This window comes from Bradyrhizobium genosp. SA-3, from assembly GCF_004212635.1.
Taxonomy (GTDB): domain Bacteria; phylum Pseudomonadota; class Alphaproteobacteria; order Rhizobiales; family Xanthobacteraceae; genus Bradyrhizobium.
In genome coordinates this window covers 1-55,980 of sequence record NZ_PSRT01000027.1, presented here as the reverse complement: position 1 = coordinate 55,980, position 55,980 = coordinate 1, and the positions used below count along the sequence as shown (strand labels likewise).

The 55,980-nt window shown below is 64.3% G+C and carries 56 protein-coding genes and 2 pseudogenes (1 of these 58 only partly in view); 24 read left to right on the top strand and 34 right to left on the bottom strand.

Annotation, left to right across the window (positions count from 1 at the left end; translation table 11 throughout):
- Positions 1-229, bottom strand: the 5' portion of a protein-coding gene (locus tag CWO91_RS11845; protein ID WP_208753015.1) for a 6-hydroxynicotinate reductase. It extends 1,229 nt beyond the left edge of the window; the window shows 229 of its 1,458 coding nt (coding positions 1-229); it begins with the start codon at positions 227-229; its stop codon lies beyond the left edge, outside the window.
- 244 nt (positions 230-473) lie between these two features.
- On the opposite strand from CWO91_RS11845, the gene CWO91_RS11840 reads away from it, so the two are divergent.
- Entirely contained in the window at positions 474-956 is a 483-nt protein-coding gene (locus tag CWO91_RS11840; RefSeq protein WP_130213611.1) for a (2Fe-2S)-binding protein, read from the top strand.
- Positions 956-4,486, top strand: coding sequence for a molybdopterin cofactor-binding domain-containing protein (locus CWO91_RS11835; RefSeq protein WP_130213610.1), 3,531 nt, complete (start codon positions 956-958; stop codon positions 4,484-4,486). The genes CWO91_RS11840 and CWO91_RS11835 overlap by 1 nt, the downstream gene beginning before the upstream one ends.
- Here CWO91_RS11835 and CWO91_RS11830 read toward each other — a convergent pair.
- On the bottom strand, positions 4,483-5,451 hold the full coding sequence (locus tag CWO91_RS11830) for a catechol 2,3-dioxygenase (protein WP_130213609.1): 969 nt from the start codon (positions 5,449-5,451) through the stop codon (positions 4,483-4,485). The genes CWO91_RS11835 and CWO91_RS11830 overlap by 4 nt on opposite strands.
- Before the next feature lie 459 nt (positions 5,452-5,910).
- Between CWO91_RS11830 and CWO91_RS11825 the strand changes: the two genes are divergently transcribed.
- The 3 genes and pseudogenes from CWO91_RS11825 (at position 5,911) to CWO91_RS11815 (ending at position 8,461) form a co-directional block, all read left to right on the top strand.
- Positions 5,911-7,650 carry an ATP-binding protein gene (locus CWO91_RS11825; RefSeq protein ID WP_165405373.1) on the top strand — a complete coding sequence of 580 codons (1,740 nt, stop codon included), beginning with the start codon at positions 5,911-5,913 and terminating at the stop codon, positions 7,648-7,650.
- 219 nt (positions 7,651-7,869) lie between these two features.
- Positions 7,870-7,953 (top strand): annotated as a pseudogene (locus CWO91_RS11820) (peroxidase-related enzyme); the annotation flags it as partial.
- 10 nt (positions 7,954-7,963) lie between these two features.
- On the top strand, positions 7,964-8,461 hold the full coding sequence (locus tag CWO91_RS11815; RefSeq protein ID WP_130213607.1) for an MgtC/SapB family protein: 498 nt from the start codon (positions 7,964-7,966) through the stop codon (positions 8,459-8,461).
- Between the two features lie 35 nt (positions 8,462-8,496).
- On the opposite strand, the gene CWO91_RS42870 is transcribed toward CWO91_RS11815, so the two are convergent.
- The 3 genes from CWO91_RS42870 to CWO91_RS11810 all read right to left on the bottom strand — a co-directional run bounded on the left by CWO91_RS42870 (position 8,497) and on the right by CWO91_RS11810 (position 9,827).
- Positions 8,497-8,664: a hypothetical protein gene (locus tag CWO91_RS42870; RefSeq protein WP_165405372.1), complete on the bottom strand. Its 168-nt coding sequence runs from the start codon at positions 8,662-8,664 to the stop codon at positions 8,497-8,499.
- Between the two features lie 251 nt (positions 8,665-8,915).
- The gene (locus CWO91_RS42865; RefSeq protein ID WP_164934455.1) at positions 8,916-9,059 is read right to left on the bottom strand and encodes a hypothetical protein; all 144 of its coding nucleotides are present in this window, start codon (positions 9,057-9,059) and stop codon (positions 8,916-8,918) included.
- Positions 9,060-9,203: 144 nt separating this feature from the next.
- Positions 9,204-9,827: a ParB-like protein gene (locus CWO91_RS11810; RefSeq protein ID WP_130213606.1), complete on the bottom strand. Its 624-nt coding sequence runs from the start codon at positions 9,825-9,827 to the stop codon at positions 9,204-9,206.
- Between the two features lie 311 nt (positions 9,828-10,138).
- On the opposite strand from CWO91_RS11810, the gene CWO91_RS11805 reads away from it, so the two are divergent.
- The 6 genes from CWO91_RS11805 to CWO91_RS11780 all read left to right on the top strand — a co-directional run bounded on the left by CWO91_RS11805 (position 10,139) and on the right by CWO91_RS11780 (position 14,889).
- Positions 10,139-10,480 carry a hypothetical protein gene (locus CWO91_RS11805; RefSeq protein ID WP_130213605.1) on the top strand — a complete coding sequence of 114 codons (342 nt, stop codon included), beginning with the start codon at positions 10,139-10,141 and terminating at the stop codon, positions 10,478-10,480.
- A 202-nt stretch (positions 10,481-10,682) separates the two neighbouring features.
- On the top strand, positions 10,683-10,970 hold the full coding sequence (locus tag CWO91_RS11800) for an acyl carrier protein (protein WP_007592476.1): 288 nt from the start codon (positions 10,683-10,685) through the stop codon (positions 10,968-10,970).
- Between the two features lie 10 nt (positions 10,971-10,980).
- On the top strand, positions 10,981-11,451 hold the full coding sequence (locus CWO91_RS11795; RefSeq protein WP_130213604.1) for a 3-hydroxyacyl-ACP dehydratase FabZ family protein: 471 nt from the start codon (positions 10,981-10,983) through the stop codon (positions 11,449-11,451).
- Positions 11,448-12,653, top strand: coding sequence for a beta-ketoacyl-ACP synthase (locus CWO91_RS11790; protein ID WP_130213603.1), 1,206 nt, complete (start codon positions 11,448-11,450; stop codon positions 12,651-12,653). The genes CWO91_RS11795 and CWO91_RS11790 overlap by 4 nt, the downstream gene beginning before the upstream one ends.
- A gap of 17 nt (positions 12,654-12,670) precedes the next feature.
- On the top strand, positions 12,671-13,948 hold the full coding sequence (locus CWO91_RS11785) for a beta-ketoacyl-ACP synthase (RefSeq protein WP_130213602.1): 1,278 nt from the start codon (positions 12,671-12,673) through the stop codon (positions 13,946-13,948).
- A gap of 8 nt (positions 13,949-13,956) precedes the next feature.
- Positions 13,957-14,889, top strand: coding sequence for a lipid A biosynthesis lauroyl acyltransferase (locus CWO91_RS11780; RefSeq protein ID WP_130213601.1), 933 nt, complete (start codon positions 13,957-13,959; stop codon positions 14,887-14,889).
- 103 nt (positions 14,890-14,992) lie between these two features.
- Here the strand turns inward: CWO91_RS11780 and CWO91_RS11775 are convergent, their stop codons facing one another.
- The 8 genes from CWO91_RS11775 to CWO91_RS11740 form a co-directional block, all read right to left on the bottom strand.
- Positions 14,993-16,105, bottom strand: coding sequence for a polyamine ABC transporter substrate-binding protein (locus CWO91_RS11775; RefSeq protein WP_130213600.1), 1,113 nt, complete (start codon positions 16,103-16,105; stop codon positions 14,993-14,995).
- A 7-nt stretch (positions 16,106-16,112) separates the two neighbouring features.
- Complete coding sequence (locus tag CWO91_RS11770; RefSeq protein ID WP_128945601.1) at positions 16,113-17,291, bottom strand: aminotransferase; 1,179 nt, start codon at positions 17,289-17,291, stop codon at positions 16,113-16,115.
- 8 nt (positions 17,292-17,299) lie between these two features.
- The gene (locus tag CWO91_RS11765; protein WP_130213599.1) at positions 17,300-17,626 is read right to left on the bottom strand and encodes a rhodanese-like domain-containing protein; all 327 of its coding nucleotides are present in this window, start codon (positions 17,624-17,626) and stop codon (positions 17,300-17,302) included.
- A 346-nt stretch (positions 17,627-17,972) separates the two neighbouring features.
- On the bottom strand, positions 17,973-19,901 hold the full coding sequence (locus CWO91_RS11760; RefSeq protein WP_130213598.1) for a potassium transporter Kup: 1,929 nt from the start codon (positions 19,899-19,901) through the stop codon (positions 17,973-17,975).
- 139 nt (positions 19,902-20,040) lie between these two features.
- Positions 20,041-21,942: a potassium transporter Kup gene (locus CWO91_RS11755; protein WP_165405371.1), complete on the bottom strand. Its 1,902-nt coding sequence runs from the start codon at positions 21,940-21,942 to the stop codon at positions 20,041-20,043.
- Between the two features lie 171 nt (positions 21,943-22,113).
- Positions 22,114-22,944 carry an OmpA/MotB family protein gene (locus CWO91_RS11750; protein WP_130213596.1) on the bottom strand — a complete coding sequence of 277 codons (831 nt, stop codon included), beginning with the start codon at positions 22,942-22,944 and terminating at the stop codon, positions 22,114-22,116.
- Positions 22,945-22,967: 23 nt separating this feature from the next.
- Complete coding sequence (locus CWO91_RS11745) at positions 22,968-23,741, bottom strand: motility protein A (protein ID WP_018645542.1); 774 nt, start codon at positions 23,739-23,741, stop codon at positions 22,968-22,970.
- A 202-nt stretch (positions 23,742-23,943) separates the two neighbouring features.
- Entirely contained in the window at positions 23,944-24,768 is an 825-nt protein-coding gene (locus tag CWO91_RS11740) for an SDR family NAD(P)-dependent oxidoreductase (RefSeq protein WP_130213595.1), read from the bottom strand.
- Between the two features lie 100 nt (positions 24,769-24,868).
- On the opposite strand from CWO91_RS11740, the gene CWO91_RS11735 reads away from it, so the two are divergent.
- On the top strand, positions 24,869-25,162 hold the full coding sequence (locus CWO91_RS11735; RefSeq protein ID WP_130213594.1) for a hypothetical protein: 294 nt from the start codon (positions 24,869-24,871) through the stop codon (positions 25,160-25,162).
- An 18-nt stretch (positions 25,163-25,180) separates the two neighbouring features.
- Here CWO91_RS11735 and CWO91_RS11730 read toward each other — a convergent pair whose 3' ends face one another.
- The 4 genes and pseudogenes from CWO91_RS11730 to CWO91_RS11715 form a co-directional block, all read right to left on the bottom strand.
- Positions 25,181-25,900, bottom strand: coding sequence for an RraA family protein (locus tag CWO91_RS11730; RefSeq protein WP_130213593.1), 720 nt, complete (start codon positions 25,898-25,900; stop codon positions 25,181-25,183).
- 122 nt (positions 25,901-26,022) lie between these two features.
- Complete coding sequence (locus tag CWO91_RS11725; RefSeq protein WP_130213592.1) at positions 26,023-26,904, bottom strand: CDP-alcohol phosphatidyltransferase family protein; 882 nt, start codon at positions 26,902-26,904, stop codon at positions 26,023-26,025.
- 86 nt (positions 26,905-26,990) lie between these two features.
- Positions 26,991-27,692, bottom strand: a pseudogene (locus tag CWO91_RS11720) (phosphatidylserine decarboxylase); the annotation flags it as partial.
- 83 nt (positions 27,693-27,775) lie between these two features.
- A complete protein-coding gene (locus CWO91_RS11715; RefSeq protein ID WP_130213628.1) occupies positions 27,776-29,734 on the bottom strand; it encodes an ABCB family ABC transporter ATP-binding protein/permease in 1,959 nt (652 codons plus the stop codon).
- Positions 29,735-29,935: 201 nt separating this feature from the next.
- Here CWO91_RS11715 and CWO91_RS11710 point away from each other — a divergent pair, with 201 nt between their 5' ends.
- Positions 29,936-30,541, top strand: a complete 606-nt coding sequence (locus CWO91_RS11710; protein WP_165405370.1) for a TIGR00730 family Rossman fold protein — start codon at positions 29,936-29,938, stop codon at positions 30,539-30,541.
- 3 nt (positions 30,542-30,544) lie between these two features.
- On the opposite strand, the gene CWO91_RS11705 is transcribed toward CWO91_RS11710, so the two are convergent.
- The 4 genes from CWO91_RS11705 to cysS all read right to left on the bottom strand — a co-directional run bounded on the left by CWO91_RS11705 (position 30,545) and on the right by cysS (position 34,669).
- Positions 30,545-30,922: a VOC family protein gene (locus tag CWO91_RS11705; RefSeq protein WP_130213590.1), complete on the bottom strand. Its 378-nt coding sequence runs from the start codon at positions 30,920-30,922 to the stop codon at positions 30,545-30,547.
- Between the two features lie 162 nt (positions 30,923-31,084).
- Positions 31,085-32,683: a citramalate synthase gene (gene cimA / locus CWO91_RS11700; protein ID WP_130213589.1), complete on the bottom strand. Its 1,599-nt coding sequence runs from the start codon at positions 32,681-32,683 to the stop codon at positions 31,085-31,087.
- Positions 32,680-33,171: a GNAT family N-acetyltransferase gene (locus CWO91_RS11695; protein WP_165405369.1), complete on the bottom strand. Its 492-nt coding sequence runs from the start codon at positions 33,169-33,171 to the stop codon at positions 32,680-32,682. Before CWO91_RS11695 ends, cimA begins: the two co-directional genes overlap by 4 nt.
- 115 nt (positions 33,172-33,286) lie before the next feature.
- Positions 33,287-34,669, bottom strand: a complete 1,383-nt coding sequence (gene cysS, locus CWO91_RS11690) for a cysteine--tRNA ligase (RefSeq protein WP_130213587.1) — start codon at positions 34,667-34,669, stop codon at positions 33,287-33,289.
- A gap of 287 nt (positions 34,670-34,956) precedes the next feature.
- Between cysS and CWO91_RS11685 the strand changes: the two genes are divergently transcribed.
- Both CWO91_RS11685 and CWO91_RS11680 read left to right on the top strand, forming a co-directional pair.
- Entirely contained in the window at positions 34,957-35,262 is a 306-nt protein-coding gene (locus CWO91_RS11685; RefSeq protein WP_130213586.1) for a hypothetical protein, read from the top strand.
- A 143-nt stretch (positions 35,263-35,405) separates the two neighbouring features.
- Positions 35,406-36,596, top strand: a complete 1,191-nt coding sequence (locus tag CWO91_RS11680) for a DUF2865 domain-containing protein (RefSeq protein WP_130213585.1) — start codon at positions 35,406-35,408, stop codon at positions 36,594-36,596.
- A gap of 92 nt (positions 36,597-36,688) precedes the next feature.
- Here the strand turns inward: CWO91_RS11680 and CWO91_RS11675 are convergent, their stop codons facing one another.
- A complete protein-coding gene (locus CWO91_RS11675; protein WP_130213584.1) occupies positions 36,689-37,591 on the bottom strand; it encodes a DUF2189 domain-containing protein in 903 nt (300 codons plus the stop codon).
- A 549-nt stretch (positions 37,592-38,140) separates the two neighbouring features.
- Between CWO91_RS11675 and CWO91_RS11670 the strand changes: the two genes are divergently transcribed.
- The 5 genes from CWO91_RS11670 (at position 38,141) to CWO91_RS11650 (ending at position 42,671) form a co-directional block, all read left to right on the top strand.
- Entirely contained in the window at positions 38,141-38,974 is an 834-nt protein-coding gene (locus CWO91_RS11670) for a cytochrome c oxidase subunit II (protein ID WP_130213583.1), read from the top strand.
- 78 nt (positions 38,975-39,052) lie between these two features.
- Positions 39,053-40,831 (top strand): cbb3-type cytochrome c oxidase subunit I, encoded by a 1,779-nt coding sequence (locus CWO91_RS11665; protein WP_130213582.1) that lies wholly within the window; start codon positions 39,053-39,055, stop codon positions 40,829-40,831.
- Positions 40,828-41,532: a cytochrome c oxidase subunit 3 gene (locus CWO91_RS11660; protein WP_130213581.1), complete on the top strand. Its 705-nt coding sequence runs from the start codon at positions 40,828-40,830 to the stop codon at positions 41,530-41,532. Before CWO91_RS11665 ends, CWO91_RS11660 begins: the two co-directional genes overlap by 4 nt.
- Positions 41,533-41,546: 14 nt before the next feature.
- Positions 41,547-42,269, top strand: a complete 723-nt coding sequence (locus CWO91_RS11655) for a heme-copper oxidase subunit III family protein (protein ID WP_130213580.1) — start codon at positions 41,547-41,549, stop codon at positions 42,267-42,269.
- Positions 42,270-42,278: 9 nt separating this feature from the next.
- Positions 42,279-42,671, top strand: coding sequence for a cytochrome C oxidase subunit IV family protein (locus CWO91_RS11650; protein WP_165405368.1), 393 nt, complete (start codon positions 42,279-42,281; stop codon positions 42,669-42,671).
- Between the two features lie 53 nt (positions 42,672-42,724).
- On the opposite strand, the gene CWO91_RS11645 is transcribed toward CWO91_RS11650, so the two are convergent.
- The 3 genes from CWO91_RS11645 to CWO91_RS11635 are packed head-to-tail and all read right to left on the bottom strand — an operon-like array spanning position 42,725 to position 46,252.
- Positions 42,725-44,482, bottom strand: coding sequence for an NAD+ synthase (locus CWO91_RS11645; protein WP_130213579.1), 1,758 nt, complete (start codon positions 44,480-44,482; stop codon positions 42,725-42,727).
- 23 nt (positions 44,483-44,505) lie between these two features.
- Entirely contained in the window at positions 44,506-44,859 is a 354-nt protein-coding gene (locus CWO91_RS11640; protein WP_130213578.1) for a diacylglycerol kinase, read from the bottom strand.
- Between the two features lie 4 nt (positions 44,860-44,863).
- Positions 44,864-46,252 carry a class II 3-deoxy-7-phosphoheptulonate synthase gene (locus tag CWO91_RS11635; RefSeq protein WP_130213577.1) on the bottom strand — a complete coding sequence of 463 codons (1,389 nt, stop codon included), beginning with the start codon at positions 46,250-46,252 and terminating at the stop codon, positions 44,864-44,866.
- A gap of 192 nt (positions 46,253-46,444) precedes the next feature.
- Here CWO91_RS11635 and CWO91_RS11630 point away from each other — a divergent pair, with 192 nt between their 5' ends.
- Positions 46,445-47,341 (top strand): alpha/beta hydrolase family protein, encoded by an 897-nt coding sequence (locus CWO91_RS11630; protein WP_130213576.1) that lies wholly within the window; start codon positions 46,445-46,447, stop codon positions 47,339-47,341.
- 2 nt (positions 47,342-47,343) lie between these two features.
- On the opposite strand, the gene CWO91_RS11625 is transcribed toward CWO91_RS11630, so the two are convergent.
- The 6 genes from CWO91_RS11625 to CWO91_RS11600 all read right to left on the bottom strand — a co-directional run bounded on the left by CWO91_RS11625 (position 47,344) and on the right by CWO91_RS11600 (position 50,824).
- Positions 47,344-47,607 carry a hypothetical protein gene (locus tag CWO91_RS11625; RefSeq protein ID WP_128938541.1) on the bottom strand — a complete coding sequence of 88 codons (264 nt, stop codon included), beginning with the start codon at positions 47,605-47,607 and terminating at the stop codon, positions 47,344-47,346.
- Positions 47,608-47,811: 204 nt separating this feature from the next.
- Positions 47,812-48,396 (bottom strand): TIGR00645 family protein, encoded by a 585-nt coding sequence (locus CWO91_RS11620; protein ID WP_091888732.1) that lies wholly within the window; start codon positions 48,394-48,396, stop codon positions 47,812-47,814.
- Positions 48,397-48,428: 32 nt separating this feature from the next.
- Positions 48,429-49,067 carry a TerC family protein gene (locus tag CWO91_RS11615; RefSeq protein ID WP_130213575.1) on the bottom strand — a complete coding sequence of 213 codons (639 nt, stop codon included), beginning with the start codon at positions 49,065-49,067 and terminating at the stop codon, positions 48,429-48,431.
- On the bottom strand, positions 49,064-49,426 hold the full coding sequence (locus tag CWO91_RS11610; RefSeq protein WP_165405367.1) for a hypothetical protein: 363 nt from the start codon (positions 49,424-49,426) through the stop codon (positions 49,064-49,066). Before CWO91_RS11610 ends, CWO91_RS11615 begins: the two co-directional genes overlap by 4 nt.
- 2 nt (positions 49,427-49,428) lie before the next feature.
- Positions 49,429-49,890, bottom strand: coding sequence for a TerB family tellurite resistance protein (locus CWO91_RS11605; protein WP_130213573.1), 462 nt, complete (start codon positions 49,888-49,890; stop codon positions 49,429-49,431).
- A 553-nt stretch (positions 49,891-50,443) separates the two neighbouring features.
- Entirely contained in the window at positions 50,444-50,824 is a 381-nt protein-coding gene (locus tag CWO91_RS11600; RefSeq protein ID WP_130213572.1) for a nuclear transport factor 2 family protein, read from the bottom strand.
- A gap of 177 nt (positions 50,825-51,001) precedes the next feature.
- Here CWO91_RS11600 and CWO91_RS11595 point away from each other — a divergent pair, with 177 nt between their 5' ends.
- The 3 genes from CWO91_RS11595 (at position 51,002) to CWO91_RS11585 (ending at position 53,672) form a co-directional block, all read left to right on the top strand.
- Entirely contained in the window at positions 51,002-52,750 is a 1,749-nt protein-coding gene (locus CWO91_RS11595) for an MOSC and FAD-binding oxidoreductase domain-containing protein (protein WP_130213571.1), read from the top strand.
- Positions 52,751-52,786: 36 nt separating this feature from the next.
- On the top strand, positions 52,787-53,383 hold the full coding sequence (locus CWO91_RS11590) for a redoxin domain-containing protein (RefSeq protein ID WP_130213570.1): 597 nt from the start codon (positions 52,787-52,789) through the stop codon (positions 53,381-53,383).
- Between the two features lie 103 nt (positions 53,384-53,486).
- Positions 53,487-53,672, top strand: coding sequence for a hypothetical protein (locus CWO91_RS11585; protein WP_130213569.1), 186 nt, complete (start codon positions 53,487-53,489; stop codon positions 53,670-53,672).
- An 18-nt stretch (positions 53,673-53,690) separates the two neighbouring features.
- Here CWO91_RS11585 and CWO91_RS44210 read toward each other — a convergent pair whose 3' ends face one another.
- The 3 genes from CWO91_RS44210 to CWO91_RS11570 form a co-directional block, all read right to left on the bottom strand.
- Positions 53,691-53,852: a hypothetical protein gene (locus tag CWO91_RS44210; protein ID WP_245471219.1), complete on the bottom strand. Its 162-nt coding sequence runs from the start codon at positions 53,850-53,852 to the stop codon at positions 53,691-53,693.
- A gap of 223 nt (positions 53,853-54,075) precedes the next feature.
- On the bottom strand, positions 54,076-55,464 hold the full coding sequence (gene gor / locus CWO91_RS11575) for a glutathione-disulfide reductase (RefSeq protein ID WP_130213568.1): 1,389 nt from the start codon (positions 55,462-55,464) through the stop codon (positions 54,076-54,078).
- Between the two features lie 46 nt (positions 55,465-55,510).
- Positions 55,511-55,978 (bottom strand): DUF2059 domain-containing protein, encoded by a 468-nt coding sequence (locus CWO91_RS11570; RefSeq protein WP_165405366.1) that lies wholly within the window; start codon positions 55,976-55,978, stop codon positions 55,511-55,513.
- Positions 55,979-55,980 lie beyond the last annotated feature (2 nt).

The following is a 55,980-nucleotide window of genomic DNA, read 5'->3' as shown; positions in this document are numbered from 1 at the left end:
CGTGGACGATCTTGCCGTCCCAGTCTTCCGTGCGGCTGAACGGGACGAGCTTGCCGCCATGCGAGACGGTACGCTCCAGGATCACGTGCGGATCGACGCGGACGAGCTTGCCGTCGTGATTGGCGTAGCGGTCGCAGGCGCCCGCAGCGCCCGGCTTGATGTAGCACATCACCGGACAGGCATCGCAGCGGATCTTGTCGACGGCAGCGCTCGTTGTTTCCATCACCATGTCAGAGCCAGCGGAGACCGCGGTTATCATTCGTATACGAACGATCTTGCGCGCGGTCCCGATAGCTGTCAAGCGCCGGTGCGGCGCAAAAGATGCGCCTGCCGCATAAAACCTCATATGCCTATCCGCCCTGTCCACAAAGAAGGCAGTCGCGCTGCAGTGCGGCATGACGGCTTGCACGTTTGTGTACAAACGGTATCGTCGCGACTTACAAATCGCGCGATGACAGGGCTTGGGAACGAGGATGACGCAGACACCGATCCGCCTCACCGTAAACGGCAGGATCCACGAGGTCACTGCGGCGCAAGACACGCCGCTGCTCTACGTGCTGCGCAACGACCTCGCGCTCAACGGGCCGAAATATGGCTGCGGCCTCGGTGAATGCGGCACCTGTACTGTCCTGATCGACGGCTCGGCTGCGCGATCCTGCGTGATTCCCGTGGGTGGCTGCGCCGGCCGCGACATCGTGACGCTCGAAGGCCTTGGCACGCGCGACAAGCCTGATGTCGTGCAACAGGCTTTCATCGACGAGCAGGCCGCGCAATGCGGCTATTGCCTCAACGGCATGATCATGACCACCAAGGCGCTGCTCGCGATCAATCCGCGTCCGACCGAACAGGAGGCGCTGGCGGCGCTGCGCTACAATCTCTGTCGCTGCGGCACGCATGTCGAAATCCTGCGCGCCGTGATGCGCGCCTCCGGCCAGCTCACCGAGGCCGTTGATTGATGGCCTCCCCGCATCCGAACGGAGCTGAGCGGCCATCCGGTTCGCTCGTCGTCATCAGCACCGTGGACGAGGTCACGACCGAGACCTATGTCCGCATCACCGCCGACGGCGCGGTCACGGCTTATAACGGCCATGTCGATCTCGGCACCGGCATCCGCACTGCGCTGGGCCAGATCGTCGCCGAGGAGTTGGATGTGTCCTTTGCGCGCGTCGTCGTCGTGCTCGGCGATACCGCATTGGTGCCGAACCAGGGCGCGACGATCGCAAGCGAGACGATCCAGATCACGGCCGTGCCCTTGCGAAAGGCCGCAGCCCAGGCGCGGCATTTCTTGATCGCACGCGCGGCCGAGCGGCTCGAACTGCCGGCGGCCGACCTTAAGATCGACGACGGTCTCGTCCGGGGGCCCGACAATCGCAGCGTCAGCTATGGCGAACTGATCGGCGACGAGACGATCAGCCTCGAGCTTGCCGAGGTCGTCGCGGTCAAGGCGGTCGGCGATTATGCCATCGTCGGCCAGTCGATGCCGCGGGTCGACGTGCCGGCCAAGGCCACGGGCGAGCTGACTTTCGTGCACGACGTCCGGGTATCAGGCATGCTGCACGGCCGCGTGGTGCGTCCGCCCTATGCCGGCGTCGATGCCGGTCCGTTCGTCGGCACCAGCCTGATCGCCGTCGATGAGGCGTCGGTGCGCGACATTCCCGGCCTGGTGGCCGTGGTGCGCATCGGCGATTTCGTTGGCGTGGTCGCCGAGCGCGAGGAGAATGCGATCCGTGCGGCAGAGCAGCTCAAGGTGAGCTGGAAGTCGACGCCCGCGCTGACCGATCTCGCCGATGTCGAGACCGCGCTGCGCGCTAATCCATCGACCCCGCGAACGCTGATCGACAAGGGCGACGTCGATGCGGCGATATCAGGCGCGGCCAAGCCGATGCAGCGCACTTATGTCTGGCCGTATCAGATGCACGCCTCGATCGGGCCGTCCTGCGCGGTCGCCGACTTCCAGGACGGCAATATCCGCGTCTGGTCCGGGACGCAGAACCCGCATGTGCTGCGCAGCGACCTTGCACTCCTCCTCGAGCGTCCCGAGAGCGAGATCGAGGTCATCCGGCTCGAGGCCGCCGGCTGCTATGGCCGCAATTGCGCCGATGACGTCACCGCCGACGCCCTGCTGCTGTCGCGCGCGGTCGGCCGACCCGTGCGCGTGCAATTGACGCGCGAGCAGGAGCACGCCTGGGAACCCAAGGGCACCGCACAGCTGATTGACGTCAATGGCGGCCTCGACGCCGATGGCGGCGTCGCTGCCTACGATCTCGCCACGCGCTACCCCTCCAACGCGGCGCCGACGCTGGCGCTGCTGCTGACGGGCCGGATCTCGCCTGAGCCTGCCGTGCTCCAGATGGGCGACCGCACCGCGATCCCGCCTTACGACTACGACAACATGCGTGTCGTCGCCCACGACATGCCGCCGATCGTGCGCGCCTCCTGGTTCCGCGGCGTCTCGGCGCTGCCGAACACCTTTGCACATGAATCCTACATCGATGAGGCCGCGACAGAAGCTGGCGTCGACCCGATCGAATACCGCCTGCGCTATCTGAAGGACCAGCGCGCGATCGATCTCGTCAATGCGGTCGCGGAGCGCGCAGGCTGGAGGCCACGACCGGTCCGCGAGGAGAAAGACGGCGAGATCGTGAATGGGCGTGGCTTTGCCTATGCGCTCTATGTCCACAGCAAGTTCCCCGGCTATGGCGCGGCGTGGTCGGCCTGGGTCGCCGACGTCGCGGTGAACAAGACCACCGGCGACGTCAGCGTCACGCGCGTGGTCGCCGGGCAGGATTCCGGCCTGATGATCAATCCGGACGGCGTGCGCCACCAGATCCACGGCAACGTCATCCAGTCCACCAGCCGCGCGCTGATGGAGGAGGTCTCGTTCGAGCGCGGCGCGGTCGCGGCGCGCGAATGGGGCGCCTACCCGATCATCCCCTTCCCGGACGTGCCCAAGATCGATGTGCTGATGCTGCCGCGTCAGGACCAGCCGCCGCTCGGCGTCGGGGAGTCTGCGTCGGTGCCGAGCGCGGCGGCGATCGCCAACGCGATCTTCGATGCCACCGGCGTGCGCTTTCGCGAGCCGCCATTCACGCCCGAGCGCATTCTCAGGGGCTTGCGCGGCGATGCAGCGGCCACGCCGCAGGCCCTGCCTGCGCCCGCCACCCCGCCGCCATCACGCATCTGGGAGAACCCGTTCGCCAAACGCGGCGGCATCTTCGCGACAATCGCGGCCGTCTGCACCGCCGCAATCGGCGTCGGCGCGGCGCTGCTCCCGCCGCGCGCGATCGCGCCCATCGCGCGACCCGACGCATCGATCTATTCCGCAGCAACGATCGCCCGCGGCCAGCAGCTCGCGGCGCTCGGCAATTGCGCGGAGTGCCACACCACGGCCGGCGGTGTGCTCAATGCCGGCGGCCGTGCGCTGGAAACGCCGTTCGGCACGATCTACTCGACCAACATCACGCCCGATGTCGAGACCGGCATCGGCTTATGGTCCTACCCCGCCTTCGAGCGCGCGATGCGCGACGGGCTGCATCGCGACGGACGGCAGCTCTATCCCGCCTTCCCCTACACGCATTTTTCGAAGACCAGCGACGCCGACCTTCAGGCCCTCTATGCCTACCTGATGGCACAGCCTGCGGTGCGCGCGACACAGCCTGCGAACGCGCTCGCCTTCCCCTTCAATCTTCGGCCATTGCTCGCGGGATGGAACGCGCTGTTTCATGAGGCGGATGAATTCAAGCCCGATCCCGCGAAGTCGGAGCTTTGGAATCGCGGCGCCTATCTGGTCGAGAGTCTCGGCCATTGCAGCGCCTGCCATTCACCGCGCAATGCGCTCGGTGCCGAGCAGCGCAAGGCCTATCTCGCCGGCGGCTTTGCCGAAGGCTGGGAAGCGCCGGCCCTGACGTCGCTCTCCCGCGCACCGATCCCGTGGAGCGAGGACGAACTCTTCGCGTACTTGCGCACCGGCCATTCCCGCTATCACGGCGTCGCGGCCGGTCCGATGGCACCGATCGTCCGGGACCTCAAGGCCCTGCCCGACCAGGACATCCGCGCGATGGCGGTCTATCTCAATTCGTTCAATGACACCGCGAGCGACCGACAAACGCAAGACGCGCTCGCAACGAAACTCGAGAACGCGACGCAAGTCACCGTCGCCGCTTCCACCGGCGCGCGGCTCTATCAGGGCGCCTGCGCCGTCTGCCACGAGGTCGGCGGCCTGCCGCTGTTCGGGACCAGGCCCCCGCTCGCGCTCAACAGCAATCTGCACAGCGCGACCGCGGACAATCTGGTGCAGGTCATCCTGCACGGCATCACCGAACCCGTCTCCAGCGATCTCGGCTACATGCCCGCCTTCAAGGGCAGCATGAGCGACGCGCAGGTCGAGGAGCTCGTCGCCTTCCTGCGCAAGCAGTTCGCGCCGGACAAGCCGGCGTGGACCGGCGTGCGTGAAACGATCGCGCGCGCACGCGCATCCGCAAATTAGCCGTGCTTCTTGATCTCCACCGGCGGTGTGCCATGGGTGTGGAATGACTCGATCGTCTTCAGGCCCCAGGCCTGGCCCTTCTTGCGCTCCTCCTCGGTCCACACGATCGGCTTCCAGTCCGGCGCGAGGATGAGACGCGCGCCGGCATTGGCGACCTCGACGCGGTTGCCGCCGGGTTCGTAGACATAGAGGAAGAAAGTCTGCTGGATCGCGTGCTTGTGCGGGCCGGTCTCGATGTGCACGCCGTTCTCCAGGAAGATATCAGCCGCGCGAAGAATCTCCTCGCGGCTGTCGAGCGCGTAGGTGACGTGGTGGAAGCGGCCGGGCGTGCCGGAATGGTCGAGTGAATAGGCGAAATCGTAGCTCTTGTTCGACATCGTCAGCCACATCGCGGCTTCACGGCCGTCGTTGAGCACGATCTGCTCGGTGAGACGGCAGCCGAGATAGGTCTCGAAGAACTCGCGGTTGGCCTTGATATCGACGGCGAGGCAGTTGAGATGGTCGAGCCGGCGGACGTTGACACCGCGCGCCGGGAAACGCTGCGCCTGGTTTTTCAACGCGGGCTTCAGCTCCGGCGGCGCCTGGTACCATTCGGTTTCGTAATAGAGCTCGACGATATGACCATCAGGATCGCGGCAGCGGAAGGTCGGCCCCTGCCCCATGTCGCCGTCGATCCAGCCGATGTCGAAACCGGAGCCCTTGAGCGCGGCGACGCGGCGCTCCAGCGCCTGCTGGCTGCGCGCGCGTAGCGCCATGTGCTCCATGCCCGATGTCTTCGAGGCCGTGAGCTTGAGCGAATAGCGCTCGTAATCGTCCCAGCCGCGCAAGTAGACCGACTCGCCCTTCTGCCCGCTGACGGTCATGCCCATGACATCGATGAAGAACTTCAGGCTTTCATCAGGCTTGGGCGTCAAGAGCTCCATGTGGCCGAGATGGGCGAGATCGAGGATCGGTTCGGGCTGCATGCTTTCCTCCAAACGTGGCCGCCAAGCGTGGCCACGATCAAGCGTGGTTGCGATCCGCGGGACCGGATCGCGCAATCGGGCGCGGGACTGGAACGCGCCACCCCGGGGACGGCACCGACGCTGCGGATCATTTGTACTAATGTACAAATGATTAGGTCTAGTCAACAAATCAAGCCATCGCCCTTCGAACCGAACGATGCGCCGCCCCGCTATGACGATGGTTCCCGAGCGGCGGCCCTGACTGGCCGGATGGTAAAATCTTCCTTAATCCCCCTCCTGACCTTGGAAATGCAGCTTTTTTCCCGCCAGTTCTGCCCTGAAGCACGCGTTAGGCGCCAATCTCCCGACCGAATTACGGCGGATTTAACGAAGCGGCCGCGCCTGCAGCTTAACCGTTTGTGCAGCGACGGCCGCGCATAGTCCGGATCAAATCCCTTGCTCTTGCCAGGTTCATTGATCGTGACATCCTTTGGACGCGTGATTTCGGTTCGCGGATCGCTCGCCCGGGTCGGGCTTCTGGCGGAAGGCCGGATGCCGATCTCGGAGGTTCGGGCGACCGTCGGCCGTTTCGTCAGTATCCGCTGCGCCAGCTCGGTCATCGTCGCGATGATCACCGAGGTCTCCTGCGAAAACCTGTCGAGCACCGACAATTACATCGCGATCGCCTCGGTCGACCTGCTCGGCGAGATCCTCAACGCCGCAGACAAGGCCAAATTCCAGCGTGGCGTGACCAACTATCCGACCATCGGCGATGCCGTTGACCTGATCACCAGCCAGGAGCTGCGCACGATCTACGCGCCGACCGGGTCGGACCAGATCAATGTCGGCTTCCTTCAGCAGGACCGCTCGGTCGTCGCGTATGTCGATGTCGAGGAAATGCTGTCCAAGCACTTCGCCGTGCTGGGATCGACCGGCGTCGGCAAATCGACCGGCGTGTCGCTCCTGCTCAACGAGATCCTGAAGGCGCGCCCGAACCTGCGCATCTTCCTGCTCGACGTGCACAACGAATATGGCCGCTGCTTCGGCGATCGCGCGCTGGTGCTCAACCCACGAAACCTGAAGCTGCCGTTCTGGCTGTTCAACTTCGAGGAAATCGTCGACGTGCTGTTCGGCGGCCGCGCCGGCGTGCCCGAGGAGCTCGACATCCTCGCCGAGGTGATCCCGCTCGCCAAGGGCGTCTACACCCAGTACCAGAACGCCGACCGCATCGGCCTCAAGCGCATCGATCCCAAGCAGATCGGCTACACCGTCGACACGCCGGTGCCCTATCGCCTGGTCGACCTGCTGTCGCTGATCGACGAACGCATGGGCAAGCTCGAGAACCGCTCCTCGCGCATCATCTATCACAAGCTGATCTCGCGCATCGAGGCCGTCCGCAACGACCCGCGCTACGCCTTCATGTTCGACAATGCCAATGTCGGCGGCGACACCATGGCGGAGGTGATCAGCCATTTGTTCCGCCTGCCGGCTAACGGCAAGCCGATGACGGTGATGCAGCTCGCCGGCTTCCCGGCCGAGGTGATCGATTCCGTCGTCTCGGTGCTGTGCCGCATGGCCTTCGACTTCGGTCTGTGGAGCGACGGCGTCTCGCCGCTGCTGTTCGTCTGCGAGGAAGCGCACCGCTACGCCTCCGCCGACCGCAACATCGGCTTCGGGCCGACCCGCAAGGCGGTGTCGCGCATCGCCAAGGAGGGCCGCAAATACGGCGTCTATCTCGGCCTCATCACGCAGCGCCCCGCAGAGCTCGACGCCACCATCATCTCTCAGTGCAACACGCTGTTCACCATGCGTCTTGCCAACGACCGCGACCAGGCGCTGCTCCGCGCCGCAGTGTCGGACGCGGCCGCGAACCTCCTGTCCTTCGTGCCCTCGCTCGGCACCCGCGAGGTGCTGGCGTTCGGCGAAGGCGTCGCGCTGCCGACGCGGCTGCGCTTCAAGGAGGTGCCGCCGCATCAATTGCCGCGCGGCGAAGCCACCATCAGCAGCGTGCCCTCGGTCACCTCCGGTCACGACATGCATTTCGTCAGCGCTGTGCTCGAACGCTGGCGCGGCGCCACCTCGCAGCGCGACGTGCCGAACGATCCGGTGTTCTCGGCCCCTCCCGCCAAGACGATGTCCAGCCTCGAAGCCCCGATGCTGCAACCCTCGATGGGCCTCGATCCCGACCGCTTCTCGCTGCTGAAGAAGCCGTTGCGGTAAGGCCGCGCGTGTCCCGGACGCGCAGCAGCGTGCAACGCTGCTGCGCAGGGCCGGGACCCACGCCACACGCACCGCACTCCCGGAAACATGGGCCCCGGCTCTGCAGCGCACCGCTGAAGAAGCGCTGCGCTGCGTCCGGGGCACGCCCCACGAAGTATGCAGCACGTTGAGGTGGCCGTCCGCATGGACTATGTTCGCTGCCCCAAGCCAGAAAAAGCCGCGCTGTCGAACCGGCTGGCGAACTTCACGGGCATGCGACCGAACGAGGAGTTCTATCTGATGGGACGACTGCCGAAGAAGTGATCGACAGGCTATGACCGAACTCGACTGGCCCGAAATCCTGCTGCGTCTCGGCAGCGCCACGCTCGCCGGCGGCGCGATCGGCCTGAACCGCGACCTGCAAGGCAAGCCGATCGGGCTGAAGACGCTCGGCATCGTCGGGCTATCCACCGCAGCCGTCGTGCTGCTCGCCGTCGAGTTCGCCGAGCCCGGCAGGATCAACGATGCGGCAAGTCGGGTGATCCAGGGCATCCTGACGGGGATCGGCTTCCTGGGTGCCGGCGTCATTGTCCACGAGAGCAAAGGTTTTCGCGTGAGCGGCCTGACCAGTGCGGCCTGCACGTTCCTCGCCGCCTGCCTCGGCGTCATCTGCGGCGCCGGACAATGGAAGATCGTCGCAGCCGCGCTGGCGCTCGCCTTCGTTCTGCTGACGATCGGCCGCCGCGTCGAGCGCTGGCTGCACCGGATGCTCGGTGGCAAGGACGAGTCGCATGAAGCGGCCTCAGAGCAGAGGCCTGAACGCAGCGCTTAGGCGGGCTCCGGCTAACCTCGCGCTCTCCGCGCCGCTCAGGTCTTCCGCCGCAGGCTCCAGAGACTCCCGGCGAGCAGGACGGCGGTCACGAGCAGGATGGCGACGAAGGTCTGGATGATGGTGAAGTTCAGCGCATCCCGCGCGACGAACAGCGCCGTGATGGCTCCGGCGAGAACAAACAGAATGCGAAGGATCAGGCTCATCGTCGCGTCTCCAGGTCGGCATGATGCGGAGCCCGCGTCCCCGCATTGGACACAATGCGTGTTCGCCCCTCATGCATCGTGACGGTAGCGGCCAGCGCCAGCCAGGATTTGCGACATATCAAGGACCCGCGCGCGATCAGGACGCAGGGATTGAGAACCCGCGGATGCGGCTCGCCGCCGCTCTCCGGCGCGCAAGGCCGGAAGTGATCACGCGACCGATGCGTTGCGTGCAGCTGCGAAGCGCTATGCCGCTAGTGCTTTGCCATCAATTCGAGTGCCGGAGCAAAGCGCTCGGCAAACGTCAATGTCTTGGCGTGGTGAACTGCGGCAAACGAGGCCGAAACCCCTGCTGACGCGAGGGCGAGCAAGGCAACAGCGAAAAACAGACGGCGCATTCCTGCCTCCTGTGTGAGCCCGATTGCCCCAAAAGATGGGACGGCTCTGTTTCAAGAGCGCTTCATGCGGGCAGAAAATGACTTCGCTCAAGAGGCTGTGATGAGGTCCGGATTTGCAGTGCCGCATGCGGTACAGATGCACCCCTAATCATCGTCCGCCGGCCCGCACCAGCCGGGCAGATAGATCGCATCCTTGCTTCTAGCCGAGGACATGGCCTTCTCGAGCGCCTTGTCGAAATCGGCATCGATCACCTTGCGCGCGAGTTTTCGGCGCAGATAGTCGGCCCACAGGAATTCGGAGAATGGCGTCGTATCCTTGGCGAAGCCGCCGATGCGGCGGAGCTCGCCGGCGAGGCTGCGGAAGGGGTCATCCTTGAGGTCAGCCACCGATTTCGGCAGGTCGCGGAACGGCCGCCTTTCACCCTTGGCGTCGTATGGATAGACCCAGCGCTTGTTGTCCATGACGCCCCAGAAGGCCTCGCGCTCGACCATTCTGAGGTCGCCAACGACAGTCACCAGCACCTCCTTGATGCCCTCGTCATGCAGCGCGCGGCCGAGATGATGATGGTCGATCACGTAGTAGCGCAGGTCCGGGCCGTAGACGACGGGGATCATGTGCTTGCCGAGCAGGTCGGCCTGCTTCTTGCTGTCGTGCTGGCGCCAGCGCTTGCGCTTCTCCTTGACCTCGCGCATGCCGACCGTCATCTGCGTCGGCCGAAGCGACAGGATCGGGACCGGATGCACTCTCGGCTCGCGCGTATTGGTCATGATCGAACGGTCCCTTACATGGCTGCAATTGGTGGAAACAGGTTCCCTGGACTATGCCATGGTCCGAGGGGAGGCAAAATGCGTTGGGCTGCAGGCGGAGATCACAAGCAGATGCGGACGCAGGCTTGAGCTCCGCGGCCGTTGTTGCAACGCAATCCGCGCATTCCTGACCGCGTCACGGCCGGCTTTTTGACGGCGCCATGCAGAATAGTGCGAACAGGAAATGCAGCTACGCGTTGAGAAGATTTTCTGCAACAGGTTCGTCACGTGTGCTATCTAAAAAATCGCTGCTTCGGAGTGATCCCCGCCCCATGACAACCCAGCGGCCCATAAGCTCTGATGACGAGCACCGGGTGCTCCAGTTCAGGCCGCGCACCTCGCCTTCCCCGATGGTTCGCCGGGGCAACGGCACCGTGCAGCAATTGCGCGCGGCGCCCGAGCCGCTCGACCTGACCCGCTACGAGCAGCCCCGCACCGAACCGGACGATTTCCGCCACCGCATGCTCGCCAATATCGCGGCGCTCGCCTTCACCATCGCGCTGACCGCGATCGGGATCTGGCTCGCCGTGAGCATCGCCGACCTGCGCCGGACCCAGGATTGCGTGCTGATGGGCCGCCGCGACTGCGTCAAGATCACGACGCCGCATATTTAGGCCCGGCGGACGGGCTGTGGCGGGCATCCCCAGGCCTGTCTGCTCGCCTGCCCGGCTCCATTGAACTCAAGGCGGCGCTCCGATATACGGGCTTTCGACCCGGCCAGAGGGGGGTTTGAGGGCGTCATCAGGGGCGCGATGCCCACCCACCGCGCCACTCTGGAAATCTGACAAATACCTGCAATATATCAAAGGCTTAGTGATGTCTTCCACATTCGATCAGGTCGCCACGATCATCGCTGAAACCTGCGACATCCCGCGCGACACGATCACGCCGGATAGTCATGCCATCGATGATCTCGGCATCGACAGCCTCGATTTCCTTGATATCGCCTTCGCGATCGACAAGCAGTTCGGCATCAAGCTGCCGCTGGAAAAGTGGACCCAGGAGGTCAACGACGGCAAGGCGACCACTGAGCAGTATTTCGTGCTGAAGAACCTGTGCGCGCGCATCGACGAGCTCGTCGCGGCCAAGGGCGCGAGCGCCTAAGCGCGCGGCCATGCAACTCGAATACTTCCACATGATCGATCGTATCGTCGACCTCAAGGTCGACGAGAAGACGATCGTCGTCGAGGCCCAAGTCCCGAAGGAGAGCACCGTCTTCGAGGGGCACTTCCCGGGCTATCCCTTGATGCCCGGCGTGCTCCTGATCGAATCGATGGCGCAAGCCTCCGGCTGGCTTCAGCTCGGCGTGTTCAAGTTCGAACGCATGCCGATCCTGGCCGCCGTGAAGGAGGCCAAGGTCCGCGGTTCGGTCTACCCGGGCGATCTCATGAGCATCGAAGCGAGCCTTACCCATGAAGGCTCGGGCTATGCCATGACCGAAGCCAAGATCAGGGTCGGCGGCAAGCTGCGCGCAAACTCGGCACTCACCTTCACGCTGATCCCCTTCCCCAATGCGGATATGCGCGGCTACATGGACGCATTCGCCAAGCGCATCGGCTTTCCGCAACAGGCCGTATCGCCATGACTGAGACTGCTTCGAAGCCCGCCCAGACGGAAGTCTGGATCACCGGCATTGGCCTTGCCACCTCGCTCGGCGAGGGGCTCGACGCCAACTGGGCCGCGCTCCAGGAGAAGCGCATCAATGTCGACGAGAAGGGCTTTGCGCCCTACATCGTGCATCCCTTGATGCCGGTCTCTTTCGACAGCCAGATTCCGAAGAAGGGCGACCAGCGCCAGATGGAAGCCTGGCAGCGTATCGGCACCTATGCCGCGGGCCTTGCGCTCGACTCCGCCGGGATCAAGGGCAACAAGGACATCCTGTCGAAGATCGACATGGTGATCGCCGCAGGCGGCGGCGAGCGCGACCTCAACGTCGACACCGGCGTGCTTACGGCCGAGGCCAAGGGCGCCAACGCGCCCGGCTTCCTCAACGAGCGGCTGATGAGCGATCTGCGCCCCACCCTGTTCCTGGCCCAGCTTTCCAACCTGCTGGCCGGCAACATCGCCATCGTCCATGGTCTCGGCGGCACCTCGCGCACCTTCATGGGTGAAGAGGTCGCCGGCGCCGACGCCGCCCGCATTGCGCTCGCGCGCATTGCCTCGGGCGAGAGCGACATCGCGCTGGTCGGCGGCTCGCACAATGGCGAGCGCAAGGACCTGCTGGTTCTCTACGCATTCGGCGACTTCAACCTGAAGGACAAGTTCGCGCCCGTCTGGGCACGCAAGGAGCATCCCGGCTTCGCGCTCGGTTCGGCCGGCGCCTTTCTGGTGCTCGAATCACGGGCGCATGCAGAGGCGCGCGGCGCCAAGCCGTTCGCAAAGCTGTCGAGCGTCGTTGCCGACCTCGCCCGGCGCAAGCAGGGTGGCGACATGACTGCGACACTGGAGAAGCTTTGGGAAAAGCTGCCCAAGCGCGCGGGCAAGGGCGCGATCATATCAGGCGCGACCGGCGCCGAGCCCGCGACCTCGGAAGAGCGCAGCTTCCTGAAGAACCATGCCGAGCTCCCGGTGCGCTCGACCGGCACGATGTTCGGCCACACCATGGAGACGCAATTCCCGCTCGGCATTGCCCTCGCCGCACTGTCGATCTCGCGCGGCGCGCTGTTCCCGCCGAATGATTCCACGGGGACCGAGATTGAAATGCGGGGCGCACCCACCCAGATCGTGGTGGTAGGGGCCGGACACTGGCGCGGCGAAGGCATGGCGCTGGTCGAGGCAGTGAGCTAGCTGAAGCGGGGATCGACATGACTGCACCACGCGACAAATTCGGGCGTCCCGTCGTCGTCGTCACCGGCATGGGCATCATGACCTCGCTCGGCGCCGGCAAGGCCGACAATTGGGCGAAGCTGGTCGCCGGCGAATCCGGTATTCGCACCATCACGCGCTTTCCGATCGACGGCCTCAGGACCACGATGGCCGGTACCGTGGATTTCGTCAGCGTCGATCCGTTCTCCTCCACCGCCCTCTCCGAGCGGATGGCCGAGCTGGTGACGCAGGAAGCGCTCGAGCAGGCCGGCATCGGCGCCAAGGCGGATTTCCCTGGTCCCCTCTTCCTCGCGGTTGCGCCGGTCGAGGTCGAATGGCCGCAGCGTCGCGAACTCGGTCGCGCCGTCGGCCAGCTCGACATCACCTATGACGATTTGCTGCGCATTTCCGGCGGCGGCAAGTACAGCGCCTACCATCATCGCTTCATGTTCGGCTCTGTCGCCGCGCATCTCGCCGAGACGTTCGGCACCAAGGGCTCGCCGATCTCGCTGTCGACGGCGTGCGCCTCGGGCGCGACCTCGATCCAGCTCGGCGTCGAGGCGATCCGCCGCGGCGAGACAGACGCCGCGCTGTGCGTCGCGACCGACGGTACCGTGAACCCGGAAGCGCTGGTGCGCTTCTCGCTGCTTTCTGCGCTGTCGACCCAGAACGATCCGCCGCAGGCGGCCTCCCGCCCCTTCTCCAAGAACCGCGATGGTTTTGTGATGGCGGAAGGGGCCGGCGCGCTGGTGCTCGAAAGCTACGAGGCGGCGACTGCGCGCGGCGCAAAGATCCTCGGCGTGATCGCCGGCTGCGGCGAGCTCACTGATTCCTTCCATCGCACCCGCTCCTCGCCCGACGGCAAGCCGATCATCGGCTGCATGAACAAGACGCTGGCCGATGCCGGCATGACGCCGGACCAGATCGACCACATCAACGCGCACGGCACCTCGACACCCGAGAACGACAAGATGGAGTTCAACACGACATCGGCCGTGTTCGGCGAGCTCGCGCAGAAGATTCCAGTCACCTCCAACAAGTCGATGGTCGGCCACACGATCTCGGCTGCCGGCGCGGTCGAGGCGATCTTCTCGCTGCTCACGCTCGAGCATCAGCGCATCCCGCCGACGATCAACTACGAGACCCCGGATCCGACGATCCTGTTCAACGTCGTCGGCAACAAGGCGCGCGATGCCCGCGTCACTGCGGTGATGTCGAACTCGTTCGGCTTCGGCGGCCAGAACGCCTCGCTGATCCTGACTCGCGAACCGGCCTGACCGGACGCATGGCGCTGCTGACTGCGAGGACGAAAGCCCGCGCGCGGGAGGCTGCCAAATCGATCGGAGGCAGCCTGATCGGCGCCGCCACGGTCGGCCTGCTGCGCACCACGCGCTATTTCGATCCGGTCAAGACTTCGGACTTTTTCGCACGCGTCGTAAAGCTGATCGGGCCGCGCCTGCGCGAGCATCGCATCGGCCGCGCCAACCTCACTGCGGCATTTCCGGAGAAATCGCCGGAGGAGATCGAACAGATCCTGATGGGCGTCTGGGACAATCTCGGCCGCGTCGGCGCCGAGTTCGCCCATATCGACCATGTCTGGGATTATGACCGCGATCACCCTGAAAAGAGCCGGATCGAATTGTCGCCGCGCAGCATCGAGCTGTTCGACCAGATCCGCGACGACGGCAAGCCGGCGCTGATCTTCGCCGCGCATCTCGCCAACTGGGAATTGCCGGCGCTCGCCGCCGTCGCGCACGGGCTGGATACCGCGATCCTCTATCGCCGGCCGAACATCGCCTCTGCCGACCGCATCATCCAGGAGATGCGTCAGGTCAACATGGGCACGCTGATCCCTGCGGGGCGCGACGCGCCGCTGCGGCTCGCGCAGGCGCTGAAGGATGGCAAGCACGTCGCCATGCTGATCGACCAGTACCTCACCGCCGGCGTCGAGGTTACCTTCTTCGGCCGTAAAACCCGCGCCAATCCGATGCTGGCGCGCCTCTTGCGCCAGGTCGAATGCCCGATCCACGGCGTCCGCATCATCCGCCTCCCCGGCGGCCGCTTTCGCGGCGAGCTGACCGAAGAGATCAAGCCGGTCCGCGACACTGAGGGCAAGATCGACATCCAGGGCACGACCCAGGCGATCACGAGCGTGGTGGAGAGCTGGGTGCGCGAGCATCCCGAGCAGTGGCTCTGGCTGCACCGGCGGTGGCGGTAGTTGCACCGTCATTGCGAGGAGCGAAGCGACGAAGCTATCCAGAGTGCCCCCAGCAGAGAAATTCTGGATTGCTTCGCTTCGCTCGCAATGACGGACGTGTCGCTCAACGCCCCGTCTTCACCTTGGTCCAGAGCCTATTGATGATGCGCTGGGTCGCCGGCTCACGCGCCGTGATGACGAAGAGTTTTGCGAGCGTCGCCTCGTCCGGGTAGATGTTCTTGTCGTTCAGGATTTTTGGATCGACCAGCTTCTGACTGGCGAGGTTGCCGTTGGCGTAGGACAGGAAGTCCGAATTTTTGGCGGCAACGTCCGGGCGGTAGAGATAGTTGATCAGCTCGTAGGCCTCCTTGACGTTCTTGGCATCCGCGGGGATCGCGAGATTGTCGAAGAACATCTGCGCGCCTTCCTTCGGAATCGTGTAGCTGATCTCGACGCCGCTCTTTGCCTCCGCCGCGCGGGCGCGGGCCTGCATGACGTCGCCGGACCAGCCGACCACGAAGCAGATCTCGCCGGTGGCGAGCGCGCTTAAGTATTCGGAGGAGTGGAATTTGCGCACGGACGGGCGGACCTTGGCGACGGCGTCGGCGGCCTTCTCCAGGTCCGCCTGCTTGGTCGAGTTCGGGTCGAGCCCGAGATAGTTCAGCGCCGCCGGAAAGATGTCGTCGGCGGAGTCGAGCATGTGCACGCCACAGTCTTTGAATTTTGCCAGGTTCTCCGGCTTGAAGACCATGTCCCAGCTGTCGATCTTCGCATCGGGCCCGAGGATCTGCTTCACCTTGGTGACGTTGTAGCCAATGCCCGTCGTGCCCCACATGTAGTTGGCGGCGTAGTCGTTGCCGGGATCGTAGGTCGCAAGATGCTTGGTTACCATCGGCCAGGCGTTGGCCAAGTTAGGCAGCTTCGACTTGTCGAGCTTCTGGAAGATGTTGGCCTTGATCTGGCGCTGGAGGAAATAGGCCGTGGGCACCACGACGTCGTAGCCGGACTTGCCGGCCATCAGGCGCGTCTCCAGCGTCTCGTTGGCGTCGAAGGTGTCGTAGACCACCTTGATGCCTGTCTCCTTGGTGAAGGCCTCAAGGACATCCGGCGCCATGTAGTTGGACCAGTTGTAGAAGTTGACGACCCGCTCCTCGGCCTTGGCGGGAGCGGAGAGCAACGTCAGCGCTGCGGCGATTGCAAAGCCGAGGCAAAGCCTGGAGCGGCCGACGTTCGTCATCTCAAATCTACCTCTTGCGGCCGCGCACCGCGTCCGACAGCCGCTCCAACGCGGTGTCGAGCGTCTCGTCCTTCTTGGCAAAGCAGAAGCGCACCACGGAGGTCACCGGGTCCTGCTCGTAGAACGCCGACACCGGGATCGCCGCCACCTTGTAATCCCTGACGATCCGCCAGCAGAACTCGGTGTCGCTCTCGTTGAGCCCGAGCGGCGACAGGTCGACGGTGAGGAAGTAGGTGCCTTGCGACTTCAGCACGGGGAAGCCGAGGCTCTCCAGGCCCCTGGTCAGGCGATCCCTGCTCCGCGTCAGGTCCTTGCGCATCGACAGGAAGTAGTCGTCGGACTTGCCCAGGCCATAGGCGACGGCGGCCTGGAGGTTCGGCGCGGTGGTGAAGGTCAGGAACTGGTGCACCTTGGCAGCGACGCGCAAGAGCGGCGGCGCGGCGCAAACGAAGCCGATCTTCCAGCCCGTCAGCGAGAAGATCTTGCCGGCCGAGCCGACCTTGATGGTGCGCTCGCGCATGCCCGGAATGGTGATCAGCGGGATGTGCTTGTGCTCGTCGAAAGTGACGTGCTCCCAGACCTCGTCGCAGATCGCGATGACGTCGAATTCCTGGCAGTAGCGCGCCAACAGTTCGAGGTCCTCGCGCGGATACACCACCGCGGAGGGATTCAAGGGGTTGTTGAACAGCACCGCCTTGGTCTTTGAATTGAAGACGCTTTTCAGCATGTCCTCATTCAGCCGCCAGTGCGGCGGCTCGAGTCGCACGAGGCGCGGAATGCCGCCGGCCTGGCGGATGATCGGCAGATAGGAATCATAGACCGGCTGGAAGCAGACCACCTCGTCGCCGGGCTGGACCACTGCGAGGATCGCCGAGGTCAGCGCCTCGGTGCCGCCGGAGGTCACCATCACCTCGCTCATCGGGTCGAGCTTGAGCCCGTGCCAATGGCCATAATGGGTTGCGATCGCCTGGCGCAGCTCCGGCAGGCCCATCATCGAGGGGTACTGGTTGTAGCCGTTCAGCGAGGCGTCGGCCGCGGCGCGGCGGATGTCCTCGGGGCCGGGATCGTCGGGAAAGCCCTGGCCGAGATTGATAGCGGCATTGTCGCGCGCGGCCTGCGACATCGCCTCGAAGATAGTGACGGGAAGGTCGGCGAAGACCTTGTTTAGCGAAGAGCTCTTGGTCATCGGGTGGGTCAGCCACCGACCTTGCTGGGAAGACCGGCCGCCTTCCAGCCCAGCATGCCGCCGGCCAGATGCTTGTCGTAAGGCAGGCCCGCCGCCTGCGCGGCCAGCGAGGCCGTCACCGAGCGCTTGCCCGAGCGGCAGGCGAACACGACCTCCTTGCCTTGGGGATCGGGGATCGCCTTGGGATCGAAGGTTGAGAGCGGAACCACGACGCAGTAGGGATAGGCTTCGGCCTCGACCTCGTTCGGCTCACGGACATCGACGAGCAGATAGCGCCCTTCCGCGACACCCTTGGAGACCTCGTCCGGGGTCAGATCCTGTACCTGGTTTGCCACATCATCCTCCAACGTCCGCGCGCCTGCCGGGATGCCCCCGGCCGGCGGACAACCTCGCCTCTCAGCGAACGAAAATCAAGCGCTACAAAGGCTTGAGCCGCGCGGCGCAAGTTAAAGCTAAATCACAGCGACTTGAAGTGCAGGTTTCAGATGCTGGAAGCTCCTGCTTCACCTCTCGCCATTATTTCGGTGTCATTCCCCGCGAAAGCGGGGAATCCAGTACGCCGCGGCTTCTCGGTTCAATCACAAGCGTCTCTGGAATACTGGATCGCCCGGTCCAGTGCGCAAGTGCGCACAAGGCCGGGCGATGACAGCGGTGGAGACGGACGGGGCCCCAGCTCGGACGCTAGATCGTCACCTGCGTTCCGACCTCGACCACGCGGCCTGAGGGGATCTGGAAATAGTCGGTGGCATCGTTCGCCGAGCGGCTCAGCGAGATGAACAGCCGGTCCTGCCAGCGCGGCATGCCGGAATGGGCCGCCGGCTTCAGCGCCCTGCGGGACAGGAAGAACGAGGTCGACATGATGTCGAACTGCCAGCCGAGCTTGCGCGCGATCGCCAGCGCCTTGGGCACGTTGGGCGATTCCATGAAGCCGAACTTCAGCGTCACCTTGGTGAAGGTCGGTGAGATCTGCTCCAGCCTCACCCGCTCGGCCGGGTCGATCCGCGGGGTCTGCGCCGTCTCGATGGTGAGAATGACGTTCTTCTCGTGCAGCACCTTGTAGTGCTTCAGACTATGCATCAGCGCGGTCGGCGCGCTGAGCGGGTCCGAGGTCAGGAACACGGCGGTGCCGGGCACGCGCTGCGGCGGCCGCTTCTCCAGCATTGCCACGAGGTCGGCGAGCGGGAACTCGAGCTTGCGCGACTTATCGAACAGCAGCCGGCTGCCGCGCCGCCACGTGTACATCAGGATGATCATGAGCGCGCCGAGCGCCAGCGGCACCCAGCCGCCCTCGAACACCTTCAAGAGGTTCGCAGTCAGGAAGGTCAGGTCGAGGAACAAGAACGGCGCGATCAGCGCGCCGGCGGCGAGCGACGACCACCGCCACCCCTTCCAGATCACCACAAAGCCCATCATCGCGGTGACCACCATGGTGCCGGTAACGGAGATGCCGTAGGCCGACGCCAGCGCGCTGGAGGAGCGGAACAGGAGCACCAGCAGCACCACCGCGACCAGCAGCAACTGGTTGATGCGCGGAATGAAGATCTGGCCGGAGTGGGCTTCCGACGTATGGCGAATTTCGAAGCGCGGCAGCAGCCCGAGCTGGATCGCCTGGCGCGTCAGCGAATAGGCGCCGGTGATCACCGCCTGGCTCGCGATCACGGTCGCCATGGTGGCCAGCACGACCATGCTGCCGCGAACAAAACCTTGCGGGAAGAGCTGGAAGAACGGGCTGACGATCGCGCCGGGATCGCCGAGCACGAGAGCGCCCTGCCCCAGATAGTTCAGCGCCAGCGACGGCAGCACGATCGACAGCCAGGCGGTCTGGATCGGTCGCTTGCCGAAATGGCCAAGGTCGGCATAGAGCGCCTCGGCGCCGGTCACAGCCAGAAACACCGCACCCAGCGTGATGAAGCCGATGATGCCATGGTGCAGCATGAATGACACGGCGTAGAGGGGGTTCAGCGCGAGCAGCACCTGCGGCTGCTGGATAATCGGATGGATCGCCGCGGCCGCGAGGACTGCGAACCAGACGCACATGATCGGCCCGAAGAAGGCCGCAACGCGCGCCGTGCCGCGTGACTGCACGGCGAACAGACAAACCAGGATCACGACGGTCAGCGGAACGATGTAAGGCTCGAACGTCAGGGTGACGTCCTTCATGCCTTCGATCGCCGACAGCACCGAGAGCGCCGGTGTGATCACGGCATCGCCGTAGAACAGGGCGCCGGAGATGATGCCGAGCAGGACGACGGTCGCTCCGCCGGTTCCGACGGCGCGCTGGGCCAGCGCCATCAGCGCCAGCGTGCCGCCCTCGCCATTGTTGTCGGCGCGGAGCAGGATCACGACGTATTTGAGCGTCACCACGACGATGAGCGCCCACAGGATCAGCGAGAGTACGCCGAGCACCGCCGCAGGCGTCGGCACCCCCTCCACGCCTGAGGCGGCCATCACCGCCTCGCGGAATGCGTAGAGCGGGCTGGTGCCGATGTCACCATAGACCACGCCGATGCTGCCGAGCGTCAGCGCACCGAAGCCGGCTGTGGTGTGGGCGTCGCCATGCCCGTTGGCCGCCGCCGTCTCCGGGGCGGGAACTGCTACGTCACTGGTCATGGGAGAGCCCGATGGCCTCTAAATGCTTCACTGCACAACGGCGGAAGAGCGCGCGGGCTTATAGTCCTGCGCTGCCGGCATAGCCTAGCCCGATTTTGGGTCCTTACCATGCAAATTAGCATAGGTCCGCCAATTGCGGTCAAATGGTGACTTGGGTGCCGACTTCAACCACCCGCCCGGTGGGAATCTGGAAATAGTCGGTGGCGTCATTGGCAGAACGGCTCAGCGCAATGAAGAGATGGTCCTGCCAGAGCGGCATGCCCGACTGCGCCGAGGCCTTCAGCGACCTCCGCGACACGAAGAACGACGTCGACATGATGTCGAACTGCCAGCCCTGCTTGCGCGCGATCGCGAGCGCCTTGGGCACGTTCGGCTGCTCCATGAAGCCGAAGCGCAGGCGGACCTTCGAGAACTTGTCGCTGATCTTCTCCATGCGGAACCGCTCGGACAGATCGACCCGCGGCGTATGCGCGGTCTCGATGGTCAGGATCACGTTGTGCTCGTGCAGCACCTTGTTGTGCTTGAGATTGTGCAGCAGCGCGGTCGGGACGAACGAAGGATCGCTGGTCAGGAACACTGCGGTGCCCTTGACGATATGCGGCGGCCGCTTCTCCAGGCTCCGGATCAGGTCGTCCAGCGGCACCTCGATCCGGCGCGTCTTCTGGATCAGGATTCCCGAGCCGCGCCGCCAGGTCCAGATCGTCCCCGCCATGAGCACGCCGAACAGCAGCGGCACCCAGGCGCCTTCGAGCAACTTGAGCAGGTTGGCGCTGAAGAAGCTCATATCGACGACGACGAAGGGCAAGATGACGACAGCGGCGCTGGCGGCGCGCCAGTTCCACAATTTCCAGATCACGACGAAGCCCATGATGCCGTCGGCGACCATGGTGGTGGAGACGGCGATGCCATAGGCCGAAGCCAGATTGCTGGGGGTGTGGAACAACAGCACCAGCAGCATCACGCCGATCAGCAGCAGCCGGTTCACGCGCGGCAGATAGATCTGGCCGGCATGGGTCTCCGAGGTGTAGCGCACCTCGAAGCGAGGAAGCAGGCCGAGCTGCACCGCCTGATAGACCAGCGAATAGGCACCGGTGATCACGGCCTGGCTCGCGATCACGGTCGCGGCCGTCGCAAGCCCGACCAGCGGCAGCACCAGACTTTCAGGCACCATGCGATAGAAAGAATGCTCGATCGCGCTGGGATCGGACAGCACTAGCGCGCCCTGCCCGAAATAGTTGATCAAGAGCGCGGGCAGCACGAAGAACATCCAGGCCGACTGGATCGGCTTGCGGCCGAAATGCCCGAGATCGGCATAGAGCGCCTCGCCGCCGGTCACCGCCAGGAACACGGCGCCGAGTGTGACGAGGCCAATCGTGCCGTGCGACAGCACGAACTGCACCGCGTAATAGGGATTGATCGCCGCCAGCACCGAGGGATCGTCGGCGATGTGGACGGCGCCCATCACCGCAAGACAGGTGAACCAGACCACCATCACCGGCCCGAAGGCGGAGGCCACCAGCGCCGTACCCTTGCTCTGGACCGCGAACAGCAGCGCCAGGATGAGAACGGTGAGCGGCACGACATAGTGCTCGAACGCAGGGGTTGCGAGCTTGAGGCCCTCGACCGCCGAGAGCACCGAGATTGCCGGCGTGATCATGGAATCGCCGATGAACATGGAGGCGCCGACCACGCCGAGCGCGAGCAGGAACCAGCTCCGCCGCCCCCCCAGCGCGCGCTGGCCGAGCGCCATCAGCGAGAGCGTGCCGCCCTCCCCGTTGTTGTCGGCGCGCAGCAGCAGCAGGACATATTTGGCAGTGACGACGATCAGCAGCGCCCACAGGATCAGCGAGAGCACGCCGAGCACCATGACCCGTGAGACCGGCTCGCCATGGGCCGCGCCCCTGACGGCCTCGTGGAATGCGTAGAGCGGCGAGGTGCCGATGTCGCCGAAGACGACGCCGATGCTCCCGAGCGTGAGGGACCAAAAGCCCGCGGTGACCGGCCCTTCCTGGGTCTCAGTCGATGTGATGCTCGCCGTCATGAGGGTGGAAAACGCTTCGTCCCTGAATTTGATCCGGCGCCTTTTGACGCTTCCGGCGCGCCTGTCAATCGGCACCCCACTTTAGCAGGCGCCGAGGCGGATGCTGTGACGGCGCGGCCACGCCGTCACCTCGCGACGACATGCCTCAGGTAAGATGGTAACGCAAGGGGGCTACGGCTTCAGATTGGGCGGCAGCGGCGGATCTTCGCGCATCAAGGTGATGGTCACCCGCCGGTTGGCCGCGAGCGAGGGATCGTCCGGAAACAGCGGCTGGGTATCCGCCTTGCCGGAGACGGCGAAGATGTGCGACGGCGGCAGGCCCTCGCGTTCGAGGATCTGGCGCACGGCATTGGCGCGGTCGGCCGACAGATCGAAGGCGCCGTAGTCACTGCGGGTCGGCACAAATCCGGCCGCGGTGTGGCCGGCGATGGAGACGCGCAGCGGCGTCGCCTTGAGCGGGACAGCAAGTTTCTCGACCAGGCGGCGAGTGCGGTCATACGGCACCTTGGAGCCGTCGGCGAACATCGAGCGGCCGTCCTGGTCGACGATCTCCAGATTGAGACCCTGCTTGGTCTCCTCGAACATGATGTGCTTGGACATCTCGGTCAGTTCCGGCATGTCCTGCAACGCCTGGCGCAGCGAGGCCGCAGCGAGCGCGAAATTGCGGTCGACCTTGATCTTCGCCCCCGAGGTGCGGTCGCGATCCTCCTGGTCGGGCGTCGGCGTGTTGGAGGCATCCTCGGGCTGGATGTGGTCGACGTTCTTCAGCCGCGGGCGGGTCGGCAGACCGTCGGACTCGACGATGCCGGCATAGCGCGCCTCGCTCTGCACGCCGAAGGCGTCGCGCATCGATCCGGCGACGATCTTCAGCTTGTTGGCATCCTGGGTCGAGAAGGCGACGAGCATCACGAAGAAGCTCATCATCAGGCCCATCAAGTCGGCGAAGGTCACGAACCAGCCGTGACCGCCGCCGTGGGCATCGCCGCGTTTCTTCTTGGCCATGGCCTAAATCCGGATGCGCGCGATCAGGCCGGCACCGGCTCACCCTCGGCGTGACGATGCTTCTCCGGCAGATAGGCCAGCAGCATTTCACGCACCAAGGTCGGGCTCTTGGAGTCGCGGATCATCAGGATGCCGTCGATGATCAGGGTGCGATTGGTCTCTTCATCGAGCAGCTTGCCGTGCAGCTTGTCGGCGATCGGCAGACAGAACAGGTTCGCAACCAGCGCGCCGTAGAGGGTGGCGAGCAGCGCGGTCGCCATGAACGGGCCGAGCTTGGAGGGATCGGTCATGTTCGCGAACATCTGCACCATGCCGATCAGCGTGCCGATCATGCCGAAGGCCGGGGCGCAGTCGCCGATGGCACGGTAGATCTTGCTGCCCTCGTCGAGGTGCATCAGGAAATTGTCGCGGTCGCGCTCGAGATTGTCGCGGATGAAATCGAGGTCGTAGCCATCGGCGACGTAGCGGATGCCCTTGGCGAGGAAGGGTTCGTCGGTCTCGACCTTTTCAAGACCCACGGGGCCCTGCTTGCGGGCGATCTCCGCGATGCGGGCGAGCTCGTCGACGAGGTCGTGGGCCGACAGGCGGCTCATGGTGAAGGCGAATTTGGCGCCGAGCGGAAGGCCGTGCAGGAGCGCCGAGAGCGGGAAGCGGATCATGGTGGCGGAGATCGAGCCGCCGAAGATGATGATCATGGCATGTTCAGAGATGAACATGTGGAGATCGCCACCCATGAAGATCATCGCGGTGATGACGATGATGCCGGCCGTGAGCCCAACGCCCGTCATGATATCCATGGGACACTCCAACGCGTACGCAACAACGGCCGTCCTGGCCGCTGGCGCGGCCCAACCCCGAACCGCGTCGGAAACCCTAGAGCGCCGCCCTTAAAGCCGCGTAAAGGTTAAGTCCGGACAGTGTGGTACGCCGTGCTGCAGGCGCTGCGATGGCCGGCCGGCGGCAGCAATCTCAATACTTCGCTAACCATAACTGGCCGCGCTAGGACGATAACCCCGTCAGCTCCAGGCTGAGCGCGCGCAGGCGCTTGCGCGCATCGGCATCATAGGCCTGCGGATTTGCACGTGCCTCGTTCATGCCATTGAAGAACAATCCGCTTCTATCAGCGACGTCGTCGCCCTCGACGAGGTGCAAAATCGCCGCACCACCTTGCTCCACCGTAGACATCGGCGTGATGCCGCCGGCGCGCACCATCGACGTGTTCATGTAGGTCGCGGGATGCAGCGCGTTCACGGTGATGCCGGTGCCCTTCAATTCCTGCGCCAGATCGATCGTGAACATGATCTGCGCGAGCTTGCTCTGCGCATAGGCGCGCGAGCCGCTGTAGCCCCTGGTGATCATGACGTCGTCGAAATCGATCGGGTGCTGGCCGAGCGAGGCGACGTTGACGATGCGCGACGCCGCCGCCGTTTTCAACAATGGCAGCAACAGATGGACGAGCAGGAAACCTGCGAGATAGTTCACGGCAAATCGCAGCTCGTGACCGTCGGCACTGACCTGCCGCTGCGGCCCGTCATTCTGCGAGCCAATGCCGGCATTGCTGACCAGGACGTCGAGGCGCTGGTGGTCACGCGTCACGGCCTCCGCGAGCGCACGTGTGCCCGACATCGATGACAGGTCCGCCTGGTAGAAAGTCGGCGCGACACCGCCGGCCTTCACGATCTCGTCGCTCAGTATCTTTGCACGCGGCGCGTCGCGGCCGTGGATCAGGATCCCCGCACCTTCCTCAGCTAGCCGGCGCGCAACGTAGCGGCCGACGCCGTCGGTCGAGCCGGTGATCAGAACCGTTTTGCCCTTCATCCTCATTGCGCGTCCTCCGACTGCGGCCCTGCGTCACATCCGTGACGCGCCATCATGCGGTATTCTCTGACTGTGCGGCATGCTCCATCGCAGGAGCCGATTTGCCATGTTGACCTTGTTCAGTCTTTTCACCGCACTGCCCGCGGTGTTGGCGCTCCATCTGCTCGAGCCGGAGCTGGTTCTGCCGGCGTTCAGCGTCCTGCTTTTTATCGAGGCCGGCTTCGCCGTGATCGCCGCGCGGTTGATTCATCTCCCGGACAATGCGGACAACATTACGCTGTGGGATCTTGCCGGCGGCTTCACTCTGATCGGATGCGCCGCCGCGGTGTTCGGTGAGCCGGATCAGGCCGCCCTGTTTCTGACGGAACAAGGCGGCCCACGGCCGGCATCGCCGCCGTAGGCCCGCTCCGTCACGCGTTTAGTGAATCTCCGCCGAGCGCTTCAGTGCAGCCTTGAGCTTCTCCAGCGAGAAGTCGGGGCTGCGGGCGATCTCCAGGATCGGCGTCTCGCGGCGGCCGCAGAGCTCGGCCGCTTCGGGCAGCTTTGCCGCGACGTCGAGCGGAATCACAATGGCGCCATGCTGGTCGGCATGGATCAGATCGTCGGACTTCACGGTCATGCCGGCGACGCGCACCTCACCGCCAAAGCTCTCGGCATGCACCCAGGCATGCGAGGGACCGATCGAGCCGGCGAGCGCCTGGAAACCAGGGGCCCATTGCGGGATGTCGCGGATCGAGCCGTCGGTGATGACGCCGAGGCAGCCGAGCGCCTTGTGCACGTTGCTCTGCACCTCGCCCCAGAACGCGCCATAGCCGACATCAGGACCGTCGATATCCTGGATCACCGAGATGCGCGGACCGTGACCGGTGCCGACATATTCGTAATAGTCGATGCGGCGCTTGGACTGCTTCTCAGCAGGAAGCGAGGATTTCAGCACCGAGCGGATCGCAACCGTGCGCGCATAGCCGACGATCGGCGGCAAATCGGGGAACGGACAGACCAGCTGCTTGGTGGTGTAGCCGATCAGCCGCCGCTCGGGCGCCACGATCTCCATGGCATTGCAGATCGTCGGCGTGTCGTAGCGGCCCAGCGCTTCGAGGACGGAAGCGGGCAGCGGCCCGGTCGCGGAATTGGTCACGGCGTTCTCTCCCAGATTGGCGGCCGCTGTTGGCGCGGTGCCGCCGGCACAGGGCGATATAGCCGAGATCAGGCCTCAACCCAACTCGGCGCGCCTCATGGCAGATATCTGCGTGTGGCCGCTTAGTGCAGCCGTCCGGGGCGGTCGTCGTCGTGCGGCGGCTCCGACAAATTCGCCAGCGTCGGTGCCGAAGGGGGTGAGGCGACCTCGCCTCCCGCCGGCGCGGCGGTTTCCATCGCACGCGCCTGATCGCGGTAAGATTTGTAGCCGAGCGGCAGGCAGAGCAGATAAAGCACCGTGCCGATCGACAGCACGTGCCAGGGATAGGCGATCAAGATCGCGATAAAAACGATCACGGCGACGAACGCCGGCAGCACCAGTTCCGGCGGCACACGCATGCGCTTGGTCTTGCCGGAGAACACCGGCAGGCGCGACACCATCAGGAACGCGATCAAAAGCGTATAGGCCGCCGTTACCGCCGCCGGCCAGCGCCCGAGATCGAGGAACGCGACATAGATCGGCAGCAGCACGGTGATCGCGCCGGCCGGCGCCGGCACGCCGGTGAAGAAATTGGCGGCGAAGGCCGGCTTGTTGGGATCGTCCATGGTGGCGTTGAAGCGCGCCAGGCGCAGGCCGCCGGAGATCGCGAACACCATCGCCGCGATCCAGCCGGCATTGCCGAGCTCATGCAGCTGCCAGAAATACAGCATCAGGCCGGGCGCCACGCCGAAATTGACGAAATCGGCGAGGCTGTCGAGCTCGGCGCCGAATTTAGACTGGCCCTTGATCATGCGCGCGATGCGGCCGTCGATGCCGTCGAGCGCGGCCGCGAACACGATGGCGTAGACGGCGAGCGACATCCGCCCCTCGATCGACAGCCGGATCGAGGTCAGGCCGGCGCAGATCGCCAGCAGCGTGATGACGTTGGGCACCAGCATCCGCACCGGAATCGGACGGAACCGCCGCCGGCGCGTGTCAGGATCTCTCAAATCGTAGGGCGTCATGGCTCGTCCTCACCTCAAGGCGAGATATAGCAAGCCGCGCTCCCCTCCGCCATTGCGGCGGAAGGGCCACATGCACCGACTATTGGTTAATTGGCGCGATAGCTGCGGCTCGGGTCGTCCCCGGCAAGATCGGCCAAAATCGTCTCGCCGGCGATCGCGGTCTGCCCTTCCGACACCAGCGCCTTGGTGCCAACAGGCAAATAGACGTCGAGGCGCGAGCCGAAGCGGATCAGGCCGAAGCGCTCACCGGCGCCGATCGCCTGCCCCTCCTTGACGAAGCAGACGATGCGCTTGGCCACGAGGCCGGCGATCTGGATCACGCCGATCCGCGCCGTCGGTGTCGTGATCACCAGTGAGTTGCGCTCATTGTCCTCGCTCGCCTTGTCGAGCTCGGCATTGATGAACAAGCCGGGCCGGTAGGCGATGCGGTCCACCCTGCCCGCTACGGGAGCGCGATTCACGTGGCAGTTGAACACGCTCATGAACACCGAGATGCGCGGCAACGGCCGGTCGCCGAGCCCGAGCTCGGCCGGCGGCAGCGCCATGGTGATCATCGAGATGCGGCCATCCGCCGGCGACACCACGAGCCCCTCGCGCACGGGAGTGACGCGGACAGGATCGCGGAAGAACAGCGCGCACCAGACGGTCAGGATCGTGCCGATCCACCCCAGAGGGGACCACAGCCAGAACAGGATCAGGCTTGCCAGCGCAAAGCCGCCGATGAAGGGATAGCCCTCCTTGTGGATCGGCGGGATCTGACGCTGGATCGAATCGAGAATGGACATAGCTCTCTGCCGCTGAAGGTTGACGGCGCACGGGGCCGTCCCGCGCGGTGGAGTTGTTTAGGCCAGAGTTGGGACCCGAGACAAGGTCACTCCGCCGCCGCAGGCGCCGTCACGGCATCATCGACCGGCGGCGGCTCCCGGTTGGGCGCCTCGCTGGTGTCGGCCATCTTGGCCAGTTTTTCCCGTGCCGCCTCGGCTTCGCGCTGCCTGTTCCACATGCTGGCATAGAGGCCGCCCTGCGCGAGCAGCTTTGCGTGCGTGCCGCGCTCGGCGATGCGGCCCTGATCCAGCACGATGATCTCGTCGGCGCCGACAATGGTCGAGAGCCGGTGCGCGATCACCAGCGAGGTGCGGTTCTTGGCCACGCGGTCGAGCGCGCCCTGGATCTCGTGCTCGGTGTGGGTGTCGAGCGCCGAGGTGGCCTCGTCGAGCACCAGGATCGGCGGGGCCTTGAGCACGGTGCGCGCGATCGCGACGCGCTGCTTCTCGCCGCCGGACAGTTTCAGGCCACGCTCGCCGACCTGGGTCTCGTAGCCCTTCGGCGCCAGGCGGATGAAATGGTCGATCTGCGCCAGCCGCGCCGCCGCCTCGACCTCGGCATCGCTGGCGTCCCAGCGGCCATAGCGGATGTTGTAGCGGATGGTGTCGTTGAACAGCACGGTATCCTGCGGCACCATGCCGATCGAGGCGCGCAGCGAACCCTGCGTGACCTCGCGAATGTCCTGGCCGTCGATCAGGATCTTTCCGCCGGAGACGTCATAGAGACGGAACAGCAGACGCGAGATCGTCGACTTGCCCGCGCCCGACGGTCCCACGATCGCAACCGTCCTGCCGGCCGGCACCACGAAGCTGATGCCCTTCAGGATCGGCCGCGTCGGCTCATAGGCAAAGCGCACGTCCTCGAAGCGCACGGTGCCGGCGGAGACGACCAGCGGCTGCGCATCGGGCGCGTCCTTGATCTCGGCCTCGCGGCCCAGCACACCAAACATCTTCTCGATGTCGATGATCGCCTGCTTGATCTCGCGATAGACCATGCCCATGAAATTCAGGGGCTGATAGAGCTGGATCATCATGGCGTTGACCAGCACGAAATCGCCGACCGTGTTGGTACCGTTGCGCACGCCGATCGCGCACATCAGCATGGTCGCTGTCAGGCCGAGCGTGAAGATGACGGCCTGGCCGGTGTTGAGCACCGCGAGCGACGTATAGGTTCGGACGCTCGCCTCCTCGTAGCGCTCCACCGACTTGTCGTAGCGTCGTGCCTCGCGCGCCTCGGCGCCGAAATACTTCACCGTCTCGTAATTGAGCAGCGAGTCGATCGCCTTGGTGTTCGCCTCGGTGTCGGAATCGTTCATCTTGCGGCGGATGCCGATCCGCCACTCGGTCGCGATGTAGGTGTAGTACATGTAGAACGTGACCGTGATCAGGGTCGCGACCACGTAGCGCCAATCGAACTGCCAGAGCAGCACGGCCATCAGCAGCGAGACCTCGACGATGGTCGGGATCAGCTGGAGGATCACCATGCGCACGATGACCTCGATGCCCTCGCGGCCGCGCTCGAGCACGCGCGTCAGGCCGCCGGTCTTGCGCTCGAGGTGGAAGCGCAGCGACAGCTCGTGCATGTGGACGAAGGTGATGGTCGCAAGCTTGCGCACCGCATGCATGGCGACGCGCGCGAAGATGCCGTCGCGCCATTGCGTCAGCACCGCCATCAGGATGCGCATCGCGCCGTAGCTCGCGGTGAGCAGCAGCGGCGGGGCGATCACCCAGAGATGCCAATTGTCCGCCTGCACCGGCGCGGTGTTGGCGCCGGTCAGCGCGTCCGTCGCCCATTTGAAGCTGAACGGCACGGCGAGCGTGATCAGCTTGGCGGCAAGCAGCAGCACCAGCGACCAGACCACCCGCATCTTCAGATCGAAGCGGTCGCCGGGCCAGATATAGGGCCACAGATGTGCCAACGTGCCCATCAGCGTAGCCCGCTCCAGTGGTCCCCCCGCAGGAGGATCAGGAACGTCGGCGCCGTCGAACGATTGAGGTTGGTCCATCAAGAAGCCTGAAAGCCCGCCGGATGCGGGCGTCGCTACCATTAACGATTTTCGTTCGTCATATAGAGCCTTCCCGATGTCCGCGCACCCCGCCAGATGGCGAATCTTTGATTGTTTGTCGCCATTTACCGGTAGATTTCCGGGTGATCCGAATCACCGATTGGGCTTGACGCCTCTTCGTTGCAATGCATCATGGCACCAATGAGCACAATCAAAACCGTCTGTGTCTATTGCGGCTCCGGCCCAGGAACCAATCCCCGCTTCACCGAAGGCGCCAAGGCATTCGGCAAGGCGCTCGCCGAAAACAACGTCCGCCTGGTCTATGGCGGCGGCTCGCTCGGCCTGATGGGCGCGGTCGCAACCTCCGTGCTTGATCACGGCGGCACCGTCACCGGCATCATCCCCGACTTCCTGCGGCTGCGCGAAAACGCGCTGACGCGCGTGCAAGAGATGATCGTCACCCCCGACATGCACGAGCGAAAGCGGCTGATGTTCGAGCGCTCCGACGCCTTCGTGGCGCTGCCGGGCGGCGTCGGCACGCTGGAGGAGCTGGTCGAGCAAATGACCTGGAAGCAGCTCGGCCGTCACGCCAAGCCGGTGCTGCTCGCCAACATCGACAATTTCTGGGAGCCGCTGTTCTCGCTGCTGTCGCACATGCGCCAGACCGAGTTCATCCGCGCCGGCCTTTCGATCGACATCCTCAAGGCCGATCGGGTCGAAGAGATTCTGCCGAAGCTGAAGGCGGCAGCCGCCCAGGTCGCCGAGGCAGAAAAGCAGCTCGCCCCGGAAGTGGCACGCAGGCTTTAACGGCTACTCGCTCGGAAACGTCACCGCCTCGATCCGGTTGCCGTCGGGATCGGTGACGAACGCCGCGTAATAGCGCACGCGATCGTGCGGGCGGATGCCCGGCGCGCCGTCGGAGGCACCACCGGCCGACAGCGCGGCGGCGTGAAATGCATCGACCTCATCAGTCGTCTTCGCCCGCAGGCAGATGTGCACGCCGCTCTCCGGCGCGACAGGCGGCATGCCCTGGCGTAGATTGATCCAGAACTCCGGATAGGCCTTGCCGAAGCCGATAGTCCGCGGACGCGTCACGAGGCGCGTGAGGCCGAGCGCCGCGAGCGCGGCCTCATAGAATTTTGCGGCGCGATCGAGATCGCTGACGCCGACGGAGATGTGGTCGATCATTGGTCGCGCTCCCCCTCTCTCTCCTCGTCATTGCGAGCGTAGCGAAGCAATCCAGCGTGTGTCCGCGGACGGATTCTGGATTGCTTCGCGGAGCCTGTCGTCGGGCCGCGCTTCGCGCGGACCAGTTGGCTCGCAATGACGGCGCTGTTGCGCCGCCGTCGCTTACGCCGGCGCGCCCGACTTCACGAGCTTGTAGATCACCGAATCCATCAGCGCCTGGAACGAGGCGTCGATGATGTTCGGGGACACGCCGACCGTGGTCCAGCTGTCGCCGTTCTCGTCCTCGCTTTCGATCAAGACGCGTGTGACCGCGCCGGTGCCGCCGTTGAGGATACGCACACGATAGTCGATCAGTTTCAAGCCATCGATGTACTTCTGGTACTTGCCGAGGTCCTTTCGCAAGGCGACGTCGAGGGCGTTGACGGGACCATTGCCTTCGGCGGCCGAGATCAGATGCTCGCCGGCGACGTCGACCTTGACCACGGCCAAAGCGACGGTGACGCGCTCGCCGTGCGAATTGTAACGCTGCTCGACGTTGACGTCGAACTGCTCGACCTCGAAATAATGCGGCACCTTGCCGAGCGTCCGGCGCGCCAGGAGCTCGAACGAGGCGTTTGCGGATTCATAGGCGTAGCCCGCCGCCTCGCGTGCCTTCAATTCCTCGACGAGGCGCGTCAGCTTCGGATCGCTCTTTTCATAAGCGATACCGGCGCGATCGAGCTCGGCGATGACGTTGGAGCGTCCGGCCTGGTCGGAGACCAGCACCTTGCGGTGGTTGCCGACCAATTCCGGCAAGACGTGCTCGTAGGTCTGCGGATCCTTCAGCACGGCGGAAGCATGGATGCCGGTCTTGGTGACGAAGGCGCTTTCACCGACATAGGCCGCATGCCGGTTCGGCACGCGGTTGAGCATGTCGTCGAGCGTCCGCGAGACCTTGACCAGCGTCGCCAGCTTCTCGACCGTGACGCCGATCTCGAAGGCGTCGGCAAAGTGCTTCTTCAACTTCAAGGTCGGGATCAGCGAGCAGAGATTGGCGTTGCCGCAGCGCTCGCCGAGACCGTTCAGCGTGCCCTGGATCTGCCGCGCACCAGCGCGCACCGCGGCGAGCGAATTGGCCACCGCCTGCTCGGTGTCGTTATGGGCGTGGATGCCGACATGATCGCCGGGAATATGCTTCGTCACCTCGGTGACGATGGCCTCGACCTCATCAGGCATGGTGCCGCCATTGGTGTCGCACAGCACCACCCAGCGCGCGCCGGCCTCATAGGCGGCCTTGGCGCAGGCGAGCGCAAATACCGCGTCTTCCTTGTAGCCATCGAAAAAGTGCTCGCAGTCGAGCATCACTTCACGTCCAGCAGCCTTCGCGGCCGCAACGCTGTCGCGGATCGAGGCGAGGTTTTCCTCCTTCGTCGTCTCCAGCGCGACGCGCACCTGATAGGCCGATGACTTCGCCACGAAGCAGATCGCGTCGGCCTTTGCTTCCAGCAGCCCGGCGACGCCGGGATCGTTGGAGACCGAACGCCCGGCTCGCCGCGTCATGCCGAAGGCGGTGAAGCGCGCATGGGCGAGCTTCGGCTTGGTTGCAAAGAATTCACTGTCGAGCGGATTGGCGCCGGGATAGCCGCCCTCGACATAGTCGATGCCGAGATCATCGAGCATCGCCGCGATGACCTGCTTGTCGGCCAACGTGAAATCGACACCGTTGGTCTGCGCGCCGTCGCGCAGCGTGGTGTCGAACAGATAGAGACGCTCCTTGCTCATTGCGGCGCTCCGAGCGTCTTCTTCATGGTGGTGTTGGCAAGCCACTCGTCGTTGATGGTGACGCTGTTGCGCTGCTGGGCGGTGTAGCCGCGCTTGGCGAAGAAGCCCTGCGCGGTGTCGCTGGCGTCGACCGAGAGGCTCGTCGCACCCCGGCCGCCGGCAAGCTTTTCCAGCGCATCGACCAGCATGGTCGCGATGCCCTGCCCGCTCACTCCCGGATGCACATAGAGCATGCGGATGTGATCGTTGCCGCGCAGCGAGGCGAAACCGATGGGCGAGCCTTCCAGCGTCGCGACCAGGGTCAGGTCGGCGGCGAGCCGCTTGCCGAACTCTTCGCTTTCCGCCGTCTCCATCCAGGCCTGCTGCTGCGCCTCGCTATAATCGTCGCCGGTCAGCTCCTCGATGCTGGCGGTGAAGATCGCGGCGAGCACCGGCACGTCATCAGGCAGGAACGGCCGCAAGCCGGGTTTTGGCAAAGTCTGTCCCATGGTCTTCACCACATCCCATAGAGTTTCAGCACCAGCGCCACGGCGCCCGCGAGCAGCGCGATCTTCAGTACGATGTAATAGAGCCAGTGCCGCGGGAAAGGCGTGTCGGGCCGCTTCATCGCGCAATCTCCCAAGTCGTCCCTTCCTTGGAGTCCTTGATCGCAACGCCCATCGCGACGAGCAAATCGCGGATACGATCGGACTCCCCAAAGTCCTTGCGGCTACGGGCGGCCGTTCGCTCCGCGATCAGGCGCTCGACTTCTTTCGCATCGATGCCGCTCGCCTGCTGCTTGCGGCCTTCCCATTGCGCGGCGCTCTCTGAGAGGAAACCGAGCAGCCGCAACGATCCCGCCAAGGCGTTCACGTCGCTGCCGCGCAAGCCGTGCAGCGCCGCGATCGCAAGGGACGTGTTGAGGTCGTCCAGCAGCGGCTCGACCACGGACGCGGCCGGCCTGCCGAGTTCGACGTCGGCCGCGACGCGATACCAGTCATCGAGCGTCTTGGCGCTCTCCTCCAGCGACTTCATGGTCCAGTCGATCGGCGAGCGGTAATGCGTCTTCAGCATGTTCAGACGCAGCACCTCGCCCGGCCAATCCTGCAGCAGCTCATGGATGGTGATGAAGTTGCCGAGGCTCTTCGACATCTTCTCACTCTCGACCTGGAGGAAGCCGTTGTGCATCCAATAGTTCGCCATACGCTGCTGGTGGAAGGCGCAGCAGGTTTGCGCGACCTCGTTCTCGTGATGCGGAAACACGAGATCGATTCCGCCGCCGTGGATGTCGAAATGCTCGCCGAGATGCTTCCAGGCCATGGCCGAGCACTCGACGTGCCAGCCCGGCCGGCCCTGCGCAGCGATACCGGCCGGCGACGGCCATGACGGCTCGCCGGGCTTGGACGGCTTCCACAGCACGAAGTCGGTATTGCCCTTCTTGTAGGGCGCGACATCGACACGCGCACCGGCGACCATCTCGTCCAGCGAGCGATTGGACAGCGCGCCATAGCGCGGCAGGCCGGCATTGGCCGCGTTCATCGCCTGGGGCGAGAACAGCACGTGGTCTTCGGCGACATAGGCAAAGCCGCCGGCGACGAGCTTCTCGATGATCTCGCGCATCTCGCCGATATGCTCGGTCGCGCGCGGCTCGACGCTCGGCCGCAGCGCGCCCAGCGCATCGACGTCGGCGTGAAACTGCCGGCCCGTCTCTTCCGTGACCTTGCGAATGGCCTCGTTCAGCGGCAGGCCGGGGAAATCCCGCGCGGCGCGGTCGTTGATCTTGTCGTCGACGTCGGTGATGTTGCGGACATATTTGACATGCGCCTCGCCATAGAGATGGCGCAGCAGCCGAAACAGCACGTCGAACACGATCACCGGCCGTGCATTGCCGATATGGGCGAAGTCATAGACGGTCGGTCCGCAGACATACATGCGGACATTCTTCGCATCGAGCGGTACGAAGGTCCGCTTTTCCCGGCTCAGCGTATCGTAAAGGCGCAATTCCATATGGATACCCGTCGGCTGTTGGCCGGGCGTCCAGGGCTCTCAATGTGTTTGAGAAAAGACGGCTCCAGCCAGCGAATCGCTAGCTCGTAATCTCGCGGCAAATGGCGCAAATGGCGAGGAGACCGTTCATGCGGCCACATATGGGCTATGAGGCGGCCCCCCGTCAAGAGAGCCGCGAAAACGCCGTTTTATCTCCGCAAAGCGCCCCGCTCGTACTGATGGTTCATGATCCTTAACCATTTGAGCCCATTCTGGAACTGGCGGTTCTTTTTTGCCCCGGTGTTTTCATGCGATCCTTGCTCGCGCTCATTTTCGGCGCCTCCATCCTTGCGGCATCCAACGCTTGCGCCGAGACCCGCGTCTTCATCATTGCCAACCAGGCGGACGGCTACGGGGTCGACCAGTGCCTGGCCAAGGGCGACAAATGCGGCGCCTCCGTCGCGCGCACCTATTGCCAGTCACGGGATTTTGCCCAGGCCTCGGCCTATCGCCGGGTCGATCCCGACGAAATTACCGGCTCCGTCCCCAAATCCGGCGCAAACTGCTCCCATGGCCGTTGCGACGAATATGTCGCAATCACCTGCCAGCGCTGAATTCGCTCGGAACTGGCGGACCTTAGGCCCAATCTTTGGCCCTTGAAACGACGTGACGATGCCGCAGGAAGCGGCTATGGGAAGGCGCGCTTCGGCCCTCCAAAGTCACTTGGAAAGTCACATTGGGCCGTGACCTCGCTAGAATGGCGGATATGCCTGAATTGTTGTCCCTGCCCCGTGCCCGCTTCCTCCTTGCCTGCACCGTGCTCCTGAGCACGGTCGTGCTCGCCACCGGCGCTTTCGCGCAGGCCGGCCCACCCGGACCGCCGCCTCAGCCCGGCCAGGGCGGACTCGGCCCTAATCCGATGTGCGTGCGACTGGAAGGCCAGCTCGCCGCGCTCGACCGCGGCGGTGGCGGTGACCCCGCGCGCGAAGAACAGATCCGCCGCTACCAGGATTCCCAGAGCCGTCAGCAGGCCGAGCTCGACCGCGTCACCATGCAGGCCAAGCGCATGGGCTGCGATTCCTCCGGCTTCTTCTCGCTGTTCAACGGCCAGTCGGCGCAATGCGGCCCGGTCAATACCCAGATCCAGCAGATGCGCGCCAATCTGGACCAGATCACCGGCAATCTCGAGCGGCTGCGCGGCGGCGGCCCCGGCGGCTTCAGCCCCGAGCGCGACAACCAGCGCCGCTCGGTGCTGGCGGCGCTGGCGCAGAACAATTGCGGCCCGCAATATGCCAACGCCGCGCAATCACAAGGCGGCGGCAACTTCCTCAGCAATTTGTTCGGCGGCAACAGCGCCAACAATCCGCAAGCCGTGCCGCCCGCCGATCTCGGCCCGCAATCCGGTACATTCCGCACCGTGTGCGTCCGCACCTGCGACGGCGCCTATTTCCCGATCTCGTTTGCGACCGTGCCGGCGCGCTTCCCCGACGACGAGAAGACCTGCAAGGCGCTGTGCCCGGCCGCGGAAGCCGTGCTCTACACCCATCGCAATCCCGGCGAAGACATGAACTCGGCGGTCTCGATCGGCGGCCAACCCTACACGGCGCTGCCGACCGCGTTCAAATTCCGCAGCGAGTTCAATCCGTCCTGTTCCTGCAAGGCCGCAGGCCAGACCTGGGCGGATGCGCTGAAATCGGCCGACGACAAGGCGGCGGCCGAGCAGCAGGGCGACATCATCGTCACCGAAGAGAGCGCCAGGAAGATGCAGCAGCAGCGGCTCAACAAGGGCACGTCTGCCAATGCCAAGAAGGGCGCAGCTCCGGCGCCGACGACGGCCACCACCCCGCCGGCAGCGCCGCCGCCGGCGGATGCCGCCGCCACTACGAACTCCGAGAACAAGCCGATCCGCTCGGTCGGCCCGACCTTCCTGCCGCAGCAGCAGAAGTAGGCAGCCCTGCTTTTACTGTCAGCACGACTGGCGTCACGGAGTACTGGATGCCCCGCCTTCGCGGGGCATGGTTATCCCTCAAACGCGCGCTACTACTCGCCCTCGCGGCTCCACGGGAAGAGATTGGCCGGGAAGTCTGCTGCGTAGCGCTTTCCCTTCGGAGGCGGCGGCGGTGCGTCCGGTGGGTTCGGATTCGGCTCGACCACCCGTCGATAGAGGTGCCAGGTGGCATGACCGAGCACCGGCAGAGCGACAGCGAGACCGACGAAGAACGGCAGCGAGCCGATCACGAGCAGCGCCGCCACGATGAGGCCCCATCCTGCCATCGCAACCGGATTCGCCGCGACCGCTCGGAGCGACGTGCGGATCGCGTCGATCGCAGTCGCATGCCGGTCCAGCATCAACGGAAATGACACGACGCTGACGCACAGCGCCACAACCGCAAACAGGAAGCCGACACCGCAACCGACGATGATGAGCGACCAGCCTTCTGGTGTCGTCAGCACGCGCGTTGCGAAGTCGGGAATGCTTGCGGCCGCCGCGTGACCGAAGATCGTGACATAGATTGCGTTCGCGACCCCGATCCAGGCCCCGAACAGGACCAGCAGGAGCACGCCGAGTTCTAACATGGCGCCGAACGACGGTGCGCGCAGCACCTTGATCGCATCCCATGCATCGACCTCCTCACCGCGCTCACGACGACGGCTGAGTTCGTAGAGACCGATCGCGGCAAAAGGCCCGACCAAGGCAAAGCCGGCGGCCAGCGGAAACAGTAGCGGCAGCACCGAATAGCCGAGCACCATCCTGAACAGGACGAGACCGAGAACGGGATAAATCACGCACACGACGATCGCGTGACTCGGCATCGCCTGGAAATCCTCCCAACCCAGGCGCAGGGCCTCGGACAGGTCGGACAAGCTGATCTTGCGAATGGGATAGGAGGCCGCTTCGCCGAATACGTGCCGCCTGATGTCGTGGGAGTACAGAGTGGCCATGAACGGACCCTCCCGTGCTGAAAATCGCGGTTTCGATAACACGCGCTTTCCAGCCACGCGTGTCCGCCGGATGAGCAGGAAACGCGATGGGTCGAGTACGGTAACCCAGGTTCAGCAAACGAGCCTGGCCGGACGGAACCCGCCGCGACCTGTCTGGCAAGCTTAGCGCGCGCGCGGCAAGGCTGAACTCACGGTTCGGTGAATTGCGTGACCTGATTTGTGCGTTGCATCACCCCGGACGCTGAGCGCTCCCCGATGCCCTGATGCTTTGTCGACTTGCCGGACGATCGGCAACGCCCACGCCCCGTCGGCACGCCGATATGCTCTATTGACGCCGGATTAGGCTGGGACCATTTTAGACACAGACGCCCTTAGCTCCGATGAGATTGATGGTCGCGAGCGTTCCTTTGATTTCGCGACCAGTGGAATGGGCGAAGCAAGAGGCCGGCGATGGCATGAATGCCAACCAAGAAAGGCCAGCCATCGCGACAGACATGAGCTTCGCCCTGGATTCGTATCCGTAGCCTTCAGTGGCAAGGATGGATCAGAATGGCTGTCGCACTGATATTGCTTCTGGTCGCGATCGGCTCGGTGCTGTTTCACCTCTACAGCCCGTGGTGGTGGACGCCGATCGCCACGAACTGGGCCTATATCGACCACACCATCAACATCACGTTCTGGATCACGGGCTTTGTTTTCGTCGCGGTCATCGCCTTCATGGCCTACTGCGTCTTCCGCTTTCACCACAAAGAGGGAAGACGGGCTGACTACAATCCGGAAAACAAAAGGCTCGAATGGTGGCTGAGCGTCGGGACCGGCGTCGGCGTCGCGGCCATGCTGGCGCCTGGCCTCGTGGTCTGGCACCAGTTCGTGACGGTGCCTGCGGATGCCACCGAGGTCGAGGTGATGGGGCAGCAATGGCAATGGAGCTTCCGCCTTCCGGGCAAGGATGGCCAATTGGGCACATCCGATGTCCGCAACATCGCCTCCGACAATCCGATGGGACTCAATCATGACGACCAACACGGGCAGGACGACGTCGTGATTGAGAGCGGCGAGCTGCACCTTCAAGTGGGAAAGCCGGTCAAGGTTCTCCTCCGCTCGGTCGATGTCCTGCACGATTTCTACGTGCCCGAATTCCGGGCCAAGATGGACATGGTTCCCGGCATGGTGACCTATTTCTGGATAACGCCGATCCGAACCGGAACGTTCGACGTTCTCTGTGCGGAGCTTTGTGGCGCTGCTCACTATCAGATGCGGACCAAGGTCATCATCGACGAAGAGCGTGAATATCACGCTTGGCTGGAGCAACAAAAAACGTTTGCAGAATTGTCGCCGGCAAAAGCCGTCGTGAAGGCGACGTACCAATCCGGGGGCAAGTAGCAAGCTGCCGCCGCCAAGATAGATCGGGTGCATGAGGCCAACGCCTCACCCCCGATGGAAACGACCGAGGAGGTTTCTATGGTCGATATTCCATATGAAGGGATCCCCGGCATTCCGCCTGCCGAAGTACCTGATGTCGAGCTCTATCATCCGCGGAGCTGGTGGACGCGATATGTCTTCTCGCAGGACGCCAAGGTGATCGCCATTCAGTATTCGCTGACGGCCACGGCCATCGGGCTGGTGGCCCTGGTGCTGTCGTGGCTGATGCGGCTGCAACTGGGATTCCCCGGCACCTTCTCCTTCATCGATTCCAACCAGTACCTCCAGTTCATCACCATGCACGGCATGATCATGGTGATCTATCTGCTCACCGCGTTGTTCCTGGGCGGCTTCGGCAACTACCTGATCCCGCTGATGGTCGGCGCCCGCGACATGGTCTTCCCCTATGTGAACATGCTGAGCTACTGGGTCTACCTGCTCGCAGTGCTGGTGCTGGCCTCGACATTCTTCGTGCCCGGCGGCCCCACCGGCGCCGGCTGGACGCTGTACCCGCCGCAAGCAATCCTCTCCGGAACGCCCGGGCAGGATTGGGGCATCATTCTCATGATGTCGTCCCTGATCCTGTTCATCATCGGCTTCACCATGGGCGGACTGAATTACGTCGTCACGGTGCTCCAGGCGCGCACCCGCGGCATGACGTTGATGCGCTTGCCGCTGACGGTGTGGGGTATTTTCACGGCGACCGTGATGGCGCTCTTGGCATTCCCTGCACTGTTCGTTGCCTCGGTCATGCTGCTGCTCGACCGTCTGCTCGGAACCAGCTTCTTCATGCCTTCGCTCGTCGAGATGGGCACGCTGTCGAAATATGGCGGCGGCAGCCCGCTGCTCTTCCAGCACCTGTTCTGGTTCTTCGGCCACCCCGAAGTCTACATCGTCGCCCTGCCCGCCTTCGGCATCGTCTCCGATCTGATCAGCACGCATGCGCGCAAGAACATCTTCGGTTACCGCATGATGGTCTGGGCGATCGTGGCCATCGGCGCGCTCAGCTTCATCGTATGGGCGCACCACATGTATGTGAGCGGCATGTTCCCGCAATTCGGGTACTTCTTCGCCACCACGACGCTCATCATCGCAATCCCCACCGCGATCAAGGTCTACAACTGGGTGCTGACCCTGTGGCGCGGCGACATCCATCTGACGGTGCCGATGCTGTTCGCCCTCGGCTTCATCATCACCTTCGTGAACGGCGGGCTCACCGGCCTCTTCCTCGGCAACGTCGTCGTGGACGTGCCCCTCTCCGACACCATGTTCGTGGTCGCGCATTTCCACATGGTGATGGGCGTGGCGCCGATCATGGTCGTGCTCGGCGCGATCTATCATTGGTACCCCAAGATCACGGGGCGGATGCTGAACGAGGCTCTCGGCAAGTTTCACTTCTGGGTCACCTTCCTCGGCGCCTACCTGATCTTCTTCCCCATGCACTATCTTGGACTGCTCGGGGTTCCGCGCCGGTATTTCGAACTCGGGGATGCGGCCTTCATCCCGTCCTCGGCCCATTCGCTCAATGCCTTCATCTCCGTGGTGGCCTTGACCGTCGGCTTCAGCCAGATGGTGTTCCTGTTCAATCTGGCCTGGAGCTTGTTCAAAGGTGAGGCCTCGGGCGGCAACCCGTGGCGGGCGACGACGCTGGAGTGGCAGACGCCGGAGACGCCTCCAGGGCACGGCAACTGGGGCAAGGAGCTCCCGGTCGTGTACCGCTGGGCCTATGACTACAGTGTACCCGGTGCCGCGGAGGACTTCATTCCGCAGAACCAGCCACCGCGCGCGACGCAGCTCGTTCAGGGAGCTGCTTCGTGAGCGCCATCATCCTGTTCCTGGCTGTGCTTGCGGTGATCGCCGGATGGTGGCTGTCGCAGCAGCGGCTGACGGCCAAGCCATGGCTGGAGGAAGGCCCGGCCGGCGACTTCCCGGGCGGCGATGCCATGACCTGGCCGGCAGCGAAGGTCGGACTTGGCGTGTTTCTCGCTGTCGCGAGCGCATTATTCGTCCTCTTCATCAGCGCCTACTCGATGCGCATGAGCGTGGTGGACTGGCGGCCGCTGCCGGTACCGCGGCTGCTGTGGGTCAACACGGGCGTCCTGGTCCTGAGCAGCGTTGCGCTGCAATGGTCGTACGTGGCCGCGCGCCGACACGATGCTGAAAGCGTCATGATCGGCCTGCTCGCTGGCGGAGCATCTGCCGTGATCTTCCTCGCCGGACAGCTCCTGGCCTGGCAACGGCTCGGGGCTGCCGGATATTTCGTGGCGTCCAATCCGGCGAATTCCTTCTTCTACCTGTTGACCGCAGTGCACGGGCTGCATCTGACGGGCGGCCTGGTGGCCTTGGGCCGAACCTCAGCCAAGATGTGGCGCGGCGCCGAGATCGCCGACATGCGCTTGAGCGTGGAACTGTGCGCCATCTACTGGCACTTCCTGCTGCTGGTCTGGCTTGTCCTGCTCGGTCTTCTCACGGGCTGGACCGACGATTTCGTCAACATCTGCCGCCAATTGCTGAGCTAGGGAGGCGAGACCAGATGGCTGGGACCGTACTGACAAATCCGGGCCAATCGCCTGCGCGGCTTGAAGGCTGGCGCGGCATCGCCGCCGACTGGGCGTCCGATCAGCGCGCCTTCAAGAACGTGTCCTGGGGCAAGGCCATGATGTGGATCTTCCTCCTCAGCGACACCTTCATCTTCAGCTGCTTCCTGCTCTCCTACATGACGGCGCGGATGTCGACGACCGTGCCCTGGCCCAATCCCAGCGAGGTCTTCGCTCTCAACATCGCCGGCAAGCACATTCCGCTGATCCTGATCGCCATCATGACCTTTATCCTGATCAGCAGCAGCGGCACCATGGCGATGGCCGTCAATTTCGGCTACCGTCGCGATCGCGTCAGAACCGCGGCCTTAATGCTGGCCACGGCAGCCTTCGGCGCAACCTTCGTCGGAATGCAGGCCTTCGAATGGACCAAGCTAATCATGGAGGGCGTCCGGCCCTGGGGCAATCCATGGGGTGCCCCGCAGTTTGGCGCGAGCTTCTTCATGATCACCGGCTTTCACGGCACCCATGTGACGATCGGCGTGATCTTCCTGATCGCCATTGCGCGGAAGGTCTTTCGCGGCGATTTCGACGTCGAGAGGCGCGGCTTCTTCACGAGCCGCAAGGGGTATTACGAGATCGTCGAGATCACGGGCCTGTACTGGCACTTCGTCGATCTCGTGTGGGTCTTCATCTTTGCATTCTTCTATCTTTGGTGAGGTCGGCGCATGACAAACGTGACGGTACACATGGAAGGACAGCTTCACGCTCCGGTGCACGGCGCAGTCGCAATGGCAGCCGTTCACGCCAAGGGTCAACAGCACCCGATCAAACTCTACCTCGTGGTCTGGGGCTGGTTGTTCGTCCTCAGCACGTGCTCCTACCTCGTCGACTACTTTGGCCTACATGGCTATCTGAGGTGGTCGCTGATCCTGCTGTTCATGGTGTTGAAGGCCGGGCTGATCGTCGCCGTCTTCATGCACATGGCCTGGGAGCGACTGGCCCTGGCCTATGCCATCCTGCTACCGCCGGTCGCGGTACTGGTATTTGTGTCGATCATGGTGCTCGAATCCGAATACACCCACTTCCTTCGGATGCTCTTCTTCGCAACCCCGTCGTAGCGGCAATCTGAGTTCTCACCGTCATGCCGCCCGAGGCGGGCATCTTTGAAGAGTCACCCCTCAAACGCGTCGATCGACGCCTTGCTCCCACGTGACACCAGCGCCTCATCCGCCGCCGGCAACGGCTGGCCCTTGTCACGAAAACGGTTGGTGATGGGATAGCGGCGGTCGCGGCCGAAATTCTTAGGTGTCACCTTCACGCCGGGCGCAGCCTGGCGACGCTTGTATTCGGCGACGTTGAGGAGATGGTCGATGCGGGTGACCGTCTCACGCTCGAAGCCGGCCGCGATGATTTGATCAAGCGGCTCCTCGCGTTCGACCAGACGTTCCAGGATGGCATCGAGCACGTCGTAAGGCGGCAGCGAGTCCTCATCACGCTGGTTCTCGCGCAACTCCGCGGTCGGCGGCCGCGTGATGATATCGGGGGGAATGACCTCGCCGGCCGGCCCGAGCGCGCCTTCCGGCTTCCAGGAATTGCGCAGTGCCGCCAGGCGAAACACCTGCGTCTTATAGATGTCCTTGATCGGATTGAAGCCGCCGTTCATGTCGCCATAGAGCGTGGCGTAGCCGACCGACATTTCGGACTTGTTGCCTGTTGTCACCACCATCAAGCCGGTCTTGTTGGAGATCGCCATCAAGAGCGTGCCGCGGGTGCGGGCCTGGAGATTCTCCTCGGTGACGTCAGGCGGCAGGTTCTTGAAGATGCCGGACAGGATGGTCTCGAACCCGTTGACGGCTTCCGCGATCGGCAAAACCTCGTAGCGGATGCCGAGATGGCCGGCGAGCTCGCCGGCATCCGCAACCGAGTGTGATGCGGTGTAACGATAAGGCAGCATCACGCCATGCACCTGATCGGCGCCGAGCGCATCGACCGCGATCGCCGCACACAGCGCGGAATCGATGCCGCCGGAGATACCGAGCAGCACGCCCGGAAAGCCGTTCTTGGCGACGTAATCGCGGAGGCCCAGCACGCAGGCGGCGTAATCGGCCTTGTCACCTTCGGGTTGCTCGGCGATCGGACCGGTGCAACGCCAGTCGTCACCATTTCTGGTGAAGCGCAGCGTGACGATGCTCTCTTCGAACGCCGGCAACTGTGCCGCGAGTGAGAGGTCGCCGTTGAGCACGAAGGAGGCGCCGTCGAACACGAGCTCGTCCTGGCCGCAGACCTGATTGAGATAGACCAGCGGCAGCCCGCTCTCGGTCACCCGCGCCACCGCGACCGACAGGCGAACGTCGTTCTTGTCGCGGGCGTAAGGCGAGCCGTTCGGCACCAGGATGATCTCGGCGCCGGTCTCGGCCAACGTCTCGACCACGTTCTCGTAGTCCTCGGACTCTTCCAGCCAGATGTCCTCGCAGATCGGCACGCCGATGCGCACGCCGCGCACGGTCACAGGGCCGGCGGCAGGGCCCTGCGAAAACAGCCGCTTCTCGTCGAACACGCCGTAGTTCGGCAGATTGCACTTGAAGCGCAGCGCGGAGATGCGGCCGCCATCGAGCAGCGCACAGGCATTGTAAAGCCTGCCCTCCTCGAGCCAGGGCGTGCCGACCAGCATCGCCGGACCACCGTCTGCCGTCTCGCGCGCGAGCGCCTCGATCGCCGCGCGGCAGGCGGCCTGGAACGCGGGCTTCTGCACCAGGTCCTCCGGCGGATAGCCGGCGATGAACAATTCCGGAAACAGCACGAGATCGGCACCATCGGCAGCGGCTCGCGCGCGCGCTGAGCGCGCCTTGGCGGCGTTGCCCTCGATATCGCCCACGGTCGGATTGAGCTGGGCGAGCGTGACCGCGAATGCGTTGAGACGTTCGGTCATGGTGCGCCCTTGTTCGATCCTCGTTAGAGGAAACCCAATCGCTCGATGAGCGCAAAGATCCAGAACGCGCCGGCCATCAGCAGCGCAACGCCGACCGCAGCCGAGCCCATGTCCTTGACCCGGCCGATCTGCTTGTCGTGGTCCATGGTGAGGCGGTCGGCGAGTTTTTCGATCGCGGTGTTGAGCAGCTCGACCACCAGCACGAACGCGACCGCACAGACCAGCTCGACCGCGCGCATCGCGGTCGCGCCGATGAACCAGGCCAGCGGCAGCGACAGCAGGAGCGCAAAGATCTCCTCGCGGACGGCCTGCTCCGATCGAAATGCAAAGGCCAGACCGTTCCGGGAATTGATCGTGGCCTTCCAGATCCGCAGCAAGGTCTTAGAGCCCCGCTGCGGCCGGCATCGGCTTGGCCTTGCCGGCGCGTTCCTGCTTGAGCAGCTCGGCGATCAGGAAAGCCATGTCGATGGATTGCTCGGCATTGAGGCGGGGATCGCAGACCGTGTGGTAGCGGTCGTTGAGATCCTCGTCGGTGATGGCGCGGGCGCCTCCGAGGCATTCGGTGACGTCCTGGCCGGTCATCTCCAGATGCACGCCGCCGGCATGGGTGCCTTCGGCGCCGTGGATCGCGAAGAACGATTTCACCTCGGACAGGATGCGGTCGAAGGGGCGCGTCTTATAGCCCGACGTCGAGGTGATGGTGTTGCCGTGCATGGGATCGCACGACCAGACCACCACCCTGCCCTCGCGCTGCACGGCGCGGATCATATTGGGCAGATGCTCGCCGACCTTGTCGGACCCGAAGCGGCCGATCAGCGTCAGCCGGCCGGGCTCGTTGTCGGGGTTGAGCACGTCGATCAGCTTGAGCAATTCGTCGGGCTTGAGCGAGGGGCCGCATTTGAGCCCGATCGGGTTCTTGATGCCGCGGAAATATTCGATATGGCCGTGATCGAGCTGGCGGGTACGGTCGCCGATCCAGATCATGTGGCCCGAGGTCGCATACCAGTCGCCGGTGGTGGAATCGACGCGGGTCAAGGCCTGCTCGTAGCCGAGCAGCAGCGCCTCGTGGCTGGTGTAGAAGTCAGTGGCGCGCAGCTCGGGATGGGCCTCGAGGTCGAGGCCGCAGGCGCGCATGAAATTCAGCGCATCCGAGATGCGGTCGGCCAATTCCTTGTAGCGGCGGGACTGCGGGCTATCCTTCAGGAAGCCGAGCATCCATTGGTGCACGCTGCCGAGATTGGCATAGCCGCCGGTGGCGAAGGCGCGGAGCAGGTTCAGCGTCGCGGCCGACTGGCGATAGGCCATCAGCTGACGCTGCGGATCCGGCACGCGGGCTTCCTCGGTGAAGGCGATGTCGTTGACGATGTCGCCGCGATAGCTCGGCAGCTCGACGCCGTTCACCTTCTCGGTCGGCGACGACCGCGGCTTTGCGAACTGGCCGGCGATGCGGCCGACTTTCACCACGGGAACGGCGCCGGCGTAAGTGAGCACCACCGCCATCTGGAGCAGCACGCGGAAGAAGTCGCGGATGTTGTTGGCGCCATGCTCGGCAAAGCTCTCGGCGCAGTCGCCGCCCTGGAGTAGGAAGGCCTCGCCGGCCGCAACCCGCGCTAAGGCCTTCTTCAGGTTGCGCGCCTCGCCGGCGAACACCAGCGGCGGAAAGGTCGCAAGCTGCGCCTCGACGTCGGCCAAAGCCTTGGCGTCGGGATAATCGGGCACCTGTAGCACCGGCTTGCTGCGCCAGGACTCGGGCGTCCACCGCTCGGACATCGCAATCTCTCCGTGAAGCAAAAAGTGCAACCTGATCTGTGGGTTGCGAGGGCCGCCTTATACACAGGCTAGCCCTGCCCCGCCAGTTGTAAATCCATTCCGCATTGCAAACCCTTGCGGGCAAAGCCAAATTCGCATTTGCTGGGAACGGCAAGGAAACTGGTAAGGAAACCGGCAGGACACCTTCTGCCCATGGACGCGGCATCGGACGACGTTTTCATCGACGAGATCAGCTTCCCGGCGACCGACGGGCATGCACTGACCGGCACCCTGTTTCTGCCGCGCGGCGCCAAACGCCATGCCGTGCTGATCAACTCCGCCACCGCCGTCCCGCGGAAAATTTATCGCGGCTTTGCCTGCTATCTCGCCCATCGCGGCTGCGCGGTCCTGACCTACGACTATCGCGGCATCGGCGATTCCCGGCTGCCGGCGATGGTCGGCTACAACCGGCCGAAATCGCTGGTCGGCTTCAAGGCCTCGATGTCCGACTGGGCCGCTCTCGACGTCACCGCGGCGGTGCGCTGGATGCGCGAGCGCTACCACACCCTGCCGCTAGCCTATGTCGGCCATTCCTTCGGCGGCCAGGCGCTCGGGCTGATCGCGAACAACATGGAGATTTCGCGCGCCGCCTTCGTGGCCTCGCAGGCCGCGACCTGGCGGCTGATGACCTCGCCGGAGAAATACCGCGTCTTCGCCTTCATGAATTTTGTCGGCGTGCCGCTGGCCCACGCGCTCGGCTACGCGCCCGGCTGGGCCGGCATTGGCGAGGATTTGCCCAAGGGCGTTTTCCTGCAATGGGCCCAGTGGGTCTCGAGCCCCCGCTATCTCTTCGATTCACGGCTGCCGGCACTGGAGAACTTTGCCAGGTTCAAGGGCGAATTGCGCGCACTGTGCTTCTCCGACGATCCCTGGGCGACGCGCCCCGCGGTCGAGTTGCTCACGAGCGGGTTCACCGCGATCAAGCCGGAGGTGTTGACGGTCAAACCGTCCGACGTCGGCGCCAAGGCCATCGGCCATTTCGGCTTCTTCCGCCCCGATCACCGCGATACGCTGTGGCGCGGCGTCGCCGAATGGATCCAGGGAGAGTGACGTCAGCGGATGATCGTCGTCAGCGACGAGTAACGCCTGTTCGGCCTGGCTTCGCCCGGCGCGAATTGCGCAAATGCCTCGCTGACACGCACCGCCGGCGGCGTATCGCTCGCAAAGCGAAATTCCTTCGGCCGCGGCGCGTAGAAGCTGGCGCGGAAATAGGCGTCGTCGAAGCGTGCCTCGCCGACCCCGAACAATGCGTCGCAGACGAACAGGAGCGCGTACACTCCTGCGACCGCGGCGACGATCTCCCTGAGAATAGACATGCGGATGCCCTGCCCTTTTGCCGGGAGGATGCACGCGGGTTCCAAAGTCAAGGTTTAAGGCCGCACGTTTCTTGTGCGCAGGGTTTGCCGCTGCTGTGCGAATTGCAGACAATTTTATCGATCCGGAAAAGAGAGCCCGCCTGATCGCGCGATCAGGCGGGCTGCAGGCTTGGCCGCTCGGGAGGTATCAGACGGCCAAGTTCATCAGCCGTGGCGTGCCTCCTTGCGATGGCCGCTCTCGCTGAGGCGGTCGACCCAGGCGATGCCGATTGCCGAAATGATGAAGGTCAGATGGATCAGCACCTGCCACATCACGCCGCTCTCGGTGAAATTGCTGCGCGTCGTGCCGAGATTGCCCGCCTCGATGAAGGTCCTGAGCAGCGAGATCGAGGAGATGCCGATGATCGCCATCGCCAGCTTGATCTTGAGCACGCTGGCATTGACGTGGCTCAGCCATTCCGGCTCGTCGGGATGACCGGTCAGGTTCAGCCGGGAGACGAAGGTCTCGTAGCCGCCGACGATCACCATCACCAGCAGGTTCGAGATCATGACGACGTCGATCAGCCCGAGCACGACCAGCATGATCTGCTGCTCACTGGCGTCGAACGAGTGCGCGACCAGGTGCCAGAGCTCTTTCAGGAACAGCAGCACATAAACGCCCTGCGCGATGATCAGGCCGACATAGAGCGGCACTTGTAGCCAGCGCGAGCCAAAGATGAGCTGCGCAAACGGACCGATCTGCGGCGCTGGCGCGGAATGCGCCGAAAGTGCTTTGGTTTCAGACGTCATTGATCACTCCGGAGTGAGACAGGAAACGCGCCTCAGAGGCTCGCGATGACAGGCGCGAGCTCGAGCGAGCCGCGATAGATCATCTCGAGGGCGACGTAAACGATGATGGCGAGACCGACATAGGCGATCCAGCGCTGCTTCTGCAGCACGCGGCCCAGCAGGTCCGCGGCAACGCCCATCATCGCCACCGACAATAGCAGGCCGAACGCAAGGATGTAGGGATGCTCGCGCGCGGCGCCCGCGACCGCGAGCACGTTGTCGAGCGACATCGAGACGTCGGCGGCGACGATTTGCAAGGCCGCCTGCCCGAAAGTCTTATGCGGCACAGGTGCGTCGCTCGCGCCGCCGCCATGGCTGAATGCAAGCTGATGCGAATGCGCGGCCCGCTCGCGCAGCTCGCGCCACATCTTCCAGCAGACCCACAGCAGCAGCACGCCGCCGGCGAGCAGGAGGCCGATCACTTGCAGCAGCTGGGTCGCAACGCCGGCGAAGGCGATGCGCAGCGCAGTAGCGGCGACGATGCCGACGACGATGGCGCGCCGGCGCTGCTCGGCCGGCAGCCCCGCGGCGGCAAGGCCGATGACGACGGCGTTGTCGCCGGCCAGCACGAGGTCGATCAGGATGACCTGGAGCAGCGCGGCCAGCGCCTCGGTGGTGATGAGTTCAGTCATGATCGATCATGTTTCGATGCGGACGGATCGAGCCATTGCGGCTTCTTCCGCTCGACCCAGTCCAGGACCTTCGAACGTGAGGAGCGCAACGCGGGCACGTCCTCCGCAAGCAGCGCGAGGCCGAGTGGCAGCATCCAGACACCCAGTATCGGCAGGAACGAGAACACGCCGCCGACGACGAGCAGCGCGCCCGAGGGGATCCTGACCCAGCGGCTCGACGGCTTGAGCAGATAGGTGACGGTGTCGCCCATGCGCGGCGGCAGGCAATTGACGAGTTTGTCGAGGCGCGGGTCGCCGCCGGCCATCTGGCTGGCAGCACCCTCGGCTCCCGTCGTACGTTGGTCCGAGGCAGTGGTCATGCTCATTCCTTGGCGGCGGCGCGGGCCGCGGCCGGTGCGACCCGCTTTGCACGCGGCAGCGCCAGCGTCAGCAGGCGCAACAGCTTGATCGCCTGGACCTCATGGGGATGAACGTCCTCGTCGGCGGCCGCGACGCGCTCCGACAACTCCATCAGATGAGACGAGAGCGGCATATCCGAGACCGGCCGCAGCGTCTCGATCACGACGTTGGCAAAATCCGGCTCCTCGAGTCGTTCGGCGAGTGCGTCGAACATCGCAAGCAGCCTTTCGTCGTCGATATGAGGCGCCAATCCGCGATCCCGGATGAAGCGGATCACTTCGTCGCGCTCGACCGGCGAAACGCGCCGGTCGGCCACGGCGACCAGCGCGCCGGCAATGACCAGCGCCGCCGCAGCCTGCTCATTCAGGCTGGACGGATCCGCGATCTCGATCTCGTTCGGATTTGAATGCTTGGCGTCAGACATCGTTGCTCCTCGATCTTGCGAAATGGCCGCACGGAGCTGCGATGGAGCGACTGGTCGGAGAGAACCGAAGAAGGCCCGACGATCGGCCGATCCATCGCATTCGCGCGGGACAGGTCATCCGACATCACGAGGTTTGCCGACATCGTCGGCGTCCTCGCCAGAGGGGCCCGGATTCTTGTTCACGCAAGAAATAAAGACGGACCTGTCGGAATCAAGGCGAAACGACTGCGACCAGCCGCCGCATCGGGTTCCAGGATGCGATGTGCAGCAAGTCCTCGGCGTCGTCCCGGCGAAGGCCGGGACCCATACCGCGGAATCTATCGATCTCGGTTGGCAGGAGTGCGGAACGAACAATCATCGCCAAATTGCTCCCTGGGAGTATGGATCCCGGCCTTCGCCGGGACGACGGAGAGTGCCGGGACGACGGAGAGTATTGGCCCAACTGCTTCAACCTCGACAATTGCGAGCGCAGCGAAGCAATCCAGACTGCCACCGCGGAAAGACTCTGGATTGCTTCGCCCGCTCGCAATGACGGAGTGTGAGCAAGCACAACTCACCCCACCCGCTCGACAAGATGCGCACGCGACGGCGACGGCTCGAACCTGTCACCAAAATACTGTGTTTCGTGCGCCACCAGGCCATCGCGGAATTCCATGATGCTCACGACGTAGGATGGCACGCGATCGTAGGTCAGCACGAACTCGCTCACCCAGAGATCGCCGCCGCCAACGATCCGCCGAACTGTGAAGCACTTCTTGTTCGGCTGCACGAAGCGGCTTTCCTGAATGTTCCTGCGACCGCGGATGCGCTCGCCGGACTGCGGATAGTCGAGCACGGCATCCTCGCGGTAGATATCATGCTCGGTCTCGAAATCGTTCGCGTCCGATGCATCCCAATGACGCTGGAGCGCCGCCAGCGTAGCTTGATCGTTCATCTCGACCTCCCGCCTTTGCGGTTTGTTGCCTTGACGTTGGGTGTGCGGACAGCCGTGGCAAGGCTTGCTCGCAACGTCTAACAACTACTAACGGGCCAATGACCCAACCAGGATGCAGATTGACGATACGGCGCTCCCGGACCTCCGCGGGACGGCCAGTCACGCCGGGGAACATCCATGGCCCATCTACTCTCCGTCAATGTTGGCTTGCCGCGTGTCGTCGCCTGGCAAGGCAGGACCGTTCATACCGGCATCTGGAAGGCTCCCGTCAAAGGCCCGCGCATGGTGCGCCGGCTCAACATTGACGGTGACGGCCAGGGCGACACGGCGGGCCACGGCGGCGAACACCGCGCCGTGTACGTCTACCAGGACGAGTCCTATCGGTACTGGCAGGAACATCTCGGTCGATCGAATTTTGTCCCCGGGCAATTCGGCGAGAATTTCACCGTTGACGACCTCGCCGACACCGAGGTCGGCATCGGCGACCGCTACAGGATCGGCTCGGCCCTGTTCGAGGTGACGCAGCCACGCGTCACCTGTTATCGGCTCGGCATTCGCATGGAGGAACCGGATATGGCCGCGCTGCTCGTCAAACATGGCCGTCCCGGTTTCTATTTTCGTGTGATCGAGGAAGGCCAAGTCGAGGCCGGCGACGAGATCACGCAGGTCGAAAGCGGCCCTGAAAGCATGAGCGTTTCCGAGATCAATGCGCTGCTCTATCTGCCCCCTCATCCGCGCGATCGGCTGGAGCGGGCGTTGAAAATTCCGGCGCTGAGCCGCGGCTGGCGTCATTCCTTCGAAGCTCTGCTCGAACAGCAAAGCACGAACAATACGGCAGGAAACGCCGGGCTCGGTCCGGCCGCGAGCCCACCTCCGGCCTGGCGTGGCTTCCGGCCGTTTCGCGTTGTGCGCAAGATCGCCGAAAGCAGCAATGTGACGTCGCTCATCCTCGAACCCACGGATGGGCAGCCCGCTGCCATGCCCCTGCCCGGTCAGTTCGTCATCGTGCGACTTGGACCATCCGCGATGGCGCGCAGCTATTCGCTCTCCGGCCCCGCCGATTCCGCGTCCTATCGCATCAGCATCAAACGAGAAGCGCATGGCGCAGCGAGCCGCTATGTCGCCGATGAGCTTCACACCGGCGAGGTCGTGCAGCTAGGTGCGCCACGCGGCAATTTCACGCTACGGCCGGATGCACGGCCCATCGTCCTGCTTAGCGCCGGCATCGGCGTGACGCCGGTGCTCGCGATGCTGCACGCGCTGGCCGCGCAAGGAGCGAAGCAAGATGTCTGGTGGCTGCACGGCACCCGCAACGGCCGTGAATATCCGTTCGCCGCTGAAGCGCGCGAGCTTTTGGCCGGGCTCGCGCACCATCACAGCCATGTCTGCTTCAGCGCCCCCGATCCGGGCGATCGTCTTGGTACAGACTTCGACAGCGCCGGACATCTGGATCAACGCCTGCTCGAACAACTCGACGTGCCGCGTGACGGCGACTTCTATCTCTGCGGCCCGGCTCTTTTCATGATCGATCTGACCGCCGGACTCGCTGCGATAGGCGTCGCCCCGGGTCGCATCCACACCGAACTGTTCGGCAGCAAGCCCTCGCTGACACCCGGCATTGCAGCTGCGCCGAAGGTGGCAGCACACATGCCGGCCGGAGCACCTGGACCTGGTCCGACGGTGTCATTCGCCCGCAGCGGACTCAACGTCTGCTGGGGACCGGCTTATGCCAGCCTGCTCGAACTGGCCGAAGCGTGCGACGTCCCCGTGCGCTGGTCTTGCCGGACGGGAGTTTGCCACAACTGCGAGAGCGGACTCGTCGCCGGAGAGGTCAGCTACGCACCGGATCCGCTCGACTCGCCGGCGAACGGCAATGTCCTGATCTGCTGTGCGCGCCCGCAAACCGACATCGTGATCGATCTGTGAACTCGTCGGCACATTTGCCAGACATGGGAGAGCTTGATGCGAACTGACATGGTACCGGGAGCAACCTTTCCGGATTACGAACTCAGCGACCACACCGGAAAGCACCGCAAGCTCTCCGAGTTGCAGGGGGGCGATCCCATGATCGTCGTCCTCGGCCGCGGCGGGTTCTGTCCAAAAGATCGGCGCCAGGCCGAGGGCCTCCTGCAACTCCATCGGGAGATGGAGGTGGGCTATTGCCGAATGGTCACAATCACCACCGACAACATCATCCAGACCAGTGAATATCGCAGCGGTGTGGGCGCACACTGGCCCTTCCTGTCGGATTCACGGCGGATCGTTCAGAAGGATCTCGACATCGCCGAATATACCGATCCCCTCCACAATCCGATGATCCCGCATGTCATCGTGCTGGAGCCGCGCCTCATCGTTCACAAGATCTACAATGGCTATTGGTTCTTCGGCCGTCCGACGATCGAAGAGCTGCGCCATGACCTGCGAGCCGTCACCATGAAGTGCCGTCCGGACTGGGACATCACGGCGCCCGGACTCAAGGCGCTCTGGGACCAGGGCCGCAAGGAGCATTTTTATCCCTACGGCAAGGCTTATGCCGAGACTCTTGGCGACCAGGATTAGGGGCACGAGTGCTCCGATCGGAAGCATTCCTGCTCCGTCATAACGCCCGCGCAAGCTTCGGCAACGAAATGTCGTCCCGAATTCGGGCATCGTGGAGAACCGTATGAATCGCATCACGTCTTGCTCCGGCTGCGGCCATGGACTTGTCCCGATGCTTTCGGCAAAGGGCCGCGCGGAGCTCAGCTGCCTCTGGTGCGAAGGCATCGACGTGCGAACGATGGACATGGCGAAGTGGGCTGACAGCCCGTCCGGCAAGCCTGAACGCGCTGCCCGTCAGTCGTTCGAATGACCGGTTGTCCTGCTCCGGTCAGATCCCCGCCGCCGCGCGTTGCGGCGGCATATTGCCGGACTCCGCGAGACGATCAGCCGATGACTTTCGGGGCGGCCGGCGCCGCCGCACGTAGAGGCAGTTGACGAGGATCGGCTCGTCATCGCCGAGCGTTGTACGCTCCCTGACGAGCAGGCTCATGACCGAACGCATCTTGAGGATTTCCTGCGCGACGAAGCTACAGTCCTCGTCCCGGTCGCATAATGGCTTCGGCCTCGAGCATGCTGACACGAAGCGCTCGAATGGTTCTGCGGATTTCGTTGATGCGGTTGTCCATCGCTGCCTCCATCACGGTTGCAGCATAAGAACAAAACATGAACAAACCGTCAAGCCCTCAAAACGTCAAGGCCTCACAGGCGAAAGGCTACTCCGCCGCCTGGCGCACGTGGCGTGCGGTCGGCGTGCGCATGGTGACGAGCTCTTCGGCCGCGGTCGGATGCAGCGCGATCGCGGAGTCGAAATCGGCCTTGGTCGCCTTCATCTTCACGGCGATCGCGACCGCCTGGGTGATCTCGGCGGCGGCATCGCCGACGATGTGGCAGCCCAGCACGCGGTCGGTGGCCCCGTCGACGACGAGCTTCATCAGCACGCGCGTGTCGCGGCCCGACATCGTCGCCTTGATGGGGCGGAACGTCGTCTTGTAGATGTCGACGTGGCTGTACTGCGCCCGCGCCTCGGTTTCGGTGAGACCGACGGTGCCGACCTCCGGCTGCGAGAACACTGCGGTCGGAATGTTGGCGTGATCGACCCTCACCTCGCGCTTGCCGAACACGGTGTCGGCGAAGGCATGGCCCTCGCGGATCGCGACCGGCGTCAGGTTGAAGCGGTGGGTGACGTCGCCGATCGCATAGATGCTGTCGACCGAGCTCTTCGAGAAATGATCGACCGCGATGCCGCCATTCCTCGGATTGATGGCGACGCCGGCATTCTCCAGCCCGAGATTGGCGACGTTGGGATGGCGGCCGATCGCGAACATCACCTGCTCGGAGGCGAGGCTCGATCCGTTCGACAGATGGGTGGTGAATTCCTCGCCGTGGCGGTCGACCTTGGTCACGGTGCAGCCGGTGAGAATGGTGATGCCCTGCTTCTCCATCTCGGCACGAACATGGGTCCGAACATCCTCGTCAAAACCGCGAAGGATGTTGTCGCCGCGATAGATCACGGTGACGTCGGAGCCGAAGCCGGCGAAGATGCCGGCGAATTCGAGCGCGATGTAGCCGCCGCCCTGGATCACGATCCGCTTCGGCAGCCTCGCAAGATGGAACGCCTCGTTGGAGGAGATCACGTGCTCGATGCCGGGAATTGCCGCGCCGTGGTTCGGTGCGCCGCCGGTGGCGATCAGGATGTATTTCGCCGTGATCTTTCTGTCGTTCTCGAGCACGCGGACGGTGTGCGCGTCCTCGATCGCCGCGCGGCTCTTGACGATCTGCGCGCCCGACTTCTCGACGTTCGCAGTGTAGGCCGCCTCCAGCCGCGCGATCTCCTTGTCCTTGTTGGCGATCAGGGTTGGCCAGTCGAAGCTGGCGGGCGGGACGGTCCAGCCGAAGCCGGCGGCGTCCTCGAGCTCGTGACGGACATGCGAGCCGATCACGAGCAGCTTCTTCGGCACGCAGCCGCGGATCACGCAAGTGCCGCCCATGCGGTACTCTTCCGCGATCGTCACGCGGGCACCATGGCCGGCTGCGATGCGGGCGGCCCGCACGCCGCCCGAGCCGCCACCGATGACGAAGAGGTCGACGTCGAATTCAGCCATTGTCCACTCCGACCCCTTTCAGCGATCTCTGATCAGATAGTATCGATCAGATCTCCTTGCCACGCTTGCGCATCTCGGCGCGGAAGGCTCCCATCACGGTTTCGGAGAAGTTCTGGGCCCAGGAGTTCATGAAGGCCATGCTGAGGCCGATGGCGCGCGGCTCAGCCTCGATCAGCTTCTTGCCCAGCGGCGACTTGTAGAAGGTGACGAGGTCCTTCAGCTCCTGCTCGGTGAACTCGCTGGCATAGATCTGCGCCATGCCTTCGCCGATCTCGTTCTGGCGGCCAGCGAGCTGCTGGGCCACAATCGGCGCGACCTCGTTGAGGTCCTTCTGGTAGTTGAGGTTCTGCTGCGTCAGCGCGATCTTGGTCTTCTCGACGAGGCCGGGCACGGCGCCTTGATACATCGCGGTCGCGTTCTTGATCTGCAAAATCTCCCTGGCCGCGGCAATCGCCGCCGGCGAGGCCTTCGGCTGGGCCGGCGCCGCGGCCTTGGGCGCGCCCTGCTGGGCCACAG

Coding starts and splice junctions, on each gene's coding strand:
- CWO91_RS11645 (WP_130213579.1), bottom strand. CDS start 44,482: ATGACCGAACGTCTCAACGCATTCGCGGTCACGCTCGCCCAGCTCAAT.
- CWO91_RS42870 (WP_165405372.1), bottom strand. CDS start 8,664: ATGAGCCTGATCCTTCGCATTCTGTTTGTTCTCGCCGGAGCCATCACG.
- cimA (WP_130213589.1), bottom strand. CDS start 32,683: ATGAGCAAGGAGCGTCTCTATCTGTTCGACACCACGCTGCGCGACGGC.
- CWO91_RS11635 (WP_130213577.1), bottom strand. CDS start 46,252: ATGTCCGAGCGGTGGACGCCCGAGTCCTGGCGCAGCAAGCCGGTGCTA.
- CWO91_RS11695 (WP_165405369.1), bottom strand. CDS start 33,171: ATGGGACAGACTTTGCCAAAACCCGGCTTGCGGCCGTTCCTGCCTGAT.
- CWO91_RS11750 (WP_130213596.1), bottom strand. CDS start 22,944: ATGGCCAAGAAGAAACGCGGCGATGCCCACGGCGGCGGTCACGGCTGG.
- CWO91_RS11655 (WP_130213580.1), top strand. CDS start 41,547: ATGGCTGGGACCGTACTGACAAATCCGGGCCAATCGCCTGCGCGGCTT.
- CWO91_RS11715 (WP_130213628.1), bottom strand. CDS start 29,734: ATGGACCAACCTCAATCGTTCGACGGCGCCGACGTTCCTGATCCTCCT.
- CWO91_RS11815 (WP_130213607.1), top strand. CDS start 7,964: ATGACCGAACTCGACTGGCCCGAAATCCTGCTGCGTCTCGGCAGCGCC.
- CWO91_RS44210 (WP_245471219.1), bottom strand. CDS start 53,852: ATGAGCCTGCTCGTCAGGGAGCGTACAACGCTCGGCGATGACGAGCCG.
- CWO91_RS11675 (WP_130213584.1), bottom strand. CDS start 37,591: ATGGCCACTCTGTACTCCCACGACATCAGGCGGCACGTATTCGGCGAA.
- CWO91_RS11680 (WP_130213585.1), top strand. CDS start 35,406: ATGGCGGATATGCCTGAATTGTTGTCCCTGCCCCGTGCCCGCTTCCTC.
- CWO91_RS11830 (WP_130213609.1), bottom strand. CDS start 5,451: ATGCAGCCCGAACCGATCCTCGATCTCGCCCATCTCGGCCACATGGAG.
- CWO91_RS11745 (WP_018645542.1), bottom strand. CDS start 23,741: ATGGATATCATGACGGGCGTTGGGCTCACGGCCGGCATCATCGTCATC.
- CWO91_RS11740 (WP_130213595.1), bottom strand. CDS start 24,768: ATGAGGATGAAGGGCAAAACGGTTCTGATCACCGGCTCGACCGACGGC.
- CWO91_RS11705 (WP_130213590.1), bottom strand. CDS start 30,922: ATGATCGACCACATCTCCGTCGGCGTCAGCGATCTCGATCGCGCCGCA.
- CWO91_RS11775 (WP_130213600.1), bottom strand. CDS start 16,105: ATGACGAACGTCGGCCGCTCCAGGCTTTGCCTCGGCTTTGCAATCGCC.
- CWO91_RS11800 (WP_007592476.1), top strand. CDS start 10,683: ATGTCTTCCACATTCGATCAGGTCGCCACGATCATCGCTGAAACCTGC.
- CWO91_RS11665 (WP_130213582.1), top strand. CDS start 39,053: ATGGTCGATATTCCATATGAAGGGATCCCCGGCATTCCGCCTGCCGAA.
- CWO91_RS11650 (WP_165405368.1), top strand. CDS start 42,279: ATGACAAACGTGACGGTACACATGGAAGGACAGCTTCACGCTCCGGTG.
- CWO91_RS11605 (WP_130213573.1), bottom strand. CDS start 49,890: ATGTCTGACGCCAAGCATTCAAATCCGAACGAGATCGAGATCGCGGAT.
- CWO91_RS11810 (WP_130213606.1), bottom strand. CDS start 9,827: ATGACCAATACGCGCGAGCCGAGAGTGCATCCGGTCCCGATCCTGTCG.
- CWO91_RS11585 (WP_130213569.1), top strand. CDS start 53,487: ATGAATCGCATCACGTCTTGCTCCGGCTGCGGCCATGGACTTGTCCCG.
- CWO91_RS11615 (WP_130213575.1), bottom strand. CDS start 49,067: ATGACTGAACTCATCACCACCGAGGCGCTGGCCGCGCTGCTCCAGGTC.
- CWO91_RS11595 (WP_130213571.1), top strand. CDS start 51,002: ATGGCCCATCTACTCTCCGTCAATGTTGGCTTGCCGCGTGTCGTCGCC.
- CWO91_RS11840 (WP_130213611.1), top strand. CDS start 474: ATGACGCAGACACCGATCCGCCTCACCGTAAACGGCAGGATCCACGAG.
- CWO91_RS11725 (WP_130213592.1), bottom strand. CDS start 26,904: ATGACGCCCTACGATTTGAGAGATCCTGACACGCGCCGGCGGCGGTTC.
- cysS (WP_130213587.1), bottom strand. CDS start 34,669: ATGGAATTGCGCCTTTACGATACGCTGAGCCGGGAAAAGCGGACCTTC.
- CWO91_RS11770 (WP_128945601.1), bottom strand. CDS start 17,291: ATGACCAAGAGCTCTTCGCTAAACAAGGTCTTCGCCGACCTTCCCGTC.
- CWO91_RS11630 (WP_130213576.1), top strand. CDS start 46,445: ATGGACGCGGCATCGGACGACGTTTTCATCGACGAGATCAGCTTCCCG.
- CWO91_RS11710 (WP_165405370.1), top strand. CDS start 29,936: ATGAGCACAATCAAAACCGTCTGTGTCTATTGCGGCTCCGGCCCAGGA.
- CWO91_RS11795 (WP_130213604.1), top strand. CDS start 10,981: ATGCAACTCGAATACTTCCACATGATCGATCGTATCGTCGACCTCAAG.
- CWO91_RS11600 (WP_130213572.1), bottom strand. CDS start 50,824: ATGAACGATCAAGCTACGCTGGCGGCGCTCCAGCGTCATTGGGATGCA.
- CWO91_RS11835 (WP_130213610.1), top strand. CDS start 956: ATGGCCTCCCCGCATCCGAACGGAGCTGAGCGGCCATCCGGTTCGCTC.
- CWO91_RS42865 (WP_164934455.1), bottom strand. CDS start 9,059: ATGCGCCGTCTGTTTTTCGCTGTTGCCTTGCTCGCCCTCGCGTCAGCA.
- CWO91_RS11780 (WP_130213601.1), top strand. CDS start 13,957: ATGGCGCTGCTGACTGCGAGGACGAAAGCCCGCGCGCGGGAGGCTGCC.
- CWO91_RS11805 (WP_130213605.1), top strand. CDS start 10,139: ATGACAACCCAGCGGCCCATAAGCTCTGATGACGAGCACCGGGTGCTC.
- CWO91_RS11670 (WP_130213583.1), top strand. CDS start 38,141: ATGGCTGTCGCACTGATATTGCTTCTGGTCGCGATCGGCTCGGTGCTG.
- gor (WP_130213568.1), bottom strand. CDS start 55,464: ATGGCTGAATTCGACGTCGACCTCTTCGTCATCGGTGGCGGCTCGGGC.
- CWO91_RS11625 (WP_128938541.1), bottom strand. CDS start 47,607: ATGTCTATTCTCAGGGAGATCGTCGCCGCGGTCGCAGGAGTGTACGCG.
- CWO91_RS11785 (WP_130213602.1), top strand. CDS start 12,671: ATGACTGCACCACGCGACAAATTCGGGCGTCCCGTCGTCGTCGTCACC.
- CWO91_RS11735 (WP_130213594.1), top strand. CDS start 24,869: ATGTTGACCTTGTTCAGTCTTTTCACCGCACTGCCCGCGGTGTTGGCG.
- CWO91_RS11760 (WP_130213598.1), bottom strand. CDS start 19,901: ATGACCAGTGACGTAGCAGTTCCCGCCCCGGAGACGGCGGCGGCCAAC.
- CWO91_RS11755 (WP_165405371.1), bottom strand. CDS start 21,942: ATGACGGCGAGCATCACATCGACTGAGACCCAGGAAGGGCCGGTCACC.
- CWO91_RS11685 (WP_130213586.1), top strand. CDS start 34,957: ATGCGATCCTTGCTCGCGCTCATTTTCGGCGCCTCCATCCTTGCGGCA.
- CWO91_RS11590 (WP_130213570.1), top strand. CDS start 52,787: ATGCGAACTGACATGGTACCGGGAGCAACCTTTCCGGATTACGAACTC.
- CWO91_RS11790 (WP_130213603.1), top strand. CDS start 11,448: ATGACTGAGACTGCTTCGAAGCCCGCCCAGACGGAAGTCTGGATCACC.
- CWO91_RS11610 (WP_165405367.1), bottom strand. CDS start 49,426: ATGACCACTGCCTCGGACCAACGTACGACGGGAGCCGAGGGTGCTGCC.
- CWO91_RS11620 (WP_091888732.1), bottom strand. CDS start 48,396: ATGACGTCTGAAACCAAAGCACTTTCGGCGCATTCCGCGCCAGCGCCG.